Genomic DNA, 56,216 nt, shown 5'->3' with positions numbered 1-56,216 from the left:
GGCACGGCGCGGATTCAGCGACGTACCGACGAGTGCGGTTACTGATTGGTCTGCGGGTCGGTATCGTACTCTTTACAGCTCTGGAAGCCGTAGTTCATCACCCGACCGGTGTCGTTGTAGCTGACAAAGTAGGTCTGGGTTTTGCCATCGCGCTCTTTCAGCACGTAGGTCTGGCAGGTACCGCGGGCGTGCACCATGGTGATCTCCGTGGCAGGAGGCCCGGCGAGGTCACGCACCTGAGCACGCGTCATGCCTTTTTTAACGTCCTGCACCACCGGCTTGGTGACATAGCTTTCGGCGCGGTCATAGGCAGTACAGCCCGATAAAACTGCCAGAGTGACTGCGGCACCGATCAATCCCGTCATTTTACGCATTTGTTATTCCTCATTTTTTATCCATGTCCCACTAATCCTGGAATACAAATTCAGATTAATCAAATCTGTTACAGAAAATGATACCGCAGGCGCGGCACGATGTTTATAATAAAAAATTGAGAACGATCGTTCGCATCATGCTGGCCGCTGCGGCCTCAGCGTGGGCGGCCCCCAGCAGGAGCTCATTACCGATGGTTACCCCCGCCGAAGCGCGCGATGAACGCCATCGCCTGCGTAAAGACGAAATCATTACCGCCGCCCGCCGCTGTTTCCGCCAGCACGGCTTTCACGCCGCCAGCATGGCCCAGCTGGCAACGGAGGCGCGGCTCAGCGTCGGCCAGATCTATCGCTACTTCACCAGCAAAGACGCCATCATCGGCGAGATCGTCACGCGGATTATCGATTTTCGCCTGCAGGAGATGAAAAGCACCAGCGACAGCAGCCACCTGTGCGAGCTGCTGGCCTGGCGGCAGGTGCTTAACGAAGACGATGAGGCGCTGATGTTCGAGGTCGCCGCTGAAAGCACCCGCAACCCGGCGGTGGCGCAGATGATGGCCGACGCCGACGCCCGCCTGTTCAGCCACGCCTGCCAGAAAGTGCAGCAGCAGCACCCGCACCTCAGCGATGAACGTGCGCGCGCCTGCGTCGAGCTGCTGGCGGTGATGGTGGAAGGCACCTCGTGGCGGCGGCTGATGCCGCAGAAGGCATCACCGAAACAGCTCTACCCGCTTTACCAACAGTTTTATCACCTGCTATTTGATTCCGAGGCATCATGACATCTGCACACCCTAGCCGTATGGGTTACGCCATTACGCTTGGCCTGCTGGCGGCCCTTGGCCCGCTCTGCATTGACCTGTACCTGCCCGCCCTGCCTTCCCTGGCCAGCGACCTGCAGACCTCCACCGCCAGCGCCCAGCTGAGCCTGACCGCCGGGCTGCTGGGCCTTGGCGTAGGCCAGCTGTTTTTCGGCCCGCTGAGCGACAAATACGGACGCCTGCGCCCGCTGCTGCTGTCGCTGGTACTGCTGCTGATCGCATCGATTGGCTGTGCGCTGGCACAGGATATTAACCAGCTGCTGCTGGCACGCCTGTTTGAAGGGCTGTCGGGTGCCGGCGGAGCCGTACTGTCGCGCGCCATCGCCCGCGACATGTACAGCGGCCACGATCTGACCCGCTTCTTTGCGCTGCTGATGCTGGTCAACGGCCTGGCTCCGATCGCCGCCCCGGTGATGGGCGGCGCGCTGATGGCGTTCCTCGACTGGCGCGGCCTGTTTATGACCATCGGCGTGATTGCGATGCTGCTGTTTATCCTCGCCCGCCTCAAACTGCATGAGACGCTGCCCGTGGAGCGGCGTAGCCAGGGCAGTATCTTCTCAGCGTGGGCCGCGCTGGGCCAGGTGGCCACCTATCGGCCGTTTATGGGCTTCTGCCTGACCCAGGGCTTTATGATGGCCGGGATGTTTGCCTACATCGGCGCGTCACCCTTCGTGCTGCAGGAGATCTACCAGTTGACTCCGCAGCAGTTCAGCTTCTGCTTCGCCGCCAACGGCATCGGCCTGATTATCGCCTCGCAGACCGCTGCTCGTTTCAGCCGCCATTTTGGTGAGTACAGGGTGCTGAAAGCCGGCCTGACGCTGGCGTTTGTCGCCTCTGCCAGCCTGCTGCTGGCCGGCATCAGCGGCGCGGCGCTGCCGGTGGTGCTGATCGCGCTGTTCTGCAGCGTGGCCAGCAACGGCGTCATTTCGGTGACCGCCTCGTCGCTGGCGATGCAGAGCCAGGGCCACCGGGCAGGCAGCGCCTCGGCGGTGCTGGGCGTCACCATGTTCACCCTCGGCGGCATCAGCGTCCCGGTCACCGGCATCGGCGGCACCTCGATGCTGACCATGACCGCCACCATCTTCGGCTGCTACATGCTGGCGATCCTGATGTTCACCCTGCTGGCGCAAAAGCCCAGGTCCGCGTGATTTTTCAGCAACCGACGCGAGACATAAGGGATTGATGATTGTTGTTTCGCGTGATGCGCGTTAGCTTAATCAGACGCAACTGCCAATCGCCACCTCGGGTGGCGCTGAATCTGAGGAGTATCAGATGTCTCTGCAACAGGAAATTATCACCGCGCTCGGCGTTAAACCGGCCATCGACGTTGACGCCGAAATCCGCACCAGCGTCGATTTTCTTAAGGCGTACCTCAAACGATATCCGTTCATCAAGTCGCTGGTGCTGGGCATCAGCGGCGGGCAGGATTCGACCCTGACCGGTAAGCTGTGCCAGACGGCGATAAGCGAGCTGCGCGCAGAGAGCGGCAACGGCGACTATCAGTTTATCGCCGTGCGCCTGCCGTTTGGCGTGCAGGCCGACGAGCAGGACTGCCAGGACGCCATCGCCTTTATCCAGCCCGATCGCGTGCTGACGGTCAATATTAAGGCGGCGGTGCAGGCCAGCGAGCAGGCGCTGCGCGAGGCGGGCATCGTCCTGTCCGATTTTGTGCGCGGCAACGAGAAAGCCCGTGAACGGATGAAAACCCAGTACAGCATCGCCGGCATGACGGCGGGCGTGGTGGTCGGCACCGATCACGCGGCGGAGGCGGTCACCGGCTTCTTCACTAAGTACGGCGACGGCGGCACCGATATCAACCCGATTTTCCGTCTCAACAAGGGCCAGGGTAAACAGCTGCTGCAGGCGCTGGGCTGCCCGGAACACCTGTACCTGAAACAGCCGACCGCCGATCTGGAAGACGATCGTCCGGGGCTGCAGGATGAAGTGGCGCTCGGCGTCACCTACCAGCAGATTGACCGCTATCTGCAGGGTGAAAGCATCGAGCCGGACGCCGCGAAGACCATCGAAGGCTGGTATCTGAAAACCGAGCATAAGCGCCGCACGCCGATCACGGTATTTGACGATTTCTGGAAACAGTAACACGTTGTGCAGGGCGGAAATTTCTGCCCTGCGTACTTCTCTCAGCCAGATTACCCATTCGCCTCCTCCATGCCGCTCCTGTGTCCGGCGTTGCATCACATTATCTCTTCCCCAGCCTGTGTCACCCGTCAACTGTCATCTGTCATCTGTCATCTGTCATCAGCATTCGCAATCCGCAATCCGCAATCCATTACGATCGTCGATGCCCGCTTCGCCACCCGGCATAGCCTGCCACCGCGCATTTTTGCTGCTATACTGTACAGGCAAACAGTAATCGGAGTGATGTGTGAGTAGAAGAGCCACAAGCCCCCGCCTGGCGTTCGAGGCAGCGGCCATTTATCAGTATCCTGAGCACCTGCGGCCGTGGCTGGAAGACCTGCCCACCCTGCCCGGCGTCTATATCTTCCACGGTGAAAGTGAAACCCTGCCGCTGTATATCGGTAAGAGCGTCAATATCCGCAGCCGGGTGCTGTCGCACCTGCGCACCCCGGACGAAGCGCGCATGCTGCGGCAGGCGCTGCGCATCAGCTGGATCCCCACCGCCGGGGAGCTGGGCGCGCTGCTGCTCGAGGCGCAGATGATCAAGCTGCAGCAGCCGCTGTTTAACAAACGCCTGCGCAAAAACCGCCAGCTCTGCTCGCTGCGGCTGGATGACCAGCGCCCGCAGGTGGTGTCGGCACGCGAGGTCGATTTCTCGCACACCCCCAATCTGTTCGGCCTGTTTGCCAGCCGGCGGGCGGCGCTGGAGGCATTGCAGAAGATCGCCGACCAGCACCAGCTCTGCTATGGCCTGCTCGGGCTGGAGTCGGTGACCGCCGGGCGCGGCTGCTTCCGCGCGGCGCTGAAGCGCTGTGCCGGTGCCTGCTGCGGCAAAGAGAGCGTGGAGGCCCACCAGCAGCGGCTGCGTGTCGCGCTTGACGCGCTGCGCGTGCAGTGCTGGCCGTGGCCGGGGGCGGTGGGCGTGGTGGAAGAGCGGCCGGGTCAGAAGCAGATCCACGTCATTAACAACTGGCTCTACCTCGGCTCGGTCAGCGAGCTGGCGGACGCCACGGCGCTGACCAGCACGCCGCCGGGCTTTGACAGCGACGGCTATAAAATCCTCTGCAAGCCGTTAATCAGCGGCAGGCTGCCGGTTATCCCCCTCGGCGGGTAAACGTTAAAAAAAACCGCCGGGGCTGACCACCGTCCTCGGACGGGTGGGCAACACCGGCGGTTTCAATTAATGCCGCGCGAGGCTAAGGCTTCAGCGCGGCACCGGACTGCTTACGGCGCGAAGTTTAGTCTTCGGCTGGCAGCATTTTACCTTCATGACGCGGCTTTTCAGTCAGACGTTTCTCAAAATTCTGGTTGAACTGTTTTTTCTGATCGGCGGTCAGCACGTTATACAGCTTGTTTTCGGTTTCCAGACGCGCCAGCGCCATCGCTTTGCCGTTGACCGTCATTTTCTCCGCCTGGGCTTCCGCTTTAGCCTTATCGAAGCTGTCCGCCGCGACGATGCTGTGCAGCGCACGGCGCTCCTCCAGCGAAGGACGTTTAAAATCTTTGTGCGCCGTTTTCAGAATGTCACGCATCTGCTGTTTCTGCGCGTCGGTCAGGTTGAGGCCTTTAAACTGATGCAGGCCGTCCGGACGCGGCGGCTTATGGTTCATCGGTTTTTCAGCCCCGGCCGGCGGCGGCGTCAGGTTGTCTGCGGCGGCATGAACAATATTGGCCGCGCCCAGAGCCAGTGAAGCGGCAACGAAGAGAGAAGTTAATTTACGCATATTATTTATCCTTACTTTTCAGTTCTCTGGCGACCGTATTGTCGCGATGTCGAAAGCAAGTTTACGGTGCTGAACGTCAATCAGTCAGAGGGTAGGTAAAGCCCTGCAAGCATAAAAGACAACTTCACGCCGATCGTGGAGAGATTACGAAGATTAATGATAAGAATTGAAAAAGAGTATGAATCAGTGGCGGGTTTGTGCAGAAATTAAGGAGGAGTGTAATAGGTCCGTAAGTCCGACGGAAGAAAAAAGTGATGGTTTTTCCTTAGTCGGACTTAACGTGTCCTGGCTAACCGCACCGGCTAAAGCGGGTCCGGCGGATAATCACTCTCCTCCACCAGCATCAGCCCGGCCCGCTGGCCGATGGCTACCGCCGGATTAGGGAACAGCACCCTCTCACGCGGCTGCTCCACCACCCAGCGCTGCTCTCCCGCTTCGGCCAGCAGCGTACCCTGTCCGAAGGCGGTAAAGTTCAGCGTCTCCGGTCCCATATGCAGGGTAAACGCCTCTGACGCCCGGGTGATCTGCTGCACCACGCGATAGCGTACCGGCGTGGCCTCCGCCAGCGGCCAGGCTTCACCCGACAGCAGCGCGCTCAGCGCGGCGTCCGCGGCGTTGAACTGCGCCAGGTCGTTGGCACCAAACGGCAGCGCCTTACCCAGCTCCAGCGTACAGCTGGCCGCCTGAAAATGTTCACCGGTGAAGTGGGTAAAAGTGCCACCCGGCGCGCGGTGGAACACCAGCGCCTCCAGCCCGGCGGCGGCGAGCCAGCGCAGAAAATCCGCAGGCCAGGGGCCAACGCGCTGCGGCATCACGCCAAAACGCGGGTGCAAAGACCCGCGAATGGCGGTATGCATATCCAGGTGCCAGCGCGTCCCGGCTGACTCACCCGCCTGCCAGAACTGTTCAACCGCCTGCTCAAGGCGCAGCGCACGCCGCGCCTCGGTGCAGTCGGCCACCTTCTGCCAGCGGCCGCCGAACAGCCGGTTCATATCGACATCAAGATAGCGCCTGTTTTGCCGCAGCGCGTGCGGGTTGCCGTAAATCACCAGCAGCCGCACCGCCAGCGGCCGTTCGCCGCTCAGCAGGCGGTTAAGCAACCGATCGACAATCTCCACCGGCGCGGTCTCATTGCCGTGGACGCCGGTTGACAGCACCAGCGACATCGTTGCCGGCTGCAGCGGGGTCAGCTCCACTATCCCGTCGTCCAGCCAGCGCCAGCTGAAGCTGTCCTGCTGTCCGGCGGCGTTATCAGGGCCAACACCCGCCAGCGTCAGGGCAAGAAAATCCTTCATCGGTACTCCTTAAGTGCGTCTGCGACCGGTGCAGAGCGCGGCGCACGCCCGCCCTGCACCGCCCTGTTACTGCTGGAAACGGTAAACGTTGCCCAAGTCGAGCAGTTTTGTCAGCTCATCCAGCGCCGTGCGCCCTTCCAGCAGCAGCTGCGGGTCGGCGAGATCGGCCTGGGTAAGACGGTCGCGGTAGTGACGCTCCACCCAGCCGTTCAGGGTGGCGAACAGCGCATCGTTCATCATTACCGCCGGGTTGACCGCCGCCTGCTGCTGCGCGGTCAGCGCCACCCGCAGGCGCAGGCAGGCCGGGCCGCCGCCGTTGCACATGCTTTCGCGCAGGTCGAACACCTTCAGCTCGTCAATCACTCCGCCGCTGGCCGCCAGCTCGCTCAGGTAAGCCCAGACGCCCGGGTGACGGCGCGCCTCTTCCGGCAGCACCAGCAGCATTTTGCCGTCGGCCTTGCTGAGCAGCTGGCTGTTAAACAGGTAGGTCGACACCGCGTCGGCAACGCTGACGCGGTCGGCCGGCACCTCAATCGGCTGGAAGCCCGGCAGCTTCTCCGCCAGTTCGGCCAGCAGCTGCGGCTGGTTAACAAACGCCTGCTGGTGGCAGAACAGCGCCTGCTGGTTGCTGACCGCGATCACGTCGTTATGAAACACGCCCTGGTCGATCACCTGCGGATTCTGCTGCGCAAACACCGTCCGCGCCGGGTCCAGCTGGTGCAGGCGGGCCACCGCCTCGCTGGCCTCGCGCGTCTGCCGCGCCGGGTAACGGGTGGGTGCCAGCGCCGGGCTGGCCTCTTCACGGCCGTAAACAAACAGCTGCACGCCAGGCTCAGCGTAGCCGTTACTGAAGCGGTTATGGTTGGCGGCACCTTCATCGCCGAACATCGCCACCTGCGGCAGCGCGTCGTGCACGGTAAAGTGGTCGCGATCGCGGAATATCGCCCGCAGCAGCGCGGCGGTGGTCGGCGCTTCAATTGCCCGGTGGAATTTGTTGTTCAGGTTGGCCACCGTCAGGTGCACGCGGCCGTCGGCGCTGTCGGCGGACGGCGATACCGTGGCGGCATTAGCGACCCACATCGATGAGGCGGAACTGACGGCAGAGAGCAGCTGTGGTGCCTGTTTCGCCGCCCCCGCCACCACCCCGGCATCGCTGCCGCTAAAGCCTATCTGGCGCAGCGCCTCAACGTTCGGCCGCTCGTGCGGGGGGATCACCCCCTGGGCAAAGCCGAGATCGGCCAGCGCCTTCATCTTCATCAGCCCCTGCAGCGCCGCCAGTTTCGGGTTAGAGACCTGATGCTGAGAGCGCACCGATGCCTCGTTGCCAAACGACAGCCCGGCGTAGTGGTGGGTCAGACCGGGTAAACCGTCAAAATTGACTTCACGGGCGCTCATGGCGTCTCTCCTTTAGCGCTAAAATCGAGGCCCGGCGACAGGCTGGCGGGCAGGGATAACCCGGCGGACTCCATCGAGGCCATCGGCCAGGCGCAGTAGTCAGCGGCGTACCAGGCGCTGGCGCGGTGGTTGCCGGAGGCACCCACGCCGCCAAACGGCGCGCTGCTGGCGGCACCGGTCAGCGGTTTGTTCCAGTTGACGATCCCGGCGCGGGCTTCGATCAGCAGCTGGTCAAACTTCTCGCGGTCCGGTGAAATCAGGCCGCTGGAGAGGCCGTAGCGGGTATCGTTGGCGATGCGGATGGCGCTGTCAAAATCGTCATAGCGGATCACCGCCAGCAGCGGGCCAAACACCTCTTCGTCCGGCAGGCCGGCCACGCCGGTAATATCAACAATCCCCGGCGTGAGGATGGCGTTATCGCGCTGCGGCCAGCGCATCTCCAGCAGCACCCTGCCGCCGGCCGCAATCCGGGACTGCCACTCGGCATACACCTTCTCCGCCGCCTGCAGCGAAATCACGCTGCCCATAAACGGCTGCGGCTCGTCGTTCCAGCCGCCGGTGCGGATGTTCGCCGCCACCTCCACCAGCCGGGCGAGAAACGCATCCCCCGCCGCCCCGCGTTTCACCAGCATGCGCCGGGCGCAGGTGCAGCGCTGTCCGGCGCTGATAAACGCCGACTGGATGGCGATATGCACCGCCGCGTCGATATCCGCCGGATCGTCAACGATCAGCGGGTTATTACCGCCCATTTCCAGCGCCAGCATCTTCTCCGGCTGACCGGCGAACTGGCGATGCAGCTGATAGCCGGTGGCGGCGCTGCCGGTAAACAGCACGCCGTCGATCTGCGCGTCCTGCGCCAGCGCCTGGCCGGTGTCACGCCCGCCCTGCACCAGGTTAAGCACCCCGGCCGGCAGTCCGGCCTGCAGCCACAGCTGCACCGTCTTCTCAGCGGTCAGCGGCGTCAGCTCGCTTGGCTTAAACACGATGGTATTGCCCGCCAGCAGCGCCGGTACGATATGGCCGTTTGGCAGGTGGCCGGGGAAGTTATACGGCCCGAACACCGCCATCACGCCGTGCGGGCGGTGGCGCAGCGAGCTTTCGCCTTCGGCGTGTTCACCGGTGCGGGCGTGCCAGGCACGCAGCGAAATCGCCACCTTATTAATCATCGCCTGCACTTCGGTCAGGGTTTCCCAGCGCGGTTTGCCGGTCTCGCGGGAGATCGTTTCGCTGAGCTCGGTTTTGGCCCCGTCCAGCAGCCGGGCAAACGCTTCGGCGATCGCCTGGCGCTCGGCAAAGGGTCGCCGCGCCCAGGCGGAGAAGGCGCCGCGCGCGGCCTGAGCGGCGCTGGCGACCTGACCGGCCGAGGCGGCGTTCCCCGTCCACAGCACCTCACCGCCAACCGGACTGGTCTTGCTGAAGTGCTCCCCGCTGCCGGCCAGCCACTGGCCATTAATACAGTGCGTCATGCCTGTTTCTCCTCACGACAAAGTGTCACTACCCGCAGGCGATCGCCCGGCCGGCAGCCTAAAATTTCCGCCTGTGCGGCGGTCACGTCAATCTCGCTGGCCAGCGGGTCGGCGGGCAGCAGCATTACACGGAAGTGCTGATAGTCCTGATTCGCCACCAGGCACAGCGGCAGGTCGCCGTTCTGTGACGCCGTCACGTTAACGCTCAGCTCACGGCTTTTGCGCACCGCACGAATGCGGTCGATATCGCACTCCAGCGTCGGGCCACCGTCGAAAATATCGACGTAGTGCTGGAAGCTGAAGCCTTCCGCTTCCAGTACCGTCCGCGCCGGTGCGGTTTGCGGATGAACCTGGCCGATCACCGCCTGGGCTTCCGGTGACAGATAATCGATATACAGCGGGTGCTTCGGCATCAGTTCGGCGATAAACGCCTTCTGGCCGGTACCGCTCAGGTAGTCGGCATCGGTGAATGACATAGAAAAGAAGCGGCTGCCGACGCTGTCCCAGAACGGCGAGTGGCCGTGTTCATCGCTGACGCCGCGCATCTCGGCCACCACCTTCTGCATAAAGCGCTCGCGAAACGCGGCGATAAACAGAAAACGCGACTTCGACAGCAGGTAGCCGTTTTTACCGTTACGGTAGTCGGGGTCGAGAAACAGCGTACAGAGCTCGCTGCTGCCGGTGTGATCGTTACACAGCGACAGCGTCGGCAGGCGGTTGTAGACGTTAAGCTCCTTCGATGCGTGAACCTGGGTACCGACGCGAAAGTTGTACCACGGGTCCTGCAGCCCCACCGCCACCTCAATGGCGCAGATGCCCACCGCCAGGCCGGTTTCGCCGTCGGCCAGCACAAATACGTAGCCCTGCTCGGCGCGCGGCAGCTTGCCCTGCCAGGTAAGCAGCGATCGTTCGATGCGGGCGGCGAGCGTGGCGCTGTCTGCGGGCAGCGAGGTTAATCCCCCGCCGGTCTTACCGGCGAGGTTCATCAGCTGTGACAGATCGTCTCGTTCAACGGGACGAATAAACATCATACGCCGGCTCCTTCAATCACCGCGCGACAGGCGCGTTCAAAACGGGCCAGCCCCTCGTCCACCTCGTCGCGGCTGATAATCAGCGACGGCGCGAAGCGCACCACGCTGGCGCCGGCGATCAGCACCATCAGCCCTTCCCGCGCCGCGGCCTGGTTAAACAGTTTAGCCTTGCCGCTGTAGTCCTGATTCAGCACGCAGCCGATCAGCAGGCCCAGCCCGCGCACTTCGCTGAACAGCTTCAGCCGCTGGTTGATCGCCTCCAGCCCCTCAACAAACCATTGATGGCGCTCGGTTACGCCGGCCAGCACGTCCGGGCGGTTGATCAGCTCCATCACTTTGCCGCCCACCGCACCGGCCAGCGGATTACCGCCGTAGGTGGTGCCGTGGCTGCCGACGTTCAGGTGCGCGGCCAGCGTTTCCGTGGTCAGCATCGCACCGATCGGGAAGCCGCCGCCGAGCGCTTTGGCGGTGGTCAGCACGTCCGGCGTCACGCCATAGTGCATATAGGCGTACAGCGAACCGGTGCGGCCAACCCCGCTCTGCACCTCGTCGAAAATCAGCAGCGCCTGGTGTTTATCACACAGCTCGCGCAGGCCGCGCAGGAACGCCGGCTCGGCAGGCAGCACGCCGCCTTCGCCCTGGATCGGTTCTACGATCACCGCGCAGGTGCTGTCATCGATCAGCGCCGCCGCCGACGCCAGGTCGTTAAAGGCCGCGTGCTGAATGCCGCCGGGCAGCGGCGCAAAGTCTTTTGAATAGGCGGGCTGGCCGCCGGCAGAGACGGTAAACAGCGTGCGGCCGTGGAAGGCGTTGTTAAACGCCACAATACCGTTTTTCTGCGGGTTGCCGTTATCCAGCGCCACCTTGCGCGCCAGTTTCAGCGCCGCTTCGTTGGCTTCCGCGCCGGAGTTACAGAAAAACGCGCGATCGGCGAAGGTGGCGTCAATCAGCTGCTTTGCCAGCCGCAGGATCGGTTCATTGGTGTAGCCGTTGCCGGTGTGCCACAGCAGCGCCGCCTGCTGCTGCAGCGCCTGCTGCAGCTCCGGGTGGGCGTGGCCCAGCGCGTTAACGGCGATACCGCCGGCAAAATCAATATAAGAGCGCCCCTGCTGATCCCACAGCGTCGATCCTTCTGCTCTGACCGGGATAAAGCTGGCCGGGGCATAGGTTGGGACAATCCATTGATCAAAGTTCTCACGGCTGACTGAAGGTTGCATGCTGGCCTCTTTTATCGCGTCATCCGGCGGCGCCGGGTGAAATTAAAGTTTAAAAAGTGTTACTGGAATGATTCATCACGCCTTCACTCTAATCTGCACGCGGCGTGCCAGCCAGCAAATAAAATGCATAAACCTATCGTAACAACAGAATATCAATAACTTACAGCAAGCCACTATTCACACTGAATGCATATAAAGTGCATAAACAAGCATATCCCTGCGATTGTCAGGCCCAAAAAAAGCGGAATTATGCAGCCGGAAAAAAAATCGTATTTCTGTGATCGCGAAAACATTTCGGTTTTAAAAAGAGGCAGTTAACGCACCTGAAACGGGCGTATAGCACCGCTCTGGTGCAATCCCCCCTCAGCGTGGCTCCATCGTCCGGCCTGGCCTGGCCAGGCGAACGGGAACAGGAACAGGAACAGGAACAGGAACAGGAACAGGAACAGGAACAGGAACAGGAACAGGAACGAAGCAGAAGCAGAAGCAGAAGCAGAAGCAGAAGCAGAAGCAGAAGCAGAAGCAGAAGCAGAAGCAGAAGCAGAAGCAGAAGCAGAAGCAGAAGCAGAAGCAGAAGCAGAGTGCCTGAAAAGTGAACTCTGCGGCACAGCATTTTGCCTGCCATTGACTACCACCGGCGCAACTGGTTTTTATTTGCGCAATTTAATAATACAAATTACCTATTTACACATACACATTTTGTATGACTGAGAAACCTTACAAATAATTGTTATTTAGAAAACAAAAAAACAATCTACGCTCAAAAAACATGCAAAATTAATTAGCACGCTTAGATTGGTATTGGAAAACCTCATATTTAATCCAGCTAGAGTATTTTATAACACCATGTTCATAAACACAATTTATAAAAAAACCTCGCCCGCTAAGTGCAATTCAGACTAAACATTTCACTTTTATGAATAAGCGTTAGTTTCATTTCACACAGGCTGAAAACCGTAAAAACCAGAAATATACATTTTGTTACAAGTATTGAGTTTTTATGAAACACTTATTTATGTCATTTTCATAACCGCACTAAATGCAAAAAAATTATAAATTCGAAAACAGGATACCGTAATGATGAAGCGTTCTTTATTAGCAGTGCTGTTGCCGGTTCTTCTGGCGTCTACCGCCGCCCAGGCCAGCGAAATTTATAACAAGGACGGTAACAAGCTGGATCTCAACGGCAAGATTAACGTCGGCCATCTGTTCTCCGACGATGCCAGCAACGACGGCGACGTTTCTTACGCGCGTTTTGGTTTCAAAGGTGAGACCCAGATCAATCAGTATCTGACCGGTTACGGCCAGTGGCAGTACAACTTCCAGCTGAACAAATCTGAAGGCAGCGACGCGCTGAGCGGCGACAAGACCCGTCTGGGCTTCGCCGGCCTGAAGTTCGGCAAATTCGGTTCATTCGACTACGGCCGCAACTATGGCCTGGTGTATGACACCCTCGCCTTCACCGACGTGCTGCCGAAATTCGGCGGTGACTCCGGCTTCAGCGACGTGTTCCTGTCATCGCGCTCTACCGGCGTGGCGACGTACCGCAATAAGGACTTCTTCGGCCTGGTCGATGGCCTGAACTTCGGCCTGCAGTACGAAGGCAAAAATGAGCGCACCGGCACCGACGCGGTACGCCGCTCAAACGGCGACGGCTTCGCCCTGACCGCCAGCTATACCAGCGATTTCGGCCTCGGCGCAGTGGCCAGCTACGCCAGCATTAAGCGCCTTGCCGTGCAGAACGCCGCCCCGCGTGGCGACGGCGACCGCGCCGAGCACTGGGCGACCGGCGTGAAATATGATGCCAACCAGGTGTACGTCGCCACCATCTACGGCAACACCCACAACGCCACCCCGATCGGCGGCGGCTTCGCCAACAAAGCGGTGAACTTTGAAGCGGTGGCGCAGTACCAGTTCCTCAACGGCTTCCGCCCGTCACTGGCCTACGTGACGTCGAAAGGTAAGGATATCGAAGGGATTGGTGACGCGGATATCGTTAAGTACGCTTCGCTGGGCGCCTACTACTACTTCAACAAAAACTTCAACGCCTATGCGGAGTACAAGTTTAACCTGTTGAAAGACAACAACGCGCTGGCGCTGAAAACCGACGACGTGAGCGGCGTAGGTCTGAACTACCAGTTCTGATCGACTAACGCTGGCGGGAAACCGTGCTGAATATAAGCAGAGGGCGGAGCGATCCGCCCCCTGCTGCGTTTGTAGCGGCGATCAGGTCAGACGGTAGCAGCGGTCCGGCACCATCGGCTCGGGCAGATCGCTCTCGAGGCTCATTTCGCGCAGGTTGATCTCAATATTCACGCACATGGCGTTCAGCGGCAGGTGGTTATTCTCCAGCCCGAACGGCATCTCCAGCTCTTCCGCCAGCGTGTCGAGCGACAGGAAGGTATAGGCGATAAACACCGACACCAGCGGCGTCATATAGTGCAGGTCCGGCACCAGCGCAAACGGCAGCAGCGTGCAGAACAGGTACACCGTGCGGTGCAGCAGCAGGCCGTAGGCGAACGGAATCGGCATGCTCGCCAGCCGCTCACAGCCGCCCAGCACCTGCGACAGCTGATTGATATTGCTGTCCATATGCGCGTAAACGATATCAGAGATATTGCCGTTGCGCCGCTGCTGCGCCAGCCAGCTGGAGAGCTGCAGCTCAATAAAGTTGGTCGGCGAGCGGCGCTGCAGCACCTCGTCCGCCTCGTCCCCCAGGTAGCGCTGCAGATCGGCGCGGGCGTCGGTGCGGCGCAGCTGGTGCTTGAGGCTGTAGCAGAACGCCAGCAGCAGCGCGTTGACCCGCGGCGCGTCCGCCGGCGAGATAGCCAGCGCCATGCGCGACAGGGTCCGGCAGGCGATCAGCAGATTCCCCCAGAACATGCGTGCTTCAACAAAGCGCGCATAGCAGACGCTGTTACGAAAGCCGAGGAAGATGGCGATCGACACCCCCAGCAGGCTGAACGGCGACAGCGTCAGCTTGATGCCCAGCGTTTCGTACCAGTCAAGGCAGTAGATGGCGATTAACGACATCATTAAGTTCAGGGTCAGGCGGAACCAGATCCCGGGCAGCACGGAGCCGTGCCAGGCAAACAAACGAACAAACCAGTGGCGGTGCGGACGAATGATCATGTTTTGCAGGTGAGTAGTATTTTTCGCAGATTGTGCAGAAAAACCCTGCGGCTGGAAAGGAATTTATTGTGACTTTGATCACGTATATTTGCGGGCGGCCTCTTGACGAAAATCGCTGGCAGGCGTAATGGCGCAAGCCCCATCCCGCCTCAGGGAGCCATCAAATCGTACTGTTCCGGGTGCCAGGATTCGGTAACCGGCGTGGGCAGCGTCAGGGTGATCCAGTTTGAGGTCACCCGCTGCTGCCGGCTGTCTTCCAGCGTCACCGACAGATGATACGTATTGCTGGCCCCTGGGGTGGCATCCCACGGCGGGATAATCACGCTCCAGCCCTGCGGGTTGCGGTTATCTGCGGGGGGCGTCAGGCTCAGCGCCTGGGTATCACCCTGCCAGCTCACCGCTTTAATGCTGTTGCTGTGGCGGATCTGAAGCCGCAGCGGCAGGGTCTCGCCGGGCTGCACCTGCCACGGCGGCGTGGCGAGAAACACCGACAGCGTCTTACGCTGGCGAAACGCCATCACCGGCGTGTTGTTACGCGTCACCGTATCATAGCGGCTGCCGCTCAGCGACTGGGCGGCGGCAACGTTGTCGGCGCTGAGCTGCCGGCGCAGCGGCACGCCGATGCGGTAGTTCATCTTCAGCGCCAGCTGATCCTGCGACTCGCCGCCTTCGCCCTCTTTATGGCTGGCGCTGAGGGTGAACAGCGGTACCGGGGTGTAGTTGATCCCCAGCGTCACCGCCGTCGGATTGCTGCGCAGGTTGCCGCTGTGAAACAGATCGACCTGATTGCCCAGATACTGCTCGTAACGCAGCGACGCGCCCAGCTGGCGGTAGAACGGCAGATAGCCGCGGGTGGTGATGTCGTATCCGCGCGCCATGCGCTGCTGCGTCTGAACGCTGGTGCTGCGCCAGCCGCCGAGCGGCTGATAGTAGTTGGCCGACAGGCGCAGGTATTCACCCCACGCCTCCGCCCCCAGCGAGCCGCGCCGCTGCGGCGTGCTCAGCAGCTGGTCGATAAAGGCGTTATAGCCCAGCCGCCAGTGGCCGAGCATCCAGCGCTGCCCCAGCCCGGCGTTGCCGACCGCGCCGTACTCCCCCTCTTCCACCCCCAGCTGGCTGAAGGTCAGGTAGCGGTAATTATCGTGGAACGGGGTAAACAGCTGCGCCGAGCTGCCGTCAAAGTTGCCGCGCTGATCGACCGCCAGCGCCACGCTGGCCTGGCCAAACGGCGACAGCAGCTGCTCGCCCTCGCTGGCGGCCCGTTCACTGGCAACGTCACGCAGCTGGTTAAACGCCCAGATGCCGGCCTGCTCGCGCAGCGAGTGATCGTTATCGCTGTTCATACTGGCTTCGCCAATGCTTTTTGCCGCCTCGGCAACGCGGGTGGCCAGCGCATTCTCCGTCTCAACGCCGCCCAGCTGCGGCAGCCGTTGCTGCATCGCGCTGAAACGGGCAGGATCGGCGAAGGGTGCGTCACGGACAGGGCTGACATCCGCTAAGGTGGCACTCATTTCACGGGCGGCATCACCGGATAACGATGCATCTGCTGAACGGTGAGCGGATTCGGTAAGCGGAAAAGCGGAAGACTGGCTGGCGGCATCGAAGGCATCAGCGCTACGCAACGGTAGCAGCGTGACCAGCAAGAGTTGTGTTGGGATCGAACGGCGAAAAACTTTCTGCATATCCTCAGCGACTAATGTAGCGAACGGTGCTGCACAGAAAACCGTGCGCTGTATCACGAAAATTATCTAATAACCTTAGCACAGGATCCTCCGCCCGACGAACCGCGCGGGCTTAATCAACTTAACACCAACAGAAACGATGCAGAGCGTACACCAGGCGGCCACAGCAAAACGCGTTCAGGGCACACGTCAGTACCGGCGCAAAGCGCGCACCTATTGCCCCGGCAATATCGCGAACGGCAACGACGTCACCTGATAACAGCACGACGTGCTCCGCGCCTTCAGGCGCCTGTCAGTACGGCGCAACACATAGACGTACCTGCTATGCTGAACCACACTGAGTTGTCACCGTTTAATAAGGAGAATTCTGGATGAAGAAGACGTTGTTGTGCAGTGCCCTGCTCCTCGCCAGCCTTAGCGCCGGTGCGCAGGGGGTGTTTACCCTCAGCTCGCCGGATTTTAACGATAACGCGCTGCTGGATAAAAAATTTGCCGGAGCCACCAAAGGCAACCCGAGCTGTACCGGGGAGAACGTTTCACCGGCGCTGAGCTGGCAGAACCTGCCCGCCGGCAGTAAAAGCCTGGCGCTGCTGGTGTTCGATCCGGAAGGCGCGAAGGGTCTGGGCGTGTCGCATCTGGTGGCCTATAACATTCCGGCCAGCGCCAGCGGCTTTGCCCAGGGGGATTTGACTGAGGGTAAAGGCTTTACCGGCGGCAAAAACAGCCCCGGCAATAACCACTATCACGGCCCCTGCCCGCCGGCCGGCAGCGGCGCGCACCACTACGTGTTTACGCTGATCGCCAGCGACCTGCCGCCCGACGCCCTGAAAGCGGGCTTAACGCGGGAACAGCTGCTGGCGGAGCTGAAGGGGCACGCGCTGGGCGGCGCGGGGATCGTTGGCCGCTACGGCAACGATTAAGACATTATCAGGCCGCCGTCGACGTTAATCGTCTGCCCGGTAATATAACGGGCGTCGTCGGAGGCCAGAAACGCCACCAGTCCGGCCACGTCGCCGGGCTGGCCGGCGCGCTTCAGCGGAATGCCCTGCACCCACTCGGCCATCAGCTCGCCCTTGCCATATTTTTTCGTCTCGCTGCTGAGGATCTCACCCCACACGCGATCGTTGTAGTCCCACATCTCGCTCTCGATAATCCCCGGACAGAAGGCGTTCACCGTGATGTTCCACGGCGCCAGCTCCTGCGACAGGCTCTGGGTAATGCCGATCACCCCCATCTTACTGGCCGCATAGTGCGGGGTGTAGATAAAGCCCTGACGCCCCTGGCCGGAAGAGGTGTTGATCAGGCTGCCGGACCGCTGCTTCACCATATACTTCGCCGCCTCGCGGCAGCAGAGCCAGACGCCGGTGGTGTTGACCGCCAGAATTTTGTCGAAGTCGGCCTTTGGCATTTTGTCGAAGGTGTCGATGGTGATCACCCCGGCGTTCTGGATCGAAACGTCGATGGTGCCGAAGCGCTCCGCCGCCTGCTGATAGAGCGACTGCACCTGGGCTTCATCGGTGACGTCCACCTGCAGCGCGAGGATCTCGCCGCTGGCGATGCCGCGCAGCTGCTCTGCGGTTTCCAGCACGCGTTCGGCGTTGGAGACCATCACCAGGTTGGCGCCGTCGCGGGCGAAGCGCTCGGCGATACCGGCACCGATGCCGCGGCAGGCGCCGGTGATCACCACGGTTTTACCACTGAAATCTCGTTTCATCTGCGTTTCCTGTATTCAAAAGCGTTCAGGGCGGCGAGGCTGCCGCCCGGCAGTAAATTAACCACTCAGACTGGCTCAGCGTCAGGCGCGGCATGCCTGCCCGACGCTCAGTTACCCACTCGGTCCGTTTTTGGCTCAGACGGGGCGCACCCGCCGCTTACGGCTGCCACAGCGTGCGCTGTACCGCCTCACGCCAGCCCTTCCAGCTCTGCTGCAGCTGCTGGTGGCGGACCGGGTCGGGCTGCCACAGGTCATGCTGCGGCATCAGCGCGGTCAGCTGTTCATCGCTGAGCCCGTCCAGCTGGCGGCGTGCCAGCAGGCCGGCACCCAGCGCGGAGAGCTCCGGCGTGGTGCTGCGCGCCACCGGGCAGCCGAGCAGGTCGGCCTGAAACTGCATCAGCCAGGCGTTCTGCGTCGGTCCGCCGTCGACCATCAGCTGGTCGAGATGGAAGCCCGGATGCTGACGCATCGCCTCGATCACGTCGGCAATCTGGTAGGCGATCGCCTCCAGCGCCGCGCGGATCAGGTGCGCCGGGGTCACGCCACGGCTCAGGCCGCAGATCACCCCGCGCGCCTGGTCATCCCACCAGGGCGCGCCGGTGCCGGTCAGCGCCGGGACAAAATAGACGCCAAGCGTCGACTCAATGCTGCCCGGCAGTTCGTTCAGCGCGCTGGCCAGCACCTGGCCCTTGCCGTCGGTCAGCCCGGCGGCCTGCGCCATCCACGCCACGCCGTCGCCGGTGTGCGGAATATTGCCCTCAAGGCCGTAAACCACCCGCTCGCCGTCATGCCAGGCCACGGTGGTGGCCAGCGAGGTAATGCTGGTATCGGCGGTGGGCAGCGGGGCCATCACCGACGAACCGGTGCCGTAGGTGGCTTTTACGCCGCCCGGCGCGCCCAGCCCGTGGCCGTACAGCGCCGCGTGCGAATCGCCGACCATCGCCAGCACCGGAATATCATCCGGGATGCCCTGCAGCCCGGCCGTCACGCCGAAGTGGCTGGCCGACGGGCAGATTTGCGGCAGCGCCGCGCGTGGGATGCCGAACAGCGCCAGCATCTCCGCGTCCCAGTCGGCGGTGTGCAGGTTCAGCAGCTGGGTACGGGCGGCGTTGGAGGTGTCGCAGCGGAACTCGCGCCCGCCGGTCAGGTGCCACAGCAGCCAGCTGTCGATGGTGCCGAGGCAGATCTCGCCGCGCGCCGCCCGCGCCGCGCCGTCCGGGGTGTTATCCAGCAGCCAGCGCATTTTGGAACCGGAGAACAGCGGCGCAACCGGCAGGCCGGTGATTTCACGAATGCGCGCGTCCTGATGATCGTGACGCAGCTGCTCGCAGAAGGCCGCCGAGCGTGAACACTGCCAGGTCATCGCCGGCGCGATCGGCTGGCCGCTGGCGCGATCCCAGCCCATCGCGGTTTCCCGCTGGTTGCTGACGGCCAGCGCGGCCACCCGCTCCGCGCCGACCTGGGCAATCACCTCGCGCAGCACGGTCAGCGAACCGTTGAGCAGCGTCATGCCGTCCTGCTCCACCCAGCCCGCCTGCGGCGTGGCGACGGACAGCGGGCGGGATGCTTTGCTCACCACCTGCCCCCGCGCGTCGATGGCCACCGCCTTAACGTTGCTGGTGCCCTCATCCAGGGCAATAATCAGATCCTTAGCCATGGCTCACCTCAGTACCCGGCGTCGCCGCCAGTTTTTTCTCATGACGACGCATCAGCACCACCTTGCTCTGCAGCTTCTGCTGGAACTGGTCGATAACCACGGCGGTGACGATCACCAGCCCTTTAATCACCATCTGCCAGAAGTCGCTGACGCCCATCATCACCATGCCGTCGGCGAGGAACACGATCACGAAGGCACCGATAATTGAACCGGAGACGCGGCCACGGCCGCCGGCCAGCGCGGTGCCGCCGAGTACGGTAGCGCCGATGGCGTCCATCTCAAACATGTTGCCGGTCATCGGGTGGGCGGTCTGCAGCTGCGAGGCCACCACCAGCCCGACCAGCGCGGCGCACAGCCCGGAGAAGGCGTAGACAAACACTTTGACCTTAATCACCGGCACGCCGGCCAGACGGGCGGCGGACTCGTTGCCGCCGGCGGCGTAAATGTAGCGGCCGAGCGGGGTTTTACGGGTGATATACAGGCCGACCAGCAGCAGGCCGACCATCAGCCAGATCGGGAAGTAGACGCCGAGGAACGACCCGCTGCCGAGCAGCGCAAAGCCGGTGTTGCCCAGCTGCGGCGTACCGACCAGGTTGGCGTAGGTGCTGCCGTCGTTAAACAGCAGCGCCGCGCCGCGCGCCACGTACATCATGCCCAGCGTACAGATAAAGGGGGCGACGCCGAGGCGGGTAATCACCGTGCCGTTAATCAGCCCCAGCACCACGCCAAACAGCGCCACACAGAGGATCACTTCCGGCACGTTGAGAAACAGCGTCTGGCCGCCCCAGATCGGCACGCCGCTGGTCAGCAGCGCCCCGGCGACCATGCCACAGATGCCCGCCACCGCGCCCACCGACAGGTCAATGCCGCCGGTGAGGATCACCAGCGTCATGCCAATCGCCAGCAGCCCGGTGATCGCCACGTGCTGGGTCATGATCAGCAGGTTAGACGGGGTTAAAAAGTTCGGCACCATAATGCTGAAGAAACCAACCACGATCAGCAGCGCAATAAAGGTTCTGGCCTTCAGCAGGTACATGTACAGCAGGTATTTCTGATTCATTTTATTATCCTCAAGCCAGCTTATTCTTGCGGTGTTGATGCGGTGATTAACCGTTCCCGGGTCGCTTCGGCACGGGTTAAATCGGCGGCGATACGGCCGTCGGCCATCACCAGAATGCGGTCGGCCAGCGCCATCACCTCGTCCAGTTCGGAGGAGGAGAACATCACCGCCAGCCCTTCATGCGCCATACGGCCAATCAGCTGATAGACGTCGGTTTTCGCGCCCACGTCGATGCCGCGCGTCGGTTCATCCAGCAGCACCACCTCCGGCCCGGTCATCAGCGCCTTGCCCAGCACCACCTTCTGCTGGTTGCCGCCGCTCAGCGAGGTGATCGGCAGTTCGCTGTCGCTGACCTTGATCGCCAGCCGCTGGATCATCCCGCCAACCTGCTGTTCCTCCTGCTTAGGGCGCAGCAGGCCCAGCGCCCGGCGGAAGCCGCGCAGGCTGAGGTCGCTCAGCGTCATATTGGTTTTGATCGACATCAGGCTGATAATGCCTTCGCCCTTACGGTCCTCCGGCACCAGCGCGATGCCTTTTTTCAGGCGGTACGCAAAGTCGCGCCGCTCAAGGGATTCGCCGTTCAGCGTCACCCTGCCGTTCTGGCACGGCATCAGCCCGATCAGCCCCTTAAACAGCTCGGTGCGCCCGGCGCCCAGCAGGCCGTAAATGCCGACCACTTCGCCTTTGCGCAGGCTGAAGCCCACCTCATTAAGCTTATAGCCGCCGTCCTGGCGCAGCGCGGTCATGCCGCTGACCTCCAGCACCACCTCGCCCTGCGGCGCCGGGGCGTAATCAAACTGTTTCTTCTTGTCGCCGACCATCTGGGCGATGATCCACGGCACGCTGGCGTCACGCACCTCGCGTTCGCTGATAAAGCGGCCGTCGCGGAAGATGGTGATGTGATCGCCGATCTCCATCAGCTCTTCCAGCCGGTGGGAGATGTAGATAATGGTGACGCCGCGGCGCTTCAGCGCCTCGATGACGTTAAACAGCACTTTCACTTCCGACTGGCTGAGCGCCGAGGTCGGTTCATCCATAATCAGTACCCGGGTGTCTTTCGACAACGCACGCGCAATCTCCACCAGCTGCTGGTGGCCGATGCCCAGTTCCCCGAGCGGCGCGTAAGGATCCACATCCAGCTCCAGCCGTTCCAGCAGCGATTTCGCCAGCTGGTACTGGTATTTTTCATTAATCCGGCCGCGCTGGAAAAACTCATTACCGATAAAGATGTTGTCCATCACGTTCATGTTCGGGAACAGGTTCAGTTCCTGAAAGATGATGCTGATGCCGTGCTTCTCCGCCGCCATCGTCGAGTGCAGCGATACCGGCTCACCGTCGAGCAGGATCTGACCGGAGGACGGCACTTCCACCCCGGCCAGCATTTTCATCATCGTTGACTTACCGGCACCGTTCTCGCCGATCAGCACGTTGACCTTGTTGCGGTAAACGCGGTAGTTCACCTGGTCCAGCGCGGTCACGCCGGGGTAGATGCGGGAAACGTCGCGGGTTTCAATAATCACGTCCGGCTGCGCGTCAGCGGCCGGCTCGCCTGCGGTCAGATGTTCTGCCATTCCCAGCTCCTCACTGACGAACTACGCGTGCGGGGGTAATGTCCGCCGGGGTTTGCGGCACGTCCCAGCTGCTGAATACGCCGTCGACTTCAACGCTGTCGCCGACTTTCGGCTGCAGCTTTTTAATCTCATCGGACGCGAGGGTGTTGATCGCCTTGCCATAGTCGCCAAACAGCACCTGGTCGTTAAAGTCCTGATAGCTCACGCCCTTATAGGCGTCGCGCAGCGCGGTACCGCGGATGGTCGGCCCGATCTGCACCGCAACCTCAAGGCCGCTGGCGTCTCTGACGGTCATTTTGCCGCTGCGTGAGGTGGTATTCACCGCGGTAACGGTGCCCAGCACCTTCACCGTGAACACGCACGGGTTCTCTTCCTGGCTGCGGTAGCCGGACTGCTTACAGGCGGCGTCAAAATCTTTTGCACCCTTAAGGGCACTCATCAGCTCAGCCAGCGGCTTCGCCTCGCTGAGGATCTGCGGCACAATTTTCTGCTGATAGGTGGTGGTTACATTGGCCAGCGCGGGATTCGGTGGATTTTTCAGATCCTGAAGCTCCTGCTGCGACACAATACGGCAGCCCCCGAGGGCTAAAGTGGCTACTGCCAGCCAGACACGCCTGGACATAATTCGCTCCTTTGCGCCCCTTGCGGGGCGCAGCGTTAACATCAGGATTTGAAGTTGAAGTCCTGGACCTTGTCAGCATTCTCCTGGTTGATCAGAATGCCGCGGAACATCACGCGCTGTTTCTCCGGCTTCACGCCTTTCTGAATGAAGTTATCCAGGTCGGTCACGCCCTGCGCGGCAATCGCCTGCGCCTGCAGCATCACCGTTGACTTCAGGGTGCCGGCTTTCACCGCGTCACGCTCGTCGTTGCTGCCGTCGATGCCCACCACGATCACATCGCTGCGGCCGGCGGCCTTCAGCGCGGCGATCGCACCCAGCGCAACCGGGCCGTTACCGCAGATCACGCCCTTCACGTCCGGGTGCGCCTGCAGGATGCTGTCCATGATGCGCTTGCCGTCGATCAGGGTGCCTTTGGCATCCTGCTTCGCCACGCTCTGCATGTCCGGGTACTGATCCAGCACCTGGTGGAAGGATTTAGAGCGGGTCACGCAGTTGTTGTCGGCAAGGTTACAGGCCAGTTCGGCGTATTTGCCCTTCTCGCCCATCTTCTCAACGAACACGTTGGCGACGTCAGAACCTGCCTGGAAGTTGTTGTGGGTTATCTGCTCCAGCGCCACGTCATCCACCGGGATTTCGCGGTTGATCAGCACCACCGGGATCCCGGCGTCTTTGGCCTTCTGGATCGCCGCCACGCTGGCGGTGGAGTCGGCGTTGTCCAGAATGATGCCCTGCACTTTTTTACCGATGGCGGCGTCGATCAGTTCGCTCTGCTTCTTCACGTCTTCACCGTGGGACAGCACCGACGTTTTGTAGCCCAGCTCCTGCGCCTTCAGGTTGGCCCCTTTGGCTTCAGAGGCGTAGTACGGGTTATCCAGGGAGTTAACCAGGATCATGATGGTGCCTTTTTCCGCCGCGCTGACCGCGTGGGAGAAGGAGCAGGCGGTAGCCAGGGCTAACAGGGTTAAACGCATTTTCATGGTGACGTTCTCGCTATAATTGTTATGTGTAGGTACAGCGTTTCTTGGGTACTGCGGTTTCACTGGTGTGGCGGGCGGCGATTACCAGATGGTAAAGCCACCGTCGATCATCAGATCCGCACCGGTGATCATGTCGCTGCCGTTGCCGGCAAAGAACAGCACCGCGGCGGCAATCTCATCGGTGTAGGCAAAACGCCCCATCGGGATCAGCTTCTTCATCGCTTCGCCCTTCTCACCGCGCCAGGCCTTCTCGCCCATCGGCGTCAGCACCACGGTCGGTGACAGGGTATTCACGTTAATTTTGTGCGGCGCGAACTCTTTCGCCATCACTTTGGTCATGCCCAGCAGGCCCGCTTTGGCCGAGGTATAGGCCACGTGGTTGTCGATGGCGATCGACGCCGCCTGCGAGGCGATATTGATAATTTTGCCGCCGCGGCCGGCCTTAACCATGCGTTTGCCCACCGCCTGCGAGGTGAGGAACGGCCCGGTCAGGTTCACCGCCACCTGCTTCTGCCACTCGGCGAAGTCGGTTTCCAGTACCGGCTGCAGCATCACGTAGCCGGCGCAGTTGACCAGAATATCGATGTGGCCGTAGTGCGCTTCCACCTGGACAATCGCCTGCTCGACGGAATCCGGGTCGGTGACGTCGCACTGGACGAACTGCACGCGGTCGGCGTCAAACTGGCTGGCAACGTCGGCGACTTTGCCCTGCTCAAAGGCCGGGTAGAGCAGCGCCAGGCTGGCGCCTTTCGCCAGCAGCATCTCGTTGCTGGCCATGGCAATGCCGCCCAGCCCGCCGGTCACCACGGCAACCTTGCCGCTGAGGTCAGTATTGATATCCACGCCGTGACGCAGGTTTACGTCGTATTCGTTACTCATGTGCCGTTGCTCCTTAAGCGGTGACGGTCAGGTGTTCTGAAGGGGTTCGCAGGCCGAAAAGCTGACTTCTTGCGGGTTCAGTAGCGACCATTGATTTTCGAATAAAAATATACGCTATCGTTTGTCGACAGAATGTGGAGAAGATCATGTTTCAAACAAAAACAAACGAAAACGTTAAATACCTGTAAAGTCTGGTTTTTTTGTTTAGTACCGCTGTGCACGCTGCTGACTTGTCAGACAAATCTGATATAAATCAAGCATGTGCCAAAAAATGACTTTCGTTCGAAAATGAAAAACCTTTTATGGCAGCCCTCGCATTTGCCTTAGTCGGCGGGTAATATCCAGCGCAAGGGGTTGACTGGCATGCAGGTTTGGCGGTAATCAGGCAAACGGAGTGTTTCACTTGAAAAGCAAAAATGAACAATTGGCTGATATGCTGCAGCGGCGTGAAAAGATTCTTGAGATGATCCGTGAGGACGGCACGGTGACGGTGAAGGCGCTGACCGAAGCGTTTAATCTGACCGAAGCCACCATCCGCACCGACCTGCGCGTGCTGCAGAAAGAGGGGTACGTGCAGCGCTATCACGGCGGGGCCACGCTGATGACCGGCAAGCAGAACACCGGCGCGCTGCTGCTGGAGCGGCAGACGCATATGGAAGCCAAGGACGCCATCGGTCAGCTGGCGGCGCAGCAGATCGAAAACGGTGACACGGTGATTTTCGATAGCGGTACCACTACCACCGCCATCGCCAACCATATGAACCATATCCGCCGCCTGTCGGTGGTGACCAACGCGGTGAATATTGCCCTTAAGCTGGGCGGCGAACCGGGCATTAATATCCTGCTGACCGGCGGCACCTTCAAATTTCCGACGCTCTCCACCTCCGGTGAGAAGGCGGCCGGTTTCTTTGAAAACGTGCTGGCCGAGAAGCTGTTTCTTGCCACCGCCTGCATCTCACCGCGCCTCGGCCTCAGTTTCCCCAGCGAAACCGATATCAAGGTGAAAAACGCGATGATCAACTCGGCCAACACGGTTTACGTGGTGGCCGACTCCAGCAAAATTGACAAGGTGTCGATGTTTGCGCTGCCCTGCGACTGGAACAAAATCCAGTACCTGATCACCGACAGCGGCATCTCTCAGCAGTCGGTGGCGGCGTTTGAGGCGTTAGGCGTGAAGGTGCTGGTGGCCGCCTGAGGTGCGGCCGCCGGGTCAGCACCCGTTATCCTCCTGCCCGTTATCCTCCTGCCCGTTCTGCGCACGGCGCCGACTCCGCATGATGCATCGCGGCCTGCGCCGCCGTGTATAACCCCACCACGTCACCAATAATCAGCAGCCCCGGCGACTGCGGCTGCTGCTCCGCTACCGTGGCAGCCAGCCTGTCCAGCCGGGTGACGATCACGCGCTGATCGGCGCGGGTGCCGCGTTCAACGATCGCCACCGGGGTGGCGGCGTCGCGGCCGTGGGCGATCAGCTGTGCGCTCAGCTCCGCGCACCAGGTCAGCCCCATATAGAACACCAGCGTCTGCTGCGCATCGCGCAGGCTGCGCCAGTCGTGCTCTGGCTTGCCGCTGCTGTGGTGGCCGGTGATAAAGCGCACCGACTGCGCCAGCCCGCGGTGGGTCAGCGGAATGCCGCTGGCCGCCGCGCAGCCGGTGGCGGCGGTGATCCCCGGCACGATATGGCAGGCGATCCCCGCCTGCTGCAGCCACTGCATCTCCTCGCCGCCGCGGCCGAACACAAAGGGGTCGCCGCCCTTCAGCCGCAGCACCTGCTGGCCGGCGCGGGCCAGGTCGACCAGCAGCTGGTTGATCTGCTGCTGGCTCATGGCGTGAAAGCCCGGCGTTTTACCCACGTCGATGCACAGCGCCTCAGGTGGGATCAGCGCCATCACCCCGGCGCTGACCAGCCGGTCATAAACCACCACCTGCGCCTGTTCGATCAGCCGCAGCGCCCGCACCGTCAGCAGATCGGAGGCCCCCGGCCCGGCCCCCACCAGCCAGACGCTGCCGGGGACGTTTTCGCCGCCGTTAGACTCGCCGTTATCCCCGCTGCCGTCAGCGTTATCGCTTCCCGAACCGTTAGCGCGGTCGGCGCTGGCTTTCGCGCGCGCCAGCAGCGTTTCAATGCCGGCAATATTCAGCGTCATGGTCGCTCCTTACGCGGTAATCGCGTCTTTTATGCTGGTGACAATCAGCGGCGCGGCCGCTACCCACACCTGGCCCTGCTCTATCTTCACCGGCCAGCAGCGCAGCGCCAGCTGCGGATTATCGAGGCTCTGGCCGTCGCGCAGGCGGAAGCGCTGTTTGTACAGCGGCGAGACAACCAGCGGTTCACCGGCGGCGTCGCCGAGCAGGCCGCGTGACAGCACGCTGGCCGTGGTGCCCGGTTCGTTATCATCCAGCGCCCACACCCGGTCGCCGTGGCGGAACAGCGCGATGCGCTGGCTGCCGAGCCGCGCGCCGATCCCGGCGTCAGACGGGATCTGCTCCAGCCGGCACACCGCGTTCCAGGCGGCAGGCGGCGCCACCACCGGCAGCACCGGCGGCAGGTCGCTGGCCGGGCGGATCTGCCCGCGGGTCTGCTGCCAGCGGATGGTTTCGTCCGCCTCGCTGCTGTTCACCGTGCTGCGGAACAGCGCCAGCCGGTCGTCGTCCGCCAGCGTGGTCTGCCATTCGCACTGGTAGCTCGCCACCACCTGCGCCATCTCCTGCTCCAGCTCGGCATTGATGCCCAGCACGTCCTCAATCACCACCTGGCGCAGGTAGTCCAGCCCACCCTCAAGGTTATCCATCCACACGCTGGTGCGCTGCAGACGATCGGCGGTGCGGATATAGAACATCAGCAGGCGATCGACGTAGCGGATCAGCGTGTCATCGTCCAGGTCGCTGGCGAACAGATCGGCGTGGCGCGGCTTCATGCCGCCGTTGCCGCAGACGTAGAGGTTCCAGCCGTTCTCGGTGGCGATCACCCCGATATCCTTGCTCTGCGCCTCGGCGCACTCGCGGGTGCAGCCGGAGACCGCCATTTTGATCTTATGCGGCGCGCGCAGCCCTTTGTAGCGGTCTTCCAGCCGGATGGCGAAGCCGGTGGAGTCCTGCACGCCGTAGCGGCACCAGGTGGAGCCGACGCAGGATTTCACCGTGCGCAGCGACTTGCCGTAGGCGTGGCCGGTCTCAAAGCCGGCGTCGGTCAGCGTCTGCCAGATGGCGGGCAGCTGCTCAAGGGTGGCACCAAACAGGTCGATGCGCTGGCCGCCGGTAATTTTGGTGTACAGGTTGTAGCGCGCGGCCACCTCGCCGATGACGATCAGCCCCTGCGGGGTGATCTCGCCGGCCGGAATGCGCGGCACCACCGAGTAGGTGCCATCCTTCTGGATATTGGCAAAGTAGCGGTCGTTGGTGTCCTGCAGCGGCAGGTGCTGAGGCTTAAGCAGATACTCGTTCCAGCAGGAGGCCAGCAGCGAGCCGACCAGCGGTTTACAGACTTCACAGCCGCGCCCGCGGCCGTGGGCGGCGATCAGCTGGTCAAAGGTTTTGATGCGGTTAACGCGGATCAGCGAGTGCAGCTCCTGGCGCGACCACGGGAAGTGTTCACAGACGTCTTTCTTCACCTCGACGCCCTGCGCCGCCAGCTGGTACTCCATCACCTGTTTCACCAGCGCGGTACAGCCGCCGCAGCCGGTACCGGCTCTGGTACAGCTTTTTACCGCCGGCAGATCGCCGCAGCCGTCCTGCACCGCGCGGCAGATATCGCCCTTGCTGACGCTGTAGCAGGAGCAGATCTGCGCGCTGTCCGGCAGCGCGGCGACGCCCAGCGCTCTGGCCGGCGCGCCCTCGCTCTGCGGCAGGATCAGGCTCTCCGGTGACGCCGGCAGCGCCATGCCGTTGAGCATCATCTGCAGCAGCGTACTGTACTCGCTGCTGTCGCCGACCAGCACGCCGCCGAGCAGGCTTTTGCCGTCCGCCGACACCACGATTTTCTTGTAGACCTCTTTCGGTTCGCTGGTCCAGCTGTAGCTCTGGCTGCCCGGCGTGCGCGCGTGGGCGTCGCCCAGCGACGCCACCTCCACCCCCAGCAGCTTCAGTTTGGTACTCATGTCCGCGCCGATAAACGCCGCGCTCTCGCCGGCCAGCATGGCGGCCACCACCCGCGCCATCTGGTAGCCGGGGGCCACCAGGCCAAACAGCTGGCCGTTCCACAACGCGCACTCGCCGATCGCCGAGATGCTGGGGTCTGAGGTCGTGCACAGGTCGTTGATCTCAATGCCGCCGCGCGCGCCCAGCTGCAGCCCGCAGGCCGCCGCCAGCCGGTCGCGCGGGCGGATGCCGGCCGAGAACAGCACCAGGTCGGTCGCCAGGCTGCTGCCGTCGGCAAAATCGAGCCGCAGGCTGCCGTCCGCTTCGGTAACAATCTGCTGGGTGGACTTGCCGGTATGCACCTCAACCCCCAGCGCGCCGATCTTGCGCCGCAGCATCGCCGCGCCGCCGTCGTCCAGCTGCACCGCCATCAGGCGCGGGGCAAACTCGACCACCGCCGTCTCCAGCCCCAGCTGCTTCAGCGCGTTCGCCGCCTCCAGCCCCAGCAGGCCGCCGCCGATCACCACCCCGCGCGTGGCCCCCGCCGCCCTGGCGGCCAGCGCGTCCAGATCGTCCAGCGTGCGGTAGACAAAACAGCCCGGCCCGTCGCCGCCCGCCAGCGGCGGCACGAACGGATAGGAGCCGGTGGCCAGCACCAGCCGGTCGTAGCGCTGCTCGCGGCCGTCCGCCTCGGTAACGCACTGCCGCTGGCGGTCGATGGCCACCACCTCGCGGCCGGTGCGCATCTCAATGCCGCTCTGCTCGCTAAAGCCCTCCGCCACCAGCGACAGCTCGGCGTGGCCCTTACCGGCAAAATACTCCGACAGATGCACGCGATCGTAAGCCACGTGCCGCTCTTCACCGTAGACGATCACCTGATAACGCAGGTGCAGCCCTTTACTGACCAGTTGCTCAAGAAAATGGTGGCCGACCATGCCGTGCCCAACCACCACTAATGTTGCTTTACTCATTGTTATCCTCCGGCAGTCTCAGCTGCGCTAAATGTGACAACGTCACCGGGACTCAGGCGGCCCGCTGTTTTTCATACAGGAACTGCAGTATCTGCTGGCGCAGATGGTGGTAATGCGCGTCATCTGCCAGCGCCACGCGGTTACGCGGGCGCGCTAAACCGGTACTGAGGATCTCGCCGACGGTGGCCGCCGGACCGTTGGTCATCATCATCACCCGGTCGGAGAGCAGCACCGCCTCGTCAACGTCGTGGGTGATCAGCACGATGGTGGTGTTCAGCTTCTGCTGGATGGCCATCACCGCGTCCTGCAGGTGCGCGCGGGTCAGCGCGTCCAGCGCGCCAAACGGCTCGTCCATCAGCAGCACCTTCGGCTTCATCGCCAGCGCGCGGGCAATGCCGACCCGCTGCTTCATGCCGCCGGAGATCTCCCCCGGCCGCTTGTGCTGCGCGTGGCCCATCTGCACCAGCTCAAGGTTGTGCGCAATCCACTCCTGCCGTTCGGCGCGGCTCATGCGGCCGCGGAACACCTGGTCCACCGCCAGCGCCACGTTGTCAAAGGCGCTCAGCCACGGCAGCAGCGAGTGCTGCTGGAACACCACCGCCCGCTCCGGCCCCGGCCCGGCGATTTCGCGGTTATCGCACAGCAGCACCCCTTCGGTCGGGCGGGTCAGCCCGGCGATCAGGTTGAGCAGCGTTGACTTGCCGCAGCCGGAGTGGCCGATCAGGCTGACCGTTTCGCCTTCGGCAATGTCAAAGCTGACGTTGTCCAGCGCCAGAAACTCGCCGCTGGCGGTGTTAAAGCGCTGGCTGACCTGCTGTACCTGAATAATCGGTTTCATTATTTGCCCCCTTTGCTGGCGTCATCCCAGGAAAACCGCCGGGCCAGCAGCATCAGCGCCTGCTCCAGCAGCAGCCCGATCGCGCCGATAATGAAAATGGCGATCAGAATGTGTTCCACGTTGAGGTTGTTCCACTCGTTCCAGATCCAGAAGCCAATGCCGAGGCCGCCGGTGAGCATCTCCGCCGCGACGATCACCAGCCAGGCGATGCCGATCGACAGACGCACCCCGGTCAGCAGCGCCGGCAGTACCGCCGGGAACAGAATTTTGCGCATCACCGTCCACTCGGAGAGCTGCAGCACCTGGGCGACGTTGAGGTAGTCCTGCGGCACCCGGCGCACGCCTTCGGCGGTGTTAATCACCATCGGCCAGATCGAGCAGATAAAAATGGTCCAGCTGGAGGCCGGCTCGGCCTTCTGAAACAGCAGCAGGCCGATCGGCAGCCAGGCCAGCGGGCTGACCGGGCGCAGCAGCGCGATAATCGGGTCAAACATGCGGCCGACAAACGCAAAGCGGCCGATCAGGAATCCGGCCGGGATCCCGACCAGCGCGGCGAGGCCAAAGCCCACCGCCACCCGCTGCAGCGAGGCCAGCACGTTCCAGCCAATCCCCTGGTCGTTCGGGCCGGCGTTGTAGAAGGGATCGGCGAACAGCGTCACCGCCGCGTGCCAGGTGCTGAGCGGGCCGGGGAAGCCGTGGGCGTTCAGCGCGGCAATCTGCCAGACGGTCAGCAGCAGCAGCGCACCGCAGATGGCCGGGATCAGCCGCTGCAGCAGCGGACGTAACGGATTAGTCATAGTGATGCTCCTCAGCGTTTCATCGCAAAGCTGGCGGCGTACTCCGCCGGTTTCGTGCCGTCCCACACCTTGCCGTCTATCAGCGTGCTGCTGCGCAGCGGGCTGGCGGGGGTGCTGATGCCGCCTACCGCCGTCGCCGCCTGCTGCCAGATATCCGTGCGGTTGACCTGTTTCGCCACCGCCAGATAGTCCGGATCGGCTTTCAGCAGCCCCCAGCGCCGCTGCTGGGTCAGGAACCACATGCCGTCCGACAGCCACGGATAGCTGACCCGGCCCTCGTCAAAGAAGCGCATCGGGTGCGCGTCCTGCCACTGGCGGCCGATGCCGTTGTCATACTGGCCGAGCATGCGGCCTTCGATGGTCTCCGGTCTGGTATTCAGGTACGCGCGTCCGGCGATCACCTGCGCCGTCTCGCGGCGGTTGGCGTCGGAGGCATCAATCCAGCGCGCCGCCTCCAGCACCGCGGCGGTCAGCGCGCGGGCGGTGTTCGGGTTCTCCTGCACCCACTGGCTGCGGGTGGCGAGGATCTTCTCCGGGTGATCCGGCCAGATCTGCTGGCTGGTGGCGGCGGTAAAGCCGATGTTTTCCGCAATCGCCCGCTGGTTCCACGGCTCGCCGACGCAGTAGCCGCTCATATTGCCGATCTTCATATTCATCACCATCTGCGGCGGCGGCACCACCACGGTGCGCACGTCGTTAAACGGGTGGATGCCCGCCTCAGCCAGCCAGTAGTAGAGCCACATCGCGTGGGTGCTGGTCGGAAAGGTATGGGCAAAGGTGAAGCTGCCCGGTTCCTGCCCGCTGACCGCCTTTTTCAGCGCCGCGGCGTCGGTGACGCCCGCCGCCTTCAGCTGCGCGGAGAGGGTGATCGCCTGGCCGTTCTGGTTCAGCGTCATCAGGTTCGCCATGTCGTGCTGCGGACCGGCCACCCCCAGCTGCAGGCCGTAAATCATGCCGTACAGCGCGTGCGCCGCGTCCAGTTCGCCGGAGGTCAGCTTGTCGCGTACCGCCGCCCAGCTGGCTTCCTTACTCGGCTGCAGGCTGATGCCGTACTTTTTGTCGAAGCCTTTTATCGCCGCCATCACCACCGGCGCGCAGTCGGTCAGCGGAATAAAACCAACGCGCACCACGCTTTTTTCCGGCGCGTCCGACCCTGCGGCCCAGGCCCGGTTCAGCACGCCCGGCAACAGATAACTGCCGCCGAGCGCCGCGCCGGCGGTAAGAAAATGACGCCTGGTCAGCGTTAATCCCGGTTTGCTCATCGTCTGGCTTCCTGAAAAAAGAGAATAAAAAAAGGCGTCCTCCGACATGCACGGGGCATGCGGCTGGACGCCTTTATCCAAAGCACTCGCTCTGCCGCCATTGGCAAAACAAATGCATGTTTGTTGTTACTCTCTCTTGCAAGCCCTGTGCCAGAGCCGGAATTTTCCTGCACCCCCCGCCGTTAGCGGGACGGAGCGGTTGGTACTTTCCCCCTGCCCGTGGTGAGACCGTCCTGCTGCCCTGCGGTGAAGCAGGATATGCACACTCTTCGTGCAGGCTTTACTCCTGCCCCTCGCCGAAGGCCGGCGCGACCGCCAGCAGCGCGGCGGCGATCTCACCGATGCGCTTATTCTGGTTCATCGCCATTTTGCGCAGGGTCTGGAACGCCCGATCTTCACTGTAGCCCTGCAGGCGCATCAGCAGCAGTTTGGCGCGGTCCACCTGCTTACGCTCCTCGATTGAGGCGCGCATCGCCGCCAGCTGGTCGTCCTGATCCTGCAGCCGCTTCGACTGCTGCTGAATCAGCTCCAGCACCGAGCGGCCGAGCTTTGGCGTCAGTCCGTCCGCCGCAAGCGGCGCCTGCTGCGCCCCCTGCCACGTCTCCCCGGCCTGCACCAGGCTGAACGCCGGGGCCGCCTGCGCCTGCGGCACCCGCAGCTGCAGTTCGGCCGCCGACAGCGGCGCCCCGGCCTCGGCGATGCTCTGCCGGCAGCGCTGCATCAGCGCCACGGCCAGCTGGTCTTCCACGGTTTTCAGGCCGTCGATGCGCCGGGTCAGCCGCTGATACCAGTGCAGCGCCATCGCCGCGCCCTGCCGATCCGGGCGGGAACCGGTACAGGCGATGCGCCGCAGCCGTTCCATCTCCCCTTCCGCACCGCCCAGCCCGTGCCAGCACTGCAGGCTGTTCGCGTCGGCAAACTGCTCAAAATAGCTGAAGCAGCGCTCCTGCGCCTCAATCAGCGCCACCATCTGCTGGCTCTGCGCCGGGGTAAACTCACCGGCGGCAAAGCCGGCAGACCCGATGGCACGCTCCTGCCCGGCCAGCTCCTTGGCGTGCATAAAGCTGAACATCGCCAGCAGCGCCCGCGAGACGCCGGGATCCGAGGCGGTATCCACCATCTCAAACACCAGATTCAGCAGCTGACCGATGGCGTTATTAAAGGTGCTCATCGCGGTGGCGTGGCTCACCGCCAGCAGTCGCACCGAGTGACGCAGCGCGTCCAGCGCCTCCAGCGCGCAGAGCGCGGCGGCGATGCGGCTGAACAGGCGACTGTTACCGGCGCGCGGGCTGTCGGCAGCGGGCAGCGGCGGCAGCAGCGCCAGTACGCTCTGCAGAGAGCGGCCGACGTCGCGCCCGCGCTGCGGCAGCTCGTCGCCAAACAGCTGCCCCTGCGAGCAGAGCCAGATATTGCTGGCACCGCGCTCGCGCTGTAAAACGTGGATCAGCTGACTGAGTTCACCGGTGAGTCGCCCGGCCTGCAGCAGCTGCTGCAGGCCGGCAATTTCGCTCTGGCGTGAGGCCGCCAGCCAGGCAAGGGCGGAAGAGGAGGCGAGGCGCATTCTGTTCTCCAGTCATAAAATACTGACCACAACCAAGCAAAAACCATGCCGTTGCTGCGGACATACGCGTAGTGCAGGCTCAGCGGGCTGATTATAAAGCAGTGCGCGCGCGCGTTATTGACGCTAATCAAATTGCCGTTTCCACGGCTATCAGGCACACTCTGCCAGAGCGGACCTGCGGCGGTAACATGTTCAACCTGACTCTGCAATGGTTCCCATTCTTAAAAGCGTCAGGTAAACTTATGGCCGATTTTATCTTGATGTAATTCAGGGCAATTTTCCTGACTGCAACCTTACGGGGATCATAGTGAAAATTTATCTCGCGTTAACCCTGCTGGCCGTGCTGAGCGTGGCGGGATGTAAAGCCCCTGGCACCCCACCGACGGATGACACCCTGGTAACCAGCGAGGTTAACGGTGTGCGCCTGACGCATCGCTATGCGGTACAGCCGCCGCAGACTTTTACACCGATCGATCGGCCCTATCGCGCCCTGTATAAGGCGTCGGTGATGACCCGCCCGGACTACAGCGGCAAGGTGGTGCGTTACCTGGAGAACGGCAAGCCGTTTACCGCGCTGGGAATGGCGGACGGCTGGCTGGCGGTGGCCGACACCGGGGGTACGGAGTTGCTCGGTTACGTGCCGCAGAAGGCGGCGGTAAAAAGCGAGCTCTATGATGCCACCCTGCGCAACGACCGGCCGCGCCCGCGTAAGAGCAGTAAAAAAGTCTGCGTTGACGTCGGCGGCGAAGGAAAAGCCTGTCGTGACGGCAGCACGGCGACCTGGATTATTCAGTAAACGCCCGAACGCCCGCACAGTTACCCCGTCAGGATCGCGCCACCCGCGCCTGACGGTTCACAGCCGAGAATAACGACACCGCAATGACGCCGGAACTTCCCGCCAGCACGGCCGCCGTAAAGGTCCAGGACTATCGCCTGCTGACCGCTGCCGCCCCGCTGCTCAACGCCATCGTGCAGATCCGCCAGGCCGCCACCCATGACGACCCGGCCGGCCTGCGCCAGCAGCTGGTGGATGAAATCCACCAGTTCGAGGCCGTTGCCCGCCAGAGCGGGTTGCCGTTCGAAACGCTGATCGGTGCCCGCTACTGCCTGTGCGCGGTGCTGGATGAAGCGGCGGCGAAGACGCCGTGGGGCAGCCGTGGCATCTGGTCCGGCAACGGCCTGCTGGTCACCTTTCATAACGAAAGCTGGGGCGGCGAAAAGGTGTTTCAGCTGCTGGCGCGCCTGTCGCAGCATCCGGCGACGCATCTGGAGCTGCTGGAAGTGATCCACTACTGCCTGCTGCTCGGCTTCGAGGGGCGCTATCGCGGTGCGGAACAGGGCCGCCAGCAGCGGGAAGCGCTGCGCGAACGCCTGGCGCAGCTGATCCGTGACACCCGCAGCCGGCAGGCAGCTGCTCCGATGCCGGCGGCAGAGGAGCCGGCGATCGTGCGGCCGCGCTGGCAGGCGCCGATCCCGCTGTGGGTCTGCGCCGCCTGCGCCCTGCTCTGTGGTGCGCTGGTGTTCTCCACCCTGAACTGGCGGCTGGGTAAGGCCACCGAGCCGGTGCTGCAGCAAATCTGGCAGATCCCGCTGCCGGCCGCGCTGCCGGGGCTGCGCGGTAACCCGTCGCAGACCCTGCAGGAGCTGCAGCAGCGGCTTAGCGATCTGATCGACGCCCGCCAGCTGGACGTCACCGACAGCGAAAGCGGCAGCAAGATTATTCTGCCCGCGGACCGCCTGTTCGTCGCCAACAGCGCGGAGCTTACTGCGCAAGGCCGGGCGCTGATCGCCCGCGTGGCGGCGGCGCTGGAAACGGCAAAAGGCACGCTGCTGGTCTGCGCTTACACCGACGACAGCCCCGTTGAGTTCAGCCGCTTCCCCACCCGCTGGGACTATACCCAGGCTCAGGCGCACAGCGCCGGGACGCTGTTACAGCAGCTGCTGGCCCAGCCGGGCATGACGCTACGCAGCGAGGGCCGCGGCGACAGCCACGCGCGCCTGCCGAACGACAGCGATGAAAACCGGGCGATCAACCGTCGGCTGGAGATCATTCTGCAGCCTGCACCGGACGACGGCGGCAATGACAGCAAAAATTCTGGAAAATCCTGATGCCTCACCTCGTGCGTTTCCTCTCTAACCGCCGCCTGTTCTGGGGGCTGACCGGCGTGCTGGCGCTGTCGGCGCTGATCTGGCTGGTCGCCCCGCTGCTGCCCGCCACCCGGTTTGGCGATCCCGGCAGCAGCCTGAGCCGCCAGCTGCTGATCGCGCTCTGCCTGCTGCTGTGGTTCCTGCTGCAGCTGCTGCCGCAGCTGTGGCGCAGGCGGACGAACGCCCGCCTGCTGGCTCGTCTGCAGATGAGCGGCGAGGAGCAGGCCGAACTGCAGGCGACCGGCGAGATGCTGGACGACCGTTTTCTGCAGGCGCTGCAGCTGCTGAAAACCGCGCAGTTTGGCAGCGCTGCGCCGCGTGGACTCGCCGGCTGGCTGGCCCACCGCCGCGCGCCTTACCTCTATCAGCTGCCCTGGTACCTGATTATCGGCGCGCCCGGTGCCGGTAAAACCAGCGCGCTGGTCAACTCCGGGCTGGAGTTTCCGCTGGCAAGCCCGCTGGGCAACACCGCGATGCGCGGCATTGGCGGCACCCGTCACTGCGACTGGTGGTTCAGCCGCCAGGCGGTGCTGCTGGATACCGCCGGGCGCTATGCGCTGCAGGAGAGCCAGCGCACCCGTGACGCCGGCGAGTGGCAGACCTTTATCAGGCTGTTAAAGCGCTACCGCCCGCGGCAGCCGATCAACGGCGTGATCGTCACCCTCAGCGTCGCCGACCTGCTTGGCGACGCCGCGTCGGCGCGTCAGGCGCAGGCCAGCGCGTTGCGTCAGCGTCTGGAAGAGCTGCATCAGCAGACCGGTATTACCTTCCCGGTCTACGTGATGGTCACTAAAACCGATCTGCTGCAGGGCTTTGTTCGCTACTACCAGCAGCTGGACAAGAGCGAGCGTGCGCAGCGGATGGGCATCAGCTTCCCGTGGCCGGAACCGGTCAGCCACGCGCAGCTGCTGGCCGAGTTCACCCCGCGCTTTCAGCAGCTGTGCGGCCAGCTGACCGCCGGGCTGGCGGATCGCATGGCCCAGGAAACGGATCTCAGCCTGCGCGCCGAATGCTTTCAGTTTCCCCAGGAGTTCGCGGCGCTGGCCCCGCTGCTGACCGACTATCTCAGTACGCTGTTTGCCAGCGACCGGCAGCCGGCGGGCTGCATTCCCCGCGGGCTCTTCTTCACCAGCGCCACCCAGGAGGGGCTGCCCTTCGATCGGGTAATGGGCGAGCTGTCGCGCAAGCTGCAGCTGCCGCCGCGCCGGCAACCGTCGCTCTCCGACTGGGACAGCGTCAGCCGCCAGGCACCGATCCCGGCCGGTAAAGGCCAGAGCTTCTTTATCCACGATCTGCTCACCCGGGTGGTGTTTGCCGAGCACAGCCTGGCGGGCAGCGACGGCCGCTGGGAACAGCGCCAGCGCCTGCTGCACCGGCTGGGGTACGCCGCGCTGGGCGGCGGCCTGCTGCTGTGCTGCGCGCTGTGGCTGACCAGCTATCAGCGCAATCAGCAGTGGCTGCAGCAGGTCGGCCAGCAGCTGCCCCGGATGCAGCAGCAGGCCAGCCGCATCGGCAACCCTGACGGCGAAAGCTTTGCCGATCTGCTACCCTTGCTGAATTCGCTGGCGTCGCTGGCCCACGGCGACGCCTTCGCGCTGGATGCGCCGCCGGCCGCGCTGCGCGCCGGGCTGTATCGCGGCGATCAGGTCGGGGAAGCGGCGACCAGCGTCTACCAGGTCGCGTTAAAATCGCTGCTGCTGCCGCAGGTAACGCTGTTGATTACCGCCACCCTGCGTAATGACGACGGCCAGGACCCGCGCTACAGCCGCCGGGCGCTCAGCGCCTATCAGATGCTGTATCAGCCGCAGCATTACAACGGCGCGTTTCTGCGCGGCTGGGTGATGCAGCAGTTAACGCTGAGCGCGCCGCGGCTGACCGACCAGCAGCGCTCGCAGCTTGAAGAGCACCTGAGCGCGTTGCTGGTCGGTCAGGTGCAGCGCTCACCTTTTGCCCGTGACAACCAGCTGCTCAGAAGGGGGGACGATGATCGCCAGCAGTGAACTACAGTGGTACGGCAAGCTGCCTGCGGCGGGAGACTTCGTGCAACGACGGATGCCCCCGGCGCTGAACACGCGCTGGTCACACTGGTTCCAGCAGGGACTGATTGACCGCCAGCATCACCTGCCTGCGGGTGACGTACCGCTGAGCAGCGGGCCGGTGTGGAATTTTGTACTGCCTGCCACCCTCGGGGTGCAGAAGGTCCAGCTGGGCTGCCTGCTGCTCTCGCGCGATCGCGTTGGCCGCACCTGGCCGCTGCTGGCGCAACACAGTCTTACCGTCTGCGAGTGGCACCCGGCGCAGCTGGACGTCGCCGGGCAGTGGTTTAACGCGCTCGGCGCCACCCTGCTCGCCGCCGTGAACAATGCCACCCCGGCCGACCAGCTGGAGCAGGCGCTGCAGGCGCTGGCGCCGCTGAGCCGCCCCGCGCAGGATGTCAGGCTGGCGGAGCTGGAGTCCGGGGATCGGCCCTGCCGGCTGGCGTGGCAGGAGGTTGCCCGTCGGTTCGATCCGCTGCACTACACCAGCTACTGGTGGACCAATCAGGCCGACCACGCACCCCTGCAGACCCACCGCCACAGCGGTAACCTGACCGCCCGGCTGTTTACCCAGCTGTTTCATCCCACCGCCGGCAAACGGGCGGGCCGTCACGGCTTCTATCCGCCGATGTTTGACTAGCCGCGCGTTACAGCAGGAAAATCCTATGCGACTGACCCTTTTATCTCCGCCCGCGTCACTGGCCGTCCACTACTACGATTTTATCGCGCCGGGCGGCACGCTGGGGCGCAGCCCCGATAACCAGCTGGTGCTGCCCGACCCTGAACGGGCCATCTCGCGGTTGCAGGCGCTGATCCACGTCGCCCCCGGCGGCGAATGTCGCCTGACGTCACAGGGCAGCGTCACCCCGGTGTGGCATAACGGCGTGGCGCTGACGCGCGGCGACCAGGTGCTGCTGACCAACGGTGACCGGCTGGCGATCGGCCCCTGGCAGCTGGCGGTCAGCGACCCGCAGCGGCAGCGGGATGAGCCGGTACGCGACGATCCGCTGCTGCTGTTTGGCGAAGACGCAGCGGACGACGATCCGCTGGGCCTGCTGGATGAACCGGTACCGGCAGCGGATCGCATCCCCCCGACGTTCAGCGCTGAACAGCTGGAAGAGCGCGCGGCCCGTGACGCCGCCGCCAGGCTGGCGATCGACCCGCTGCGCCCGCCGCGCGACGACGCGGATGCGGCGCTGCCGGAACAGCAGCGTCTGCTGCAGGCGCTGGTGGACGGGCTGGGGCTGGAAAACGCCAGCGATGCCCCGCCGCTGACCGAACAGCAGATGTACACCACCGGCCGCATGCTGAGCCTGTTCACCCAGGGCACCGTGGCGCTGCTCTCGTCCCGTTCGATCCTCAAGCGCGGGGTAAAGGCCGAGATGACCCAGATCCTCAACGAGGCAAATAACCCGTTTAAAATCCTGCCCTCCGGCAAAATGGTGATGCGGCAGATCTACCAGAATCCGCTGCCCGGCTTTATGCCGCCGGAACAGGCGGTACGCGATGCGCTGGTCGATCTGCAGGCGCATCAGCTGGGGATGATTGCCGGCATCCGGGCGATTATCGCCGCCATGCTGCAGTCGTTTAACCCGCAGCGGGTGGAGGACGACGCCGTGCGCGAAGGGGTTCTGCCGCGCATCGGGCTGAGCGCCACGCGCAAGGCGGCGCTGTGGGACGCCTTTACCCGCCACTATCAGCACACCGCAGGCGAGATCGAAGATGACTTCCATACGCTGTTTGGCGAGGCTTTCCTGCACGCCTACGAGATGGAGGTTCATCAGTACAAAGACTCGCAGACGCCGGTGGAGGAAGGATGAAAATCAGCGTCGCCTCCTGCTCTGAGGCTGGCCACCGCCAGCGCAATGACGACGTGCTCGGCAGCTGGATCGGCGAGCACGGTGCCTGTTTCGTGGTGTGTGACGGCGTGGGCGGCTACGCGGGAGGCGATCGCGCCGCCACGCTGGTGCGCGATCTGCTGCTGGCCCAGGTCAGCCAGCTGGAGCAGCTGACCCTGCAGAACACCACGGCGGCGGTTGCCGGCGTTGAGGAGGCGATCTGCGCGGCACAGCTGAACGATGCCGGGTGCGCGCAGATGAGCACCACTCTCGCCGCGCTGTTTACCGACCGCGAGCGGCAACGGGTGTGGTGGGCACACGCCGGAGACAGCCGCATTTACCATTTCCGGCGAGGTCAGCTGGCGGGCGTCACCCGCGATCACAGCCTGCGCCAGCAGTTTGCCGACGCCGGTTATGAAAATGCAGGCATAAACGGCCATCTGCTCTATAATGCGCTCGGCGGCCATCACGCGCCCTACGTCAGCTGGCACAGCGAGCTGAACGTGGAAGACGGCGATGCCTTTCTGCTGTGCAGCGACGGTTTCTGGAACCCGCTGAGCGCCGGGGATATGGCGCTGGCGCTGCGGCTGGTCAATTCTCCCGACGAGTGGCTGGCGCTGCTGCTTCAGGCCATCGCGCCGGCGGCCAGAAATGACAATCTTAGCGCCGTGGCGGTCTGGTTTGGTTCGCCGCAGGAAACCACCTTACTGATCTCGCCGACCGACGCCGCCCGGTTTCTGCCGCCACGAGAATAAACGCAGGGATTACGATGAAATTTTGGTCGTCCGCAGCCGCGATGCTGCTGTTCGCCGCCGCCGCCCACGCCGGTGATTATCGCGTCGTCTACTCCCCCAGCCTGGCGCTGGAGGTGTATATCGACGACGTCAGCAGCAGCGAGGCGCAGGCCTGGTGCCGCCAGACGCTGCCGCTGCGTATCGTCGCCGGTAAACCCGCTGATGCCACGGTGCTGAACGGTTTTCTGCCGCAGGTAGGCAATCTGTTACAGAACCAGTGTTCGCGGCTGCTGGAGCTGCCGTGGCAGCTCACCGACGGCCAGGGCGCGGTGCTGGCCAGCGGCAGCGCGGTAAAAGAGCAGCGCTGGCGCCCCATCATCACCGCCGGTGATGAGGCGCTGCCGACCGACCTTTCGCCGCCGGCCAACGCCGAGCCGCTGCCGCGCTTTGCGCTGCCCGGCGGCTGCCATTTTCGCACCGGCTGGGATCGCAACAGCGGTTCGCTGTTTATTCCCGCAGCCGCCACGCTGCGCTGCAATGCGCAGGGCTGGCTGGAGGGCAATGGCCAGCTGGAGCTGCTGAAGGCGGATAAAACCGACGCGCGGCCGGTGACCTTTATTGACGGCTACCCGCTGGCGCATCTGCAGCCTGCGGCGACCGGTGCTACGGTGCTGGCGGCCAACAATCAGCGCCTGGTACTGGCCCGGCAGGATGCCGCCGACAGCTGGCTGCTGCTGCCCTATGACGCCCGCCAGCAGCTGTGGTCGTTCAGCGGCACCCTGCTGGTCAAAAGCAGCCGCGACGCCGCCGGTGATGCCGCCGCGCTGAAGCAGCGCGTCAGCGATCTGCGTAACCGCTGGGCGGCAACGGTCGACCCGACGGTGACTATTCATGTGCTGCTGGTTGATGACCTGCACGCCGAGCTCGCTGACCCGGCCATTGCGGCCTGGCGCAGCGTTAATTAAGCAGCGGCTCAGCCGACCTGCAGGAGAGTGGCGTTCATGTCATCGAATTTTCAGTCTACGCCGCCCGCCGGTGCCCTGGCCGCCGGCTATCGCTTTAACGAATTTGAAATCAGCGAAGCGATCGGCGGCGGCGGCTTCGGCATCGTCTACCGCGCCTGGGACCACCAGCTGGAACGCACGGTGGCGATCAAAGAGTATATGCCGGCCACGCTGGCCAGCCGCAACGCGGACGGATCGCTGCAGCCGCGCAGCGAGCGCCAGCAGAAACTCTACCAGGCCGGGCTGAACAGCTTTATCCAGGAGGCGCGCCTGCTGGCCCGCTTCAACCATCCGGGGCTGCTCAACGTGCTGCGCTTCTGGGAACAGAACGGCACCGCCTATATGGTGACGCTGTTCTACAGCGGTTCCAGCCTGAAGGCGCTACAGCTTAACGACCCGGCGCGCATCAGCGAAGCCTGGATCCGCCAGCTGCTGCCGCCGCTGTTCAGCGCCATCGCCACCCTGCATCAGGAGGGCTACCTGCACCGGGATATCTCGCTGGACAATATCCAGATCCAGGATAACGACCAGCCGGTGCTGCTGGACTTTGGCTCGGCGCGCAAAGAGATTGGCAACCTGGAGGATGAAACCGAAATCATGCTCAAGCCCGGCTATGCGCCGATTGAGCAGTACAGCGAAGAGGGTGAGCGCGAACAGGGGCCGTGGACCGATATCTACGCGCTGGGTGCGGTGCTGCACACGCTGATCGCCGGCAGCCCGCCGCCGGTCAGCGTCGTGCGCTGTATTGAAGACCGCTACCCGCCGCTGACCGACCGTCGGCCAGCCGGCTGGTCGCTGCCGCTGCTGTACGCGGTGGATCAGGCGCTGGCGATGGCGCCAGGCGAACGGCCGCAGTCGCTGGAGCAGCTGGCAGCGCTGATCGCGCTGCCGGAAGCCGAGGTTGAAGCGCGGCTGCAGCGGGCCAGCCTTACCTCCTCAGCGTTACCGGCATCGATGGTGACAGCGGAGAGCAGCGCAGGAACTGACGTGGATGCCGGGGCAGCACCGGCAGCGATTCCCGCCGCTGATATTGCTGCACAGCCGGCAGCAGCATCAGCGGGTCTGACGCCAGCCGCCGCTCAACCCGCCTCCGTGGCGATTAACCACGCGGCGGCAGCGCCAGCGCCAGTCACCCAGGCGGCGACGCCGCGGCGGCTGTCGCCCGCGCTGCTTGGGCTGAGCCTGCTGTCGCTGGCGGCGGTGGCGTGCGTGGTGTGGATGCTGAATCGCGATGATGCGCCGGTCGCTGCCGCACAGGGTTCTGCCGTCGCCACGCCAGCGGCCCCTGCGGCCAGCTTAGCCACGGTCTATCTGCGGCTGAACAGCGGCGAGTCGCTGCTGGTGAACGGTAAGGTGCAGGCGGTGAAGGCGGACAGTGATGGCCTGGCGGTGCTGCACCTGGCAGCGGGCAGCTGGCAGCTGCAGGTGAAAAGCGCCGGCGGCGTGCGCCAGCAGCAGTTGACTGTCGATCGTGCGGGCACCTGGCTGGTAAACCCGCAACCCTGAGGCCGACGTCAGCCGGCCAGCCCGTTATGGTTCTGCTGCAGGTCGCGCACCTTCTCCACCAGCCCGGTCAGGCAGTTATCGGCCATTCCGCGCTGCTGCAGCTCCTGCTCCAGCGAGAACAGATACTGCGCGTTGGTACCCAGCGGCCCGCTGGCCTGGGCGATCAGCGGCGCGATGGTCTGCGGGCAGGAGTCGGACTCATACAGCGGATGGCGCGGGTCCATAATAAACACCAGCGCCGTCACCGTACGGCCGTCATCCAGCGTCAGCCCGCACCAGGTCGGCAGGTAGCAGCCGGTGATCATCTCCCGCTTCCACAGCAGCTCCAGCTCCTCCTGCAGTTTCTCCTCCGGCAGGCGAAACGCCAGACCGCTGGTCTGCCCGCCCTCTTTCAGCGCCAGCATCCGTCCGGGCTGGTTGCGGGTGGCACGCCCGGCGGTCAGCCGCAGGCAGAATGCGCGGTGCCAGCCCTGCAGGGTGCCCGGCGCCGCTTCATCGGCCTCAAATACCGGGTTCCACATCAACGAGCCGTAGCCAAATATCCACACCGGGCTGTGATCGGGCCGGCTGGCCAGCGTCGCCGCCAGCGAGGCCGCACGCTGCTCTTCGCTTAACAACAGCGCCAAATCAATATCGCCAAAGGCGGTCTTACAGTCCGCCCGTGCTAAAAAATCTCTGGTTAACATACCCCTCCTGCACCACTGCGTAACGTCCTGTTATTCATTGACTCACTTCCTGAAACTGGCCGTTTTACGATAAAAAACCGACCCGTCTGATGACCATATGCATTTCAGGGCCGTTCGGCAAGCCTGTAACCGGCTTCATAACAAAAAAGTGTTTTTTATCCCGCTGAAACACTAAGCGATCTCACGGACAGCGCCCGCAGTATCAAAAAACGCAGGCTGAAACGTGCAAAATGGTGGGTGCAGCACCTACAAAAATCATGGTTAACGTTCAAAATGATGGGTATTATACCCATACTTACTGACAGGGACAGCAGATGAGTAGCGAGGAGTTGATCCGGCAATTGCGGGCTGATGGTTGGCTCAGGCAGCGGCAATCTGGCAGTCATGTGACGCTGAGCAAGCCTGGAGTCATTAAAATTATTACCGTTCCCTATCATCGCAAGGATCTGTCAAAGGGGATTATCAGACAGGCACAGGAAATATCAGGACTGAAACTGTTTTGAGCCTGATATCCGATTTGCCTGTTTACTGTTGAAATCGTCATTCTTAATCTGGTGAGGCTACGATGCTCTATCCAATCTTTGTTTTCATTAATGAAAGTGGCACCTATGACGGCTATTTTCCCGATGTTGACGGGTGCTTTTTCTCCGGTGATAACCTGGAAGCGGCCGTACGTGATGCTGAAACGGCATTCGGCCAGCATATGGAAGTGTTCACTGAGATGGGCAATCCGGTGGTCGTTCCCCGCGATCCGGCCGCCTGGCTGGGGGACAGCCGTCTGAAAGAAGATAGTGGCTTTCTCACCCTGATTGAGCTGGATCCGGCGAAGTATGAGAGAAAAGCGATCAAATTCAATCTGACGATGCCGGGGAATTTGCTCACGGCGATAGACCGTTATATTGAGAAAAACGGTCACTTTCGCAATCGTTCTTCCTTCCTCTCTGAACTGGCGCGGAAAGAACTGGCCAGAGGGTAACGCCCTAAAAAGTCTCTGCGGGCGCCTGGTTTCGTTATACAGGTGCCCGCCATACTTTGTACCCCGCCGCTGCATGCGGACTTTCCTTTATCGCATCGCATCGCATCGCATCGCATCGCATCGCATCGCATCGCATCGCATCGCATCGCATCGCATCGCATCGCATCGCATCGCAGTCAGCGTAATTCCAGGTCGCAAAACAAGAACGGAATTCTTCCATTTTTTGCTAAACCAGTTTAGCTTACGCGTAAATGACCTTAAGGAGAGTGACGATGAGTAACAAAATCTGGGTGCTGGGCGATGCGGTAGTGGACCTGCTGCCGGAAGCGAATAACCGGCTGCTGCAGTGCCCCGGCGGCGCGCCGGCCAACGTGGCGGTCGGGGTGGCCCGGCTCGGCGGCGAGAGCGCCTTTATCGGCTGCGTCGGCGACGATCCGTTCGGTGAGTTTCTGCGCAGCACGCTGCAGCAGGAGCGGGTGGACACGCGGTATATGACCCGCGAAACCGGGCAGCGCACCTCCACGGTGCTGGTCGGTCTGGATGCCGACGGCGAGCGGCAGTTTACCTTTATGGTGCGCCCTTCCGCTGACCTGTTTCTGACCGCTGAACGGCTGCCGCGCTTTGCCGCCGGTGAAGGGCTGCACCTCTGTTCGATCGCCCTGAGCGCCGAACCGAGCCGCAGCGCGGCGATGCAGGCGATGGCGGCGGTGAAGCAGGCGGGCGGCTGGGTAAGCTTCGACCCCAACCTGCGCGACGACCTGTGGCCGGACGCCGCCGAGCTGAACCGCTGCCTGCAGGCGGCGTTTCAGGCGGCAGATATCATTAAGCTGTCCGAGGACGAACTGAACGTGCTGAGCGCGGCGGCCAGCCTGAGCGATCGCATCCACGATTTTGCGGCACGTTACCAGCCGGCACTGCTGCTGGTGACGCTGGGTGGCGCGGGCGTTTACGTCTGGCACCGTGAGCAGCTGCAGCACTATCCTGCCCCGAAAGTCAGCGTGGTGGATACCACCGGCGCGGGGGATGCCTTTGTCGCCGGGCTGCTGGCGGCGCTGGCGCAGGAGGCCAATCCGCTGGCCCCGGCCCGGCTGGCCGCAGCGATTGACCAGGCCCAGCGCAGCGGTGCCGCCGCCACCACCGCCAAAGGGGCGATGACCGCCCTGCCGTACGCCCGCGATCTCGCCGCAGCAGACTGAATACCGGCAGTAACCGCCCACACGAAGGCACAAACTGCTAACCCGGTCACAGTTCCTGAAGCGGGTTAGCAAATCTGATTGAAAGGATCGGCCACGATCTTTTACCCTTCTTATCGAACCGGTTTAGCAAAACAATAAAACAACGCATACTCAGGGAACCGTTACGATGAAAAAAATAAGCACGCTGGCGCTGGCAATCGGTATTGCCCTTGCCACCCCTCTTTCCCAGGCCGCCACCCTTGATAGCCTGGAAGCACGGCTGATCGCTATGGAACAGCGCCTGCAGCAGGCGGAAAAACGCGCCAGTGACGCGGAGCAGCGCGCCGCCAGCGCAGAGAAAACCGTCGCCCGGCTGGAAACGCAGCGCGGCAACGCGCAGGCAACGGCCGGTGCTGCGGGTACGGCGGCCTTTGCCAGTGCGCCAGCCTCGACAACTCCGGCAGCCCCAAATACCGGCACCGCGTCTGCCGCAACCCCGGCCGCGCCTGCGGCACCCGCCCCCGCGCCGGTGGCCGGCAAACCGTCCTTTGCCGATGGCTTTGAATTCCACGGCTACGCCCGCTCCGGTCTGATTATGAACGACTCGGCGGCCGGCACCCAGAGCGGCCCTTACCTTACCCCGGCCGGCGAGACCGGCGGCGCGGTCGGGCGTTTAGGCAATGAAAACAACACCTACGTTGAGCTGAATTTCGAACATAAGCAGCAGCTGGCCAACGGTGCCACCACCCGCTTCAAGGCGATGCTGGCCGACGGTCAGCGCAGCTACAACGACTGGACCGGCGGCACCAGCGAGCTGAACATTCGTCAGGCCTTCGTCGAACTCGGCGAGCTGCCGGCGTTTAACGGCGTCTTCGATCACAGTACGCTGTGGGCCGGTAAACGCTTTGACCGCGACAACTTCGACATCCACTGGCTGGACAGCGACGTGGTGTTCCTCGCCGGTACCGGCGGCGGCATCTACGACGTGCAGTGGCGCGACGGGCTGAAAAGTAACTTCTCGGTCTACGGACGTAATTTTGGCAATATTGAAACCATCGATAACACCATCGAGAACTATATCGTCACCGCCAACACCTTTGCCGGCCCGTGGCAGCTGATGGTCAGCGGCATGCGCGCCAAAGACAACGATGAACGTATCAATGAGAGCCGCAATAACGCCAGCGCCGGCGACACCGGCGCACACGCCATGCTGGCGCTGCACAACGACAGCTTCTGGGGGCTGGCCGACGGCCAGGCGAAAACCGCGCTGCTGTACGGACGCGGGCTGGGGGCGGAAGTCAAAGGGCTGGGCTCTGACGGCAACCTGACGCAGCAGGCGCAGACCTGGCGGCTGGCCAGCTACGGCGTGACCCGTCTGAACCCGAACTGGAGCTTCGCCCCGGCCCTGCTGGCGCAGAGCAGCCGCGATCGCTACGCCGCCGGCGACGACTATCGCTGGGCGACGCTGAACGCCCGCTTTATTCAGGAGATTAACCCGAACTTCGCCATGGCCTATGAGGGCAGCTATCAGTATATGGATCTCGACCCGCAGGGCTATAAGCAGCGCCAGGCGGTTTCAGGCGGCTTCTGGAAGCTGACCGTGGCACCGACCTTCAAGGTGGCGGATATCGGCGATTTCTTCACCCGTCCGGAAATCCGCCTGTTCACCAGCTGGATGGACTGGAACAGCTCGCTGGACCGCTACGCCAGCGATGACGCCTTTGGCAGCAGCGGCTTCAGCGCCGGCGGCGAGTGGAATTTTGGCATTCAGATGGAAACCTGGTTCTGACCAGCGGCCACCGTCTTAACGTATAACAGGGGATAACATGGATATTGAAAAAACGGCCCGCGATCTGCTGCCGCTGCTTGGCGGCCGCGAGAATATCGCCAGCGCCGCCCACTGCGCCACCCGCCTGCGGCTGGTGATGGTGGACGACAGCCTGGTTCAGAAAGAGGCCATCGAGGCGCTGGAGGGCGTGAAAGGCTGCTTCCGTAACGCCGGGCAGATGCAGATTATTTTTGGCAGCGGGCTGGTTAACAAGGTGCATGCCGCCTTTATCCAGGCCGCCGGCATCAGCGAGTCGAGCAAGAGCGACGCGGCGAACATCGCGGCGAAAAAACTCAACCCGTTCCAGCGCCTGGCGCGGGTGCTGTCGAACATCTTTGTACCGATCATTCCGGCGATCGTCGCCTCCGGCCTGCTGATGGGCCTGCTGGGGATGGTCAAAAGCTACGGCTGGGCCGATGCCAGCAGCGCGCTGTTTATCATGCTGGATATGTTCAGCTCGGCGGCGTTTATCATTCTGCCGATCCTGATCGGCTTCACCGCCGCCCGTGAGTTCGGCGGCAACCCCTATCTGGGGGCGACGCTGGGCGGCATCCTCACCCACCCGGCGCTGACCAACGCCTGGGGCGTGGCGGGCGGTTTCCAGACCATGAACTTCTTCGGCCTTGACGTGGCGATGATCGGCTATCAGGGCACGGTGTTCCCGGTGCTGCTGACGGTGTGGTTTATGAGCCACTGCGAGAAGCGGCTGCGTCGGGTGATCCCGGACGCGCTGGACATCATCCTGACGCCGTTCCTGACGGTGGTGATCTCCGGCTTTGTCGCGCTGCTGATTATCGGCCCGCTGGGACGCGGACTGGGCGACGGCATTTCGCTGGTACTCAGTACGCTGATTGCCCACGCCGGCTGGCTGGCCGGGCTGCTGTTCGGCGGGCTCTATTCGGTGATCGTGATTACCGGGGTTCACCACAGCTTCCACGCCATTGAGGCCGGGCTGCTGGGTAACCCGTCGATCGGCGTCAACTTCCTGCTGCCGATCTGGTCGATGGCCAACGTCGCCCAGGCCGGGGCCTGTCTGGCGGTTTGGTTCAAGGTGCGCGACGTGAAAACCCGCAGCATCGTGCTGCCTTCCGCCTTCTCCGCGATGCTGGGCATTACCGAAGCGGCGATTTTTGGCGTGAACCTGCGTTATATCACGCCGTTTATCGCCGGCCTGGCGGGCGGCGCGGCGGGCGGCGCCTGGGTGGTGATTATGCACGTCAATATGACCGCCGTCGGGCTGACCGCCCTGCCGGGCCTGGCGATCGTGCAGGGCAGCTCGATGCTCAGCTATCTGGTCGGGATGGCGATCGCCTTCGGCGTGGCGTTCACGCTGTCGCTGCTGCTGAAAATCAGGCCGGAGAGTAAAGCATGAGTGAGTCCCGCTTGCTGAACCAGGCGCTGCGCGCGGTGCTCAGCGGCCAGCCGCGCGCTGCCGCCGACCGTCATCGCCCCGCCTGGCACCTCGCCCCCACCGTGGGGCTGATGAATGACCCGAACGGCTTTATTCAGTTTAACGGCCGCTATGTGCTGTGCTACCAGTGGAACCCGCTGGCCTGCGCCCACGGTGCCAAGTTCTGGGGCCAGTGGAGCTCGGTCGATCTGGTTCACTGGCGGCACGAACCGCTGGCGCTGGCTCCGGCAGAAGAGTATGAGAGCCACGGCTGCTACTCCGGCAGCGCGGTGGATAATCAGGGGGTGCTGACGCTGGTCTACACCGGCAACGTCAAGTTTGCCGACGGCGGCCGCACCGCCTGGCAGTGCCTCGCCGAACAGCAGAGCGACGGCAGCTTCCGCAAGCTGGGGCCGGTGCTGGCGCTGCCGGAAGGGTACACCGGCCACGTGCGCGACCCGAAGGTGTGGCAGCACGACGGGCAGTGGTACATGGTGCTGGGCGCACAGGATCTGCAGCTGCAGGGCAAAGTGCTGCTGCTGCGCTCCGCTGACCTGCACGACTGGACGCTGCTCGGCGAAATTGCCGGCAGCCGGGTCAACGGGCTGGGTGATTTTGGCTATATGTGGGAGTGCCCGGACCTGTTTACGCTGGACGACAGCGACGTGCTGCTGGTCTGCCCGCAGGGGCTGCCCGCCGAACAGTACCGCTGGCGCAATACCTTCCAGAGCGGCTACTTCTGCGGCACGCTGGATTACCCGGGCGTGCAGTACCGCCACGGCGACTTTCACGAGCTGGATCACGGCTTCGAGTTCTACGCGCCGCAAACCACCCTGGCCGACGACGGTCGCCGGCTGCTGATCGGCTGGATGGGCATTCCCGACGGCGATGAATTCGCGCAACCAACCCGTGAGCACGGCTGGATGCACACTATGACCTGCCCGCGCGAGCTGACGCTGCACGGCGACCGGCTGCGCCAGCGGCCGGTCCGGGAGCTGCAGCAGCTGCGCGGGCAGGAGACGCAGCTGCGGGGCATCGCAGAGAACCTGCCCGCCGTCGATATCGGCAGCGCCGAGCTGGAGCTGACGCTGACCGGTAGCTGTCATTTCAGCTTTGCTGACACCCTGCATTTGAGCGCCGATCGCCACGGCCTGACCCTGCGGCGGCATAATCTGCGCAGCGGTGAAGAGGAGACGCGTTACTGGCGCGGCGAGGTACGGCAGCTGCGTATTCTCTGCGATCGCTCCAGCGTCGAAATCTTTATCAACGACGGCGACGCGGTAATGTCTTCACGCTATTTCCCGCAGCCGGAGCCGCGGCTGCGCCTGACCGGCAACGCGCAAATTACCTTGCGTCACTGGAGGTTGCAGCAATGCGTGATAGAATGAGCCATTGAGCCTTTACGCGTAAGCCACTGTGACCAAAAGCAAACGTATCACCATCAACGATATCGCCAGGCTGGCCGGAGTCTCCAAGTCCACCGCCAGCCTGGTGCTCAACGGTCGTGGCAAAGAGCTGCGCGTGGCCGAAACGACCCGCCAGCGGGTGCTGGACGTGGCCCGCGAACAGCACTACCAGCCGAGCATTCACGCCCGCGCCCTCAACTCCAGCCGCAGCAACACCCTCGGGCTGGTGGTCCCGGAGATGACCAACCACGGCTTCGCCCGTTTTTCCCACGAGCTGGAGATGCTGTGCCGCGACGCCGGGCTGCAGCTGCTGATCGCCTGTACCGCAGAGAACGCCAGCCAGGAGACGCTGGCGGTAAGCAATCTGATCCAGCGCCAGGTTGACGGGCTGATCGTGGCCTCCAGCCAGCTAAACGACAGCGACTATCAGAAAATTAACCAGCAGCTGCCGGTGGTGCTGTTTGATCGCCATCTCGGCGAGTCGACGCTGCCGCTGGTCATCACCGAAGCCACCTCTCCCACCGCCACCCTGCTGGAAGCCGTGGCGCGTGAGGGCTATGAAGAGATCTACTTTTTCGGCGGCCAGCCGCGCATCTCACCGACCCGCGATCGGCTGGCGGGCTATCGGCTCGGGCTGGAACGCGCCGGGCTGGAGGTCAGGCCGGAGTGGGTTATGCACGGCCATTACCATGCCAGTTCAGGCTATGAGATGTTCGCCGAACTGTATGCGCGGCTGGGCCGGGTGCCGCAGGCGCTGTTCTGCGCCGCCTGCGGGCTGCAGGAGGGGGTGCTGCGCTACCTCAGCCAGCACGGGCTGTTAAACACGCCGATGCACCTGTGCAGCTTTGACGACCACTATCTGTATGATGCGCTGTCGGTGCGTATTGATACCGTTGAGCAGGACGAGCGGCTGCTGGCGTGGAACTGCTTTGAGATGATCGGACAGCTGATTGAGGAGCGCCCGCTGGAGCAGCCGCAGCGCTGTCTGCCGGCGCGGCTGAAGTGGCGGCGGGCAAAACCGCTGTAATCTTCACTGGTTGAGGGCGGTTATTTTTCAAGCTACCATTTATAACTGCCTGACTAACTTTTAGTTGTTACAGTGCTGTTTTAGGGCTTAACCAGCCGCATTAACATCACTTTAACCCTGCAAATGACGTTTATCGCAGTCGCAATATCACTAATTTATATAGTCTTATTCAGGATGCTTATGACAAATAGCATCTCCATTCATTTTTTACGATTATTCCGTAAAATTCCGTAAAGTCTCCACGCCCCCCTTAAAAAAGGTTACACTTTAGGCACTTGTCGCTGATACTTCATGCGACACCTTTAAACTGACCGGGAATTTCCCTTTTCAGGTCACGGAACAGAGCAGGAGCGTTAGCCTATGAGTGCATCCGAGAGCAAGACCCGTCACAAAGAGTACTCCCTGATTTTGACTGCTGCCGCGATGGCCGTTTTATGGTTATGGGGCGGAACTAACTCATTACCCGCAGTGATCGGTATTAACCTGCTGGCGCTGGTCGCCATTCTCAGCAGCGCCTTTAGCGTGGTGCGCCACGCCGACGTGCTTGCCCACCGCCTCGGCGAACCTTACGGCTCGCTGATCCTCAGTTTGTCGGTGGTGATCCTTGAGGTGAGTCTGATTTCTGCGCTGATGGCGACCGGCGATGCCGCACCGGCGCTGATGCGCGATACGCTTTATTCCATCATTATGATCGTTACCGGTGGTCTGGTCGGTTTTGCGCTGCTGCTTGGCGGGCGCAAGTTTGCCACCCAGTACGTGAATCTGGCCGGGGTGAAGCAGTATCTGATTGCGATTTTCCCGCTGGCGATGATCGTGCTGGTGTTGCCGGACGCGTTGCCGGGTGGCAATTTCACCACCGGCCAGGCGCTGCTGGTGTCGGCGATTTCCGCGGCGATGTACGGGGTGTTTCTGCTGATCCAGACCAAGACGCATCAGAGTCTGTTCGTGTATGAGCATGAGGATGACGGTGACGATCCGCATCATGGTAAGCCTTCCGCGCATTCCAGCGCCTGGCATACCGGGATGTTAGTGGTGCAGTTGATTGCGGTTATTGCGGTGACTAAGATGAACGCCAATACGTTGGGTTCATTGCTGGAGACGCTGAAGGCGCCCGAGGCGTTTACCGGTTTCCTGGTGGCGTTGTTGATTCTGTCTCCCGAGGGGCTGGGGGCGATTAAGGCGGTGCTGGCCAATCAGGTGCAGCGCGCGATGAATCTGTTTTTTGGTTCGGTGCTGGCGACGATTTCTCTGACGGTGCCGACGGTGACGATTATTGCCACGCTGACCGGGCAGGAGTTGATTTTCGGGCTGGAGTCGCCGCAGATGGTGGTGATGGTGTCGGCGCTGGTGCTGTGTCAGATTTCGTTTTCGACCGGGCGCACGAATGTGCTGAACGGGGCGGCGCATCTGGCGCTGTTTGTGGCGTATCTGATGACGGTGATGCTGTGATCCTTTTTGGATTCGGTGCTTGAGTTTTCTGTGGGCTTCGGTGCTTAAGTCGTCTGTGCGATCGAGAGTACCGGGCCTGTCAGCGGGCGACCCTCCGCGGGTTACCCCGCTCCGGGCTCATCCCACTGCCCTCCCTGATAATGGACGTCAGTGTTGTCTGGGTTGATTGAATTGGTTGAGTTGGCTGGGGTGGTTGGGTGTTATGTGTAAAAAAGCCACCTTGCGGTGGCTTTTTTGCGTCTGGCGATCGGGGCGGGATTAGTTGCTGGTGTCGAGCGCCGGGAAGCTTTTGACCAGGTCGTCGATGGCTTTCATCTGGGCGAGGAACGGCTCCAGTTTGTCCAGCGGCAGCGCGGACGGGCCGTCGCATTTGGCGTTGGCCGGGTCCGGGTGGGCTTCGATAAACAGACCGGCGATGCCGACGGCCATGCCGGCGCGCGCCAGTTCAGCCACCTGGGCGCGGCGGCCGCCGGAGGCGGCACCGAGCGGGTCGCGGCACTGCAGGGCGTGGGTGACGTCGAAGATCACCGGGCTGTTGCCGGAAACCTGTTTCATGATGTTGAAGCCGAGCATGTCTACAACCAGGTTGTCGTAACCGAAGTTGGCTCCGCGATCGCAGAGGATCACTTTGTCGTTGCCGCCTTCGGCGAATTTGTCGACGATGTTACCCATCTGGCCGGGGCTGACGAACTGTGGTTTTTTCACGTTGATCACCGCGCCGGTTTTGGCCATCGCTTCCACCAGATCGGTCTGGCGGGCGAGGAACGCCGGCAGCTGGATGACGTCGACCACGTCGGCCACCGTCTGCGCCTGGCTGGCTTCGTGCACGTCGGTGATGATTTTAACGCCGAAGGCCTGTTTCAGCTCCTGGAAGATTTTCATCCCCTCTTCGAGGCCTGGGCCACGATAGGAGTGGATAGAGGAGCGGTTGGCTTTGTCAAACGACGCTTTGAATACGTAAGGGATGCCCAGCTTCTGGGTCACGGTAACGTAATGCTCGCAGATACGCATCGCCAGGTCGCGTGACTCCAGCACGTTCATACCGCCAAACAGGACGAATGGCAGGTCGTTTGCGACCGGGATATCGCCAATATTAACCACTTTCTGATTCATTTCATCGCCTTATCATTCAGGTTCACTGAAGTTAGTGAAGGGTAATCTGTTTCTGTTCAATCGAGTGGATCTGCAGCTTAATCATGTCGCTGATCGGATCTTCCGGGCACTGTTCAACAAAGTAGGTCAGGTCGTTCACCGCCACGTGCTCGCAGTCGAGCTGGGCGAAGATCAGCCCACGGTCGCGGATTTCATACGGGTCTTCCGGATCCATATCAATCAGCAGCTGGCTGACCTGCAGCGCCATTTCCATCTGCTTTTCATCCATCAGCGCCGCTTTCAGGGTGTCGAGCATTTTGCGCAGCACGCTGAGCGGTTCCGATTCCTGTAAATCTTCTTCGTACAGCTCGGCCACCGGGCCAATATTGCCCTTCAGCCAGACTTCCAGCGTGTGGTCGTCGAGGGTATCACCGTCAAACGGGTTAATCAGCGACACCTCTTCGTTTATCCACTCGGCACGCAGGATCAGCTGGGTGGGGAAAATTACCGGGTAGAGCGGCAGCTCCAGTTCGCCGGCGATATGCAGGAAAATCACCCCCAGCGAGACGGCGGTTCCCTGGCGGGTATGCAGTACCTTATCCAGCCACAGGCAGTCAGACAGGCGATACACGCCGCTGGCACCGCCAAACCCCCACTGGTGCCAGAACAGCGCGATCAGCTGCTCCAGCTGTAAGTCGGCGGCCAGATCGGTCGGGATGGCGGCCCGCGCTTCGGCGACCAGCTGCGCCAGCTGCGCGCGTACCTCGGCCGACGGGAAGTCACCGCGAATGCTTTCTGACGCGTTCAGCACCGCCTCACTCAGCGGCGCGGCGGTAAAATCAAATTCAGCTATGGACGTCATACAAACCCCAACAGTGGCATTTTAGTTGTAGCTATCCTTACGATTGCCACCAGCGCGGCCAGGGCCACAATAAACGCAATCCAGCGCACCTTCTGCGCGCGTGGACGTTTGCCCAGGGCGATAAAACCGAGAGCGATATAGATAATAACGCCAAACAGCTTCTCAGTCAGCCAGCTGCCCTGCGGTGAAAAGGGATAAAAGTGGGTAACCGTGACCAGCAGCACGCCGGACAGCAGCAGCAGCGTGTCGTTAAGGTGGGGGATAATGCGCACCCAGCGCTGTTGTAACAGCGGTGAGCCGCGCAGCAGCCAGCAGAAACGCAGGATAAACATCAGCGCGGTAAGGACAACCGTCAGCAGATGAAAGTGTTTCAGCGGCAGATACCATTCGGCCATAAGACTCCTTAAATACGCGTTTTTTGCCCGCAGGTGACCCGATCGTTGCCGCCGTAGTCCTGGCAGGTGGCAATATGGGCAAACCCCTGAGCGGCGAGGATCTGCCGTACGGCAGCCCCCTGCTGCCAGCCGTGCTCCAGCAGCAGCCAGCCGTTGTCCAGCAGATGCGCGGGCGCGTCGGCGGCAATCGCCCTGATATCGGCCAGGCCATGATCGTCCGCCACCAGCGCGCTGGCCGGTTCAAAGCGCACGTCACCTTCGGCCAGGTGGTGGTCGGCGGCATCAATATAGGGGGGATTGCTGACGATCAGCGCAAACTGCTGCCCGGTCAGCGCGCTGAACCAGTGGCTGTGCAGGAAACGGGCGTTGGTCAGCGAGAGCTTCGCGGCATTATGCTGTGCCAGCGCC

At 62.7% G+C, this 56,216-nt stretch carries 50 protein-coding genes and 1 pseudogene (1 of these 51 only partly in view); 23 read left to right on the top strand and 28 right to left on the bottom strand.

Annotated features, from left to right (window positions below):
- Positions 1-38: 38 nt before the first annotated feature.
- Positions 39-374, bottom strand: a complete 336-nt coding sequence (osmE, locus tag GKQ23_RS10710; protein WP_212410946.1) for an osmotically-inducible lipoprotein OsmE — start codon at positions 372-374, stop codon at positions 39-41.
- A 191-nt stretch (positions 375-565) separates the two neighbouring features.
- Between osmE and GKQ23_RS10705 the strand changes: the two genes are divergently transcribed.
- The 4 genes from GKQ23_RS10705 (at position 566) to cho (ending at position 4,442) form a co-directional block, all read left to right on the top strand.
- On the top strand, positions 566-1,150 hold the full coding sequence (locus GKQ23_RS10705) for a TetR/AcrR family transcriptional regulator (RefSeq protein ID WP_212410944.1): 585 nt from the start codon (positions 566-568) through the stop codon (positions 1,148-1,150).
- On the top strand, positions 1,147-2,337 hold the full coding sequence (locus GKQ23_RS10700; RefSeq protein WP_212410942.1) for a multidrug effflux MFS transporter: 1,191 nt from the start codon (positions 1,147-1,149) through the stop codon (positions 2,335-2,337). Before GKQ23_RS10705 ends, GKQ23_RS10700 begins: the two co-directional genes overlap by 4 nt.
- A 124-nt stretch (positions 2,338-2,461) precedes the next feature.
- The gene (gene nadE, locus GKQ23_RS10695) at positions 2,462-3,289 is read left to right on the top strand and encodes an ammonia-dependent NAD(+) synthetase (RefSeq protein WP_212410941.1); all 828 of its coding nucleotides are present in this window, start codon (positions 2,462-2,464) and stop codon (positions 3,287-3,289) included.
- Positions 3,290-3,575: 286 nt separating this feature from the next.
- Positions 3,576-4,442, top strand: a complete 867-nt coding sequence (gene cho / locus GKQ23_RS10690) for an excinuclease Cho (RefSeq protein WP_212410932.1) — start codon at positions 3,576-3,578, stop codon at positions 4,440-4,442.
- Between the two features lie 124 nt (positions 4,443-4,566).
- On the opposite strand, the gene spy is transcribed toward cho, so the two are convergent.
- The 7 genes from spy to GKQ23_RS10655 form a co-directional block, all read right to left on the bottom strand.
- Complete coding sequence (spy, locus tag GKQ23_RS10685; protein ID WP_056234534.1) at positions 4,567-5,052, bottom strand: ATP-independent periplasmic protein-refolding chaperone Spy; 486 nt, start codon at positions 5,050-5,052, stop codon at positions 4,567-4,569.
- Between the two features lie 302 nt (positions 5,053-5,354).
- Entirely contained in the window at positions 5,355-6,347 is a 993-nt protein-coding gene (astE, locus tag GKQ23_RS10680) for a succinylglutamate desuccinylase (RefSeq protein WP_212410930.1), read from the bottom strand.
- A gap of 66 nt (positions 6,348-6,413) precedes the next feature.
- On the bottom strand, positions 6,414-7,742 hold the full coding sequence (gene astB / locus GKQ23_RS10675; RefSeq protein ID WP_212410928.1) for an N-succinylarginine dihydrolase: 1,329 nt from the start codon (positions 7,740-7,742) through the stop codon (positions 6,414-6,416).
- Positions 7,739-9,208 (bottom strand): succinylglutamate-semialdehyde dehydrogenase, encoded by a 1,470-nt coding sequence (astD, locus tag GKQ23_RS10670; protein ID WP_212410926.1) that lies wholly within the window; start codon positions 9,206-9,208, stop codon positions 7,739-7,741. Before astD ends, astB begins: the two co-directional genes overlap by 4 nt.
- The gene (gene astA / locus GKQ23_RS10665) at positions 9,205-10,239 is read right to left on the bottom strand and encodes an arginine N-succinyltransferase (RefSeq protein WP_101506168.1); all 1,035 of its coding nucleotides are present in this window, start codon (positions 10,237-10,239) and stop codon (positions 9,205-9,207) included. The genes astD and astA overlap by 4 nt, the downstream gene beginning before the upstream one ends.
- Positions 10,236-11,456 carry a bifunctional succinylornithine transaminase/acetylornithine transaminase gene (locus GKQ23_RS10660; protein ID WP_056234522.1) on the bottom strand — a complete coding sequence of 407 codons (1,221 nt, stop codon included), beginning with the start codon at positions 11,454-11,456 and terminating at the stop codon, positions 10,236-10,238. Before GKQ23_RS10660 ends, astA begins: the two co-directional genes overlap by 4 nt.
- A 314-nt stretch (positions 11,457-11,770) precedes the next feature.
- The gene (locus GKQ23_RS10655) at positions 11,771-12,064 is read right to left on the bottom strand and encodes a hypothetical protein (protein ID WP_212410924.1); all 294 of its coding nucleotides are present in this window, start codon (positions 12,062-12,064) and stop codon (positions 11,771-11,773) included.
- Between the two features lie 469 nt (positions 12,065-12,533).
- Between GKQ23_RS10655 and GKQ23_RS10650 the strand changes: the two genes are divergently transcribed.
- Complete coding sequence (locus GKQ23_RS10650) at positions 12,534-13,601, top strand: porin (protein WP_101506166.1); 1,068 nt, start codon at positions 12,534-12,536, stop codon at positions 13,599-13,601.
- A gap of 81 nt (positions 13,602-13,682) precedes the next feature.
- Here the strand turns inward: GKQ23_RS10650 and GKQ23_RS10645 are convergent, their stop codons facing one another.
- The gene (locus GKQ23_RS10645; protein WP_056234515.1) at positions 13,683-14,588 is read right to left on the bottom strand and encodes a bestrophin family protein; all 906 of its coding nucleotides are present in this window, start codon (positions 14,586-14,588) and stop codon (positions 13,683-13,685) included.
- Between the two features lie 149 nt (positions 14,589-14,737).
- The gene (locus tag GKQ23_RS10640) at positions 14,738-16,270 is read right to left on the bottom strand and encodes a YchO/YchP family invasin (RefSeq protein WP_249168504.1); all 1,533 of its coding nucleotides are present in this window, start codon (positions 16,268-16,270) and stop codon (positions 14,738-14,740) included.
- Between the two features lie 371 nt (positions 16,271-16,641).
- Between GKQ23_RS10640 and GKQ23_RS10635 the strand changes: the two genes are divergently transcribed.
- A complete protein-coding gene (locus GKQ23_RS10635; protein ID WP_056234511.1) occupies positions 16,642-17,190 on the top strand; it encodes a YbhB/YbcL family Raf kinase inhibitor-like protein in 549 nt (182 codons plus the stop codon).
- On the opposite strand, the gene GKQ23_RS10630 is transcribed toward GKQ23_RS10635, so the two are convergent.
- The 7 genes from GKQ23_RS10630 to GKQ23_RS10600 all read right to left on the bottom strand — a co-directional run bounded on the left by GKQ23_RS10630 (position 17,187) and on the right by GKQ23_RS10600 (position 24,750).
- Positions 17,187-17,984 carry a glucose 1-dehydrogenase gene (locus tag GKQ23_RS10630; protein WP_056234652.1) on the bottom strand — a complete coding sequence of 266 codons (798 nt, stop codon included), beginning with the start codon at positions 17,982-17,984 and terminating at the stop codon, positions 17,187-17,189. The two genes, GKQ23_RS10635 and GKQ23_RS10630, sit on opposite strands and share 4 nt — an antisense overlap.
- A 157-nt stretch (positions 17,985-18,141) precedes the next feature.
- Positions 18,142-19,641: an FGGY family carbohydrate kinase gene (locus GKQ23_RS10625; RefSeq protein WP_212410922.1), complete on the bottom strand. Its 1,500-nt coding sequence runs from the start codon at positions 19,639-19,641 to the stop codon at positions 18,142-18,144.
- Positions 19,634-20,701: an ABC transporter permease gene (locus tag GKQ23_RS10620; RefSeq protein ID WP_056234505.1), complete on the bottom strand. Its 1,068-nt coding sequence runs from the start codon at positions 20,699-20,701 to the stop codon at positions 19,634-19,636. The genes GKQ23_RS10625 and GKQ23_RS10620 overlap by 8 nt, the downstream gene beginning before the upstream one ends.
- Before the next feature lie 20 nt (positions 20,702-20,721).
- Positions 20,722-22,272: a sugar ABC transporter ATP-binding protein gene (locus GKQ23_RS10615; protein ID WP_056234503.1), complete on the bottom strand. Its 1,551-nt coding sequence runs from the start codon at positions 22,270-22,272 to the stop codon at positions 20,722-20,724.
- A 10-nt stretch (positions 22,273-22,282) separates the two neighbouring features.
- Positions 22,283-22,894 carry a DUF2291 family protein gene (locus GKQ23_RS10610; RefSeq protein ID WP_212410919.1) on the bottom strand — a complete coding sequence of 204 codons (612 nt, stop codon included), beginning with the start codon at positions 22,892-22,894 and terminating at the stop codon, positions 22,283-22,285.
- Between the two features lie 41 nt (positions 22,895-22,935).
- Positions 22,936-23,871, bottom strand: coding sequence for a D-ribose ABC transporter substrate-binding protein (locus tag GKQ23_RS10605; RefSeq protein WP_056234497.1), 936 nt, complete (start codon positions 23,869-23,871; stop codon positions 22,936-22,938).
- A gap of 81 nt (positions 23,872-23,952) precedes the next feature.
- Positions 23,953-24,750, bottom strand: a complete 798-nt coding sequence (locus GKQ23_RS10600; RefSeq protein WP_212410917.1) for a GolD/DthD family dehydrogenase — start codon at positions 24,748-24,750, stop codon at positions 23,953-23,955.
- A 403-nt stretch (positions 24,751-25,153) separates the two neighbouring features.
- Here GKQ23_RS10600 and GKQ23_RS10595 point away from each other — a divergent pair, with 403 nt between their 5' ends.
- Positions 25,154-25,945 (top strand): DeoR/GlpR family DNA-binding transcription regulator, encoded by a 792-nt coding sequence (locus GKQ23_RS10595; protein ID WP_056234491.1) that lies wholly within the window; start codon positions 25,154-25,156, stop codon positions 25,943-25,945.
- A 40-nt stretch (positions 25,946-25,985) separates the two neighbouring features.
- On the opposite strand, the gene cobA is transcribed toward GKQ23_RS10595, so the two are convergent.
- From cobA to GKQ23_RS10565, 6 genes and pseudogenes are all read right to left on the bottom strand, one after another.
- Positions 25,986-26,897, bottom strand: a complete 912-nt coding sequence (gene cobA / locus GKQ23_RS10590; RefSeq protein ID WP_212410915.1) for a uroporphyrinogen-III C-methyltransferase — start codon at positions 26,895-26,897, stop codon at positions 25,986-25,988.
- Positions 26,898-26,906: 9 nt separating this feature from the next.
- A pseudogene (gene nirB, locus GKQ23_RS10585) lies at positions 26,907-29,804 on the bottom strand (nitrite reductase large subunit NirB); the annotation flags it as partial.
- A gap of 46 nt (positions 29,805-29,850) precedes the next feature.
- Positions 29,851-30,636: an ABC transporter ATP-binding protein gene (locus tag GKQ23_RS10580; protein ID WP_056234487.1), complete on the bottom strand. Its 786-nt coding sequence runs from the start codon at positions 30,634-30,636 to the stop codon at positions 29,851-29,853.
- The gene (ntrB, locus tag GKQ23_RS10575; protein ID WP_235514965.1) at positions 30,636-31,439 is read right to left on the bottom strand and encodes a nitrate ABC transporter permease; all 804 of its coding nucleotides are present in this window, start codon (positions 31,437-31,439) and stop codon (positions 30,636-30,638) included. Before ntrB ends, GKQ23_RS10580 begins: the two co-directional genes overlap by 1 nt.
- A gap of 5 nt (positions 31,440-31,444) precedes the next feature.
- Positions 31,445-32,695, bottom strand: coding sequence for a CmpA/NrtA family ABC transporter substrate-binding protein (locus tag GKQ23_RS10570; protein WP_212410911.1), 1,251 nt, complete (start codon positions 32,693-32,695; stop codon positions 31,445-31,447).
- Positions 32,696-32,975: 280 nt separating this feature from the next.
- The gene (locus GKQ23_RS10565; RefSeq protein ID WP_212410909.1) at positions 32,976-34,256 is read right to left on the bottom strand and encodes a nitrate regulatory protein; all 1,281 of its coding nucleotides are present in this window, start codon (positions 34,254-34,256) and stop codon (positions 32,976-32,978) included.
- 304 nt (positions 34,257-34,560) lie between these two features.
- Between GKQ23_RS10565 and GKQ23_RS10560 the strand changes: the two genes are divergently transcribed.
- The 8 genes from GKQ23_RS10560 (at position 34,561) to GKQ23_RS10525 (ending at position 43,522) form a co-directional block, all read left to right on the top strand.
- On the top strand, positions 34,561-35,052 hold the full coding sequence (locus tag GKQ23_RS10560) for an SH3 domain-containing protein (protein ID WP_369878891.1): 492 nt from the start codon (positions 34,561-34,563) through the stop codon (positions 35,050-35,052).
- Between the two features lie 83 nt (positions 35,053-35,135).
- Positions 35,136-36,365 carry a type IVB secretion system protein IcmH/DotU gene (gene icmH / locus GKQ23_RS10555; protein WP_212410907.1) on the top strand — a complete coding sequence of 410 codons (1,230 nt, stop codon included), beginning with the start codon at positions 35,136-35,138 and terminating at the stop codon, positions 36,363-36,365.
- Positions 36,365-38,404: a type VI secretion system membrane subunit TssM gene (gene tssM / locus GKQ23_RS10550; protein ID WP_212410905.1), complete on the top strand. Its 2,040-nt coding sequence runs from the start codon at positions 36,365-36,367 to the stop codon at positions 38,402-38,404. Before icmH ends, tssM begins: the two co-directional genes overlap by 1 nt.
- Entirely contained in the window at positions 38,388-39,080 is a 693-nt protein-coding gene (gene tagF, locus GKQ23_RS10545; protein WP_212410903.1) for a type VI secretion system-associated protein TagF, read from the top strand. Before tssM ends, tagF begins: the two co-directional genes overlap by 17 nt.
- Before the next feature lie 25 nt (positions 39,081-39,105).
- A complete protein-coding gene (gene tagH, locus GKQ23_RS10540; protein WP_212410894.1) occupies positions 39,106-40,260 on the top strand; it encodes a type VI secretion system-associated FHA domain protein TagH in 1,155 nt (384 codons plus the stop codon).
- Positions 40,257-41,033, top strand: a complete 777-nt coding sequence (locus tag GKQ23_RS10535; protein WP_056234461.1) for a PP2C family serine/threonine-protein phosphatase — start codon at positions 40,257-40,259, stop codon at positions 41,031-41,033. The genes tagH and GKQ23_RS10535 overlap by 4 nt, the downstream gene beginning before the upstream one ends.
- A 14-nt stretch (positions 41,034-41,047) precedes the next feature.
- On the top strand, positions 41,048-41,977 hold the full coding sequence (locus GKQ23_RS10530; RefSeq protein ID WP_212410884.1) for a hypothetical protein: 930 nt from the start codon (positions 41,048-41,050) through the stop codon (positions 41,975-41,977).
- Positions 41,978-42,013: 36 nt separating this feature from the next.
- Positions 42,014-43,522, top strand: coding sequence for a serine/threonine-protein kinase (locus tag GKQ23_RS10525; RefSeq protein ID WP_212410882.1), 1,509 nt, complete (start codon positions 42,014-42,016; stop codon positions 43,520-43,522).
- An 8-nt stretch (positions 43,523-43,530) separates the two neighbouring features.
- On the opposite strand, the gene GKQ23_RS10520 is transcribed toward GKQ23_RS10525, so the two are convergent.
- Entirely contained in the window at positions 43,531-44,208 is a 678-nt protein-coding gene (locus GKQ23_RS10520; protein ID WP_056234453.1) for a gamma-glutamylcyclotransferase, read from the bottom strand.
- Positions 44,209-44,522: 314 nt separating this feature from the next.
- Between GKQ23_RS10520 and GKQ23_RS10515 the strand changes: the two genes are divergently transcribed.
- The 8 genes from GKQ23_RS10515 to chaA all read left to right on the top strand — a co-directional run bounded on the left by GKQ23_RS10515 (position 44,523) and on the right by chaA (position 53,459).
- Positions 44,523-44,711: a type II toxin-antitoxin system HicA family toxin gene (locus tag GKQ23_RS10515; protein ID WP_212410880.1), complete on the top strand. Its 189-nt coding sequence runs from the start codon at positions 44,523-44,525 to the stop codon at positions 44,709-44,711.
- Between the two features lie 62 nt (positions 44,712-44,773).
- On the top strand, positions 44,774-45,184 hold the full coding sequence (locus tag GKQ23_RS10510; RefSeq protein WP_212410878.1) for a type II toxin-antitoxin system HicB family antitoxin: 411 nt from the start codon (positions 44,774-44,776) through the stop codon (positions 45,182-45,184).
- 272 nt (positions 45,185-45,456) lie between these two features.
- Positions 45,457-46,380: an aminoimidazole riboside kinase gene (locus tag GKQ23_RS10505; protein ID WP_056234444.1), complete on the top strand. Its 924-nt coding sequence runs from the start codon at positions 45,457-45,459 to the stop codon at positions 46,378-46,380.
- Positions 46,381-46,546: 166 nt separating this feature from the next.
- Positions 46,547-48,148: a carbohydrate porin gene (locus GKQ23_RS10500; RefSeq protein ID WP_212410876.1), complete on the top strand. Its 1,602-nt coding sequence runs from the start codon at positions 46,547-46,549 to the stop codon at positions 48,146-48,148.
- A gap of 37 nt (positions 48,149-48,185) precedes the next feature.
- Positions 48,186-49,559 carry a sucrose-specific PTS transporter subunit IIBC gene (locus tag GKQ23_RS10495; protein WP_101506701.1) on the top strand — a complete coding sequence of 458 codons (1,374 nt, stop codon included), beginning with the start codon at positions 48,186-48,188 and terminating at the stop codon, positions 49,557-49,559.
- Positions 49,556-50,965: a sucrose-6-phosphate hydrolase gene (locus GKQ23_RS10490; protein ID WP_212410874.1), complete on the top strand. Its 1,410-nt coding sequence runs from the start codon at positions 49,556-49,558 to the stop codon at positions 50,963-50,965. The genes GKQ23_RS10495 and GKQ23_RS10490 overlap by 4 nt, the downstream gene beginning before the upstream one ends.
- 28 nt (positions 50,966-50,993) lie before the next feature.
- Positions 50,994-52,010 (top strand): substrate-binding domain-containing protein, encoded by a 1,017-nt coding sequence (locus GKQ23_RS10485; RefSeq protein ID WP_212410872.1) that lies wholly within the window; start codon positions 50,994-50,996, stop codon positions 52,008-52,010.
- A gap of 360 nt (positions 52,011-52,370) precedes the next feature.
- Positions 52,371-53,459, top strand: coding sequence for a sodium-potassium/proton antiporter ChaA (chaA, locus tag GKQ23_RS10480; RefSeq protein WP_056234429.1), 1,089 nt, complete (start codon positions 52,371-52,373; stop codon positions 53,457-53,459).
- 258 nt (positions 53,460-53,717) lie between these two features.
- Here chaA and kdsA read toward each other — a convergent pair whose 3' ends face one another.
- The 4 genes in view from kdsA to prmC are tightly spaced (at most 31 nt apart) and all read right to left on the bottom strand, a layout consistent with a single transcriptional unit that may run on beyond the window.
- A complete protein-coding gene (gene kdsA / locus GKQ23_RS10475; RefSeq protein ID WP_056234426.1) occupies positions 53,718-54,572 on the bottom strand; it encodes a 3-deoxy-8-phosphooctulonate synthase in 855 nt (284 codons plus the stop codon).
- 31 nt (positions 54,573-54,603) lie between these two features.
- The gene (gene sirB1 / locus GKQ23_RS10470; RefSeq protein WP_101506703.1) at positions 54,604-55,413 is read right to left on the bottom strand and encodes an invasion regulator SirB1; all 810 of its coding nucleotides are present in this window, start codon (positions 55,411-55,413) and stop codon (positions 54,604-54,606) included.
- The gene (locus GKQ23_RS10465; RefSeq protein WP_056234421.1) at positions 55,410-55,808 is read right to left on the bottom strand and encodes a SirB2 family protein; all 399 of its coding nucleotides are present in this window, start codon (positions 55,806-55,808) and stop codon (positions 55,410-55,412) included. Before GKQ23_RS10465 ends, sirB1 begins: the two co-directional genes overlap by 4 nt.
- An 8-nt stretch (positions 55,809-55,816) precedes the next feature.
- Positions 55,817-56,216 carry the end of a peptide chain release factor N(5)-glutamine methyltransferase gene (gene prmC, locus GKQ23_RS10460; RefSeq protein WP_212410870.1) on the bottom strand. Its footprint extends 437 nt past the window's final position, so only the last 400 of its 837 coding nucleotides appear in the window; its start codon lies off the right edge, out of view; the stop codon is at positions 55,817-55,819.

Source organism: Erwinia sp. E602, assembly GCF_018141005.1.
In the GTDB taxonomy this organism is placed as follows: domain Bacteria; phylum Pseudomonadota; class Gammaproteobacteria; order Enterobacterales; family Enterobacteriaceae; genus Erwinia.
This window is presented reverse-complemented; position numbering and strand designations above follow the sequence as displayed.

Excerpts from the sequence above, each read along its gene's own strand:
- osmE (WP_212410946.1), bottom strand. The coding sequence starts at position 374 with ATGCGTAAAATGACGGGATTGATCGGTGCCGCAGTCACTCTGGCAGTT.
- GKQ23_RS10705 (WP_212410944.1), top strand. The coding sequence starts at position 566 with ATGGTTACCCCCGCCGAAGCGCGCGATGAACGCCATCGCCTGCGTAAA.
- GKQ23_RS10700 (WP_212410942.1), top strand. The coding sequence starts at position 1,147 with ATGACATCTGCACACCCTAGCCGTATGGGTTACGCCATTACGCTTGGC.
- nadE (WP_212410941.1), top strand. The coding sequence starts at position 2,462 with ATGTCTCTGCAACAGGAAATTATCACCGCGCTCGGCGTTAAACCGGCC.
- spy (WP_056234534.1), bottom strand. The coding sequence starts at position 5,052 with ATGCGTAAATTAACTTCTCTCTTCGTTGCCGCTTCACTGGCTCTGGGC.
- astE (WP_212410930.1), bottom strand. The coding sequence starts at position 6,347 with ATGAAGGATTTTCTTGCCCTGACGCTGGCGGGTGTTGGCCCTGATAAC.
- astB (WP_212410928.1), bottom strand. The coding sequence starts at position 7,742 with ATGAGCGCCCGTGAAGTCAATTTTGACGGTTTACCCGGTCTGACCCAC.
- astD (WP_212410926.1), bottom strand. The coding sequence starts at position 9,208 with ATGACGCACTGTATTAATGGCCAGTGGCTGGCCGGCAGCGGGGAGCAC.
- astA (WP_101506168.1), bottom strand. The coding sequence starts at position 10,239 with ATGATGTTTATTCGTCCCGTTGAACGAGACGATCTGTCACAGCTGATG.
- GKQ23_RS10660 (WP_056234522.1), bottom strand. The coding sequence starts at position 11,456 with ATGCAACCTTCAGTCAGCCGTGAGAACTTTGATCAATGGATTGTCCCA.
- GKQ23_RS10650 (WP_101506166.1), top strand. The coding sequence starts at position 12,534 with ATGATGAAGCGTTCTTTATTAGCAGTGCTGTTGCCGGTTCTTCTGGCG.
- GKQ23_RS10645 (WP_056234515.1), bottom strand. The coding sequence starts at position 14,588 with ATGATCATTCGTCCGCACCGCCACTGGTTTGTTCGTTTGTTTGCCTGG.
- GKQ23_RS10640 (WP_249168504.1), bottom strand. The coding sequence starts at position 16,270 with ATGCAGAAAGTTTTTCGCCGTTCGATCCCAACACAACTCTTGCTGGTC.
- GKQ23_RS10635 (WP_056234511.1), top strand. The coding sequence starts at position 16,642 with ATGAAGAAGACGTTGTTGTGCAGTGCCCTGCTCCTCGCCAGCCTTAGC.
- GKQ23_RS10630 (WP_056234652.1), bottom strand. The coding sequence starts at position 17,984 with ATGAAACGAGATTTCAGTGGTAAAACCGTGGTGATCACCGGCGCCTGC.
- GKQ23_RS10625 (WP_212410922.1), bottom strand. The coding sequence starts at position 19,641 with ATGGCTAAGGATCTGATTATTGCCCTGGATGAGGGCACCAGCAACGTT.
- GKQ23_RS10620 (WP_056234505.1), bottom strand. The coding sequence starts at position 20,701 with ATGAATCAGAAATACCTGCTGTACATGTACCTGCTGAAGGCCAGAACC.
- GKQ23_RS10615 (WP_056234503.1), bottom strand. The coding sequence starts at position 22,272 with ATGGCAGAACATCTGACCGCAGGCGAGCCGGCCGCTGACGCGCAGCCG.
- GKQ23_RS10610 (WP_212410919.1), bottom strand. The coding sequence starts at position 22,894 with ATGTCCAGGCGTGTCTGGCTGGCAGTAGCCACTTTAGCCCTCGGGGGC.
- GKQ23_RS10605 (WP_056234497.1), bottom strand. The coding sequence starts at position 23,871 with ATGAAAATGCGTTTAACCCTGTTAGCCCTGGCTACCGCCTGCTCCTTC.
- GKQ23_RS10600 (WP_212410917.1), bottom strand. The coding sequence starts at position 24,750 with ATGAGTAACGAATACGACGTAAACCTGCGTCACGGCGTGGATATCAAT.
- cobA (WP_212410915.1), bottom strand. The coding sequence starts at position 26,897 with ATGACGCTGAATATTGCCGGCATTGAAACGCTGCTGGCGCGCGCGAAA.
- GKQ23_RS10580 (WP_056234487.1), bottom strand. The coding sequence starts at position 30,636 with ATGAAACCGATTATTCAGGTACAGCAGGTCAGCCAGCGCTTTAACACC.
- GKQ23_RS10570 (WP_212410911.1), bottom strand. The coding sequence starts at position 32,695 with ATGAGCAAACCGGGATTAACGCTGACCAGGCGTCATTTTCTTACCGCC.
- GKQ23_RS10565 (WP_212410909.1), bottom strand. The coding sequence starts at position 34,256 with ATGCGCCTCGCCTCCTCTTCCGCCCTTGCCTGGCTGGCGGCCTCACGC.
- icmH (WP_212410907.1), top strand. The coding sequence starts at position 35,136 with ATGACGCCGGAACTTCCCGCCAGCACGGCCGCCGTAAAGGTCCAGGAC.
- tssM (WP_212410905.1), top strand. The coding sequence starts at position 36,365 with ATGCCTCACCTCGTGCGTTTCCTCTCTAACCGCCGCCTGTTCTGGGGG.
- tagF (WP_212410903.1), top strand. The coding sequence starts at position 38,388 with ATGATCGCCAGCAGTGAACTACAGTGGTACGGCAAGCTGCCTGCGGCG.
- tagH (WP_212410894.1), top strand. The coding sequence starts at position 39,106 with ATGCGACTGACCCTTTTATCTCCGCCCGCGTCACTGGCCGTCCACTAC.
- GKQ23_RS10535 (WP_056234461.1), top strand. The coding sequence starts at position 40,257 with ATGAAAATCAGCGTCGCCTCCTGCTCTGAGGCTGGCCACCGCCAGCGC.
- GKQ23_RS10530 (WP_212410884.1), top strand. The coding sequence starts at position 41,048 with ATGAAATTTTGGTCGTCCGCAGCCGCGATGCTGCTGTTCGCCGCCGCC.
- GKQ23_RS10525 (WP_212410882.1), top strand. The coding sequence starts at position 42,014 with ATGTCATCGAATTTTCAGTCTACGCCGCCCGCCGGTGCCCTGGCCGCC.
- GKQ23_RS10520 (WP_056234453.1), bottom strand. The coding sequence starts at position 44,208 with ATGTTAACCAGAGATTTTTTAGCACGGGCGGACTGTAAGACCGCCTTT.
- GKQ23_RS10515 (WP_212410880.1), top strand. The coding sequence starts at position 44,523 with ATGAGTAGCGAGGAGTTGATCCGGCAATTGCGGGCTGATGGTTGGCTC.
- GKQ23_RS10510 (WP_212410878.1), top strand. The coding sequence starts at position 44,774 with ATGCTCTATCCAATCTTTGTTTTCATTAATGAAAGTGGCACCTATGAC.
- GKQ23_RS10505 (WP_056234444.1), top strand. The coding sequence starts at position 45,457 with ATGAGTAACAAAATCTGGGTGCTGGGCGATGCGGTAGTGGACCTGCTG.
- GKQ23_RS10500 (WP_212410876.1), top strand. The coding sequence starts at position 46,547 with ATGAAAAAAATAAGCACGCTGGCGCTGGCAATCGGTATTGCCCTTGCC.
- GKQ23_RS10495 (WP_101506701.1), top strand. The coding sequence starts at position 48,186 with ATGGATATTGAAAAAACGGCCCGCGATCTGCTGCCGCTGCTTGGCGGC.
- GKQ23_RS10490 (WP_212410874.1), top strand. The coding sequence starts at position 49,556 with ATGAGTGAGTCCCGCTTGCTGAACCAGGCGCTGCGCGCGGTGCTCAGC.
- chaA (WP_056234429.1), top strand. The coding sequence starts at position 52,371 with ATGAGTGCATCCGAGAGCAAGACCCGTCACAAAGAGTACTCCCTGATT.
- kdsA (WP_056234426.1), bottom strand. The coding sequence starts at position 54,572 with ATGAATCAGAAAGTGGTTAATATTGGCGATATCCCGGTCGCAAACGAC.
- sirB1 (WP_101506703.1), bottom strand. The coding sequence starts at position 55,413 with ATGACGTCCATAGCTGAATTTGATTTTACCGCCGCGCCGCTGAGTGAG.
- GKQ23_RS10465 (WP_056234421.1), bottom strand. The coding sequence starts at position 55,808 with ATGGCCGAATGGTATCTGCCGCTGAAACACTTTCATCTGCTGACGGTT.